Below are 56533 nucleotides of genomic sequence, written 5' to 3' on the forward strand. Positions count from 1 at the left end.
TCACGGCGATTTTCACGGAGCGGGGAGAGTTTGCCGCGGGGGAGATTGCGCGGGCGGGGGAGGCGAGCGGGTAGGTTTTACGCGGGCGCTGCAGGTTGCACCGCGGCATCGTTTCCAAGGAGCTCACTCGACGGCACGCGTCGCGTGGTCTCCTTCTCTGCCGCGTGCAGGGGTCCGAGGATCGCGCTCACGATCTGCTCGCTCGCGCTTTCCAGTTCGAGGGTCGTCTCGACGTGGCGCGCGACTTTGATCCAGAAGTTGCGCGCCTTGAGGGCGTCCATTTTCGAGGGGCCTGTGGCGCCGACGGCGATGGTGAGTTTTTCCTTCTGATCTTCGAGTTGCCCGAGCTCGCGACCTGCTTCGAACCAGGCTTCGGCGACGTTCCAGAGCTTGCCGCCGGGCACGGGTAGCTTCTTCAGGAGTGCGCGTGTCTTCTCGGAGATACGCGCATCCGTGAGCTCCACGGCGCCGGCCTCGTCGTGATAACTCTCCTTCGTCGCGCTGAGTCCGTTCGGCAGGAGCTCATCGCGTGCGGCGAGGATGGCCTCGGCGTCCTTGGGATCGTCGGCGGCCTCGGCGAAGCCGGTGAGCACGAACCACGACGCGCGGATCTTGCGGTCGTGTCGTTTGTCGGCGACGGCTTGTTTGTCGGAGAGCGTGGCGAGCTCTTTCGAGGTGGAGAGGTCCTTCTTCTGGGTGGAGAGCAGGCCCGCGTGGGCAGCTTCGATCTTGCCGATGAGGGTGGGGCCCGAGGGGAGCGCTTCGATCGTGGGGCGATCACGCGCGGGGTCGAGCCATGCCTCGGTGATACGAACCATCCGGGCGGTGGAGATGTCCTTGAGGTTTCCCATCGACGTGCCTCCTTGGTGTAGGGGTGCGAGAAGAACGCCGCGGGGGAGGAAAGATTCACGGTGGCGGTCCGTGGGAGCAGTGTTGCGACGGGGGAGGGGGACGGGGGGCGTCCGTGACAGCAACGTTGCGATGAGGGGAGCCCACGGAGTGGAACCGTGGTGGAGGCATCATGGGTGGGACAGGGGACGGAGGGGGAGCGTGGAGGGGGCGTCGGGGGGAACGGGCCGCGCCGTCGTGTGCCCGATCACGGCTCGCGAGAGGAGAACAAGCCAGTCTGGTACAATGCCAGAGCCGTTGCGTTTTGAGCGGTCTACCTGCGGAATAAATCGGCCAACCCGCGCACGTGTTCGCGCAAGGATAACTGCTACGGGTTTACAAAGTTGCTGGGCTTGTCAAAGAACTCCTCCATCTTCGCCTGCGTCATTCGGACCTTCTTGCCGAAGTAGGCATACTTGATGGCATCCACTAGAAATTTCCCTCCGAGCTTGTCGTAGTTCTTAAAGAAGTCCGGCGTGTAGAAAGCAGGCGTGGTGAGCACGGAAAACGAACCCCCATCGTGGTGACACCTGCTACAGAAGAAATCGACGCAGGCAAGTCCTCCGCTTGGATGCCTGGTGAGACTCATCTGGGAGACGGTCTGGGGACAATGCGCGCACTTGCCGGGAATCGCGAGATGCTTCGCTCGTCGGACAAGGTCGTCGAAGCGCGTACGCGCGGCTCCTTTGAGATTCTTCTGCGCGCCTTGGCTCAGTATCCACCAGACGTACCCGGGGTCATTAAAGAAGAGCCACTCAAGCGTCTTGTCCTTATGCTTGCCGAAACCCAGCGTGTAGGCCATTCGTTATGGTCTCCTCGTCTGTAGCGACTCCTCGGTCAATGAATGGATAGCGCCTCCGGTCGCATGGCACCATGCTCGACCGCCGCTCGCTTCTCAAGCCGCCAACAACTCCGAATACCTCTTCGCCCCGTACACATGGAACGCGAGCACGATCCTCTCCGGCGCGATCCCACCCCGCACGAGCTCCGGCGCGATCCCATGCTCGATCCCATCCCGCTGGATCACCACATCGTCCCCCACGAGATCGATGTGCACGAGGCAGCCGTGCACCCGCTTCCTCCCCTCGCGCCCTACGATCATCAAGAGGAAGTGCCCGCGCTCCCGGTCGAACACCGTCTGCGTCTGCACGTCCCCGTGTGCGTACGGGATCGCGGCGTACTCCGACAGCACGCGCTCGATCACTTGACCATCGGTGGCTCGGGTGTCCATTCGCGTATGCTCTCCGTCTCCGTGCTGAAAACCATGAGCCTGACCCGCCGCTTCTCCACGAGGAGCTGCCCGATCGGCTCGGAGAAGATGTCGTCGTAGACGAGGTCGCTCACCGCGAGGTACAGCGTGCGCTCGGGCTCCACCGCCGCGAGCACGTCGTGGTAGATGACGAACTGCCCGATCGCCTTCTCCAGGTCGTCGATCGGCGAGAGCCCGCCGAAGCTCTTGACCTCCACGGCGATCTTGCGCTCCGCCTTCTCCGCCGCGATCAGCCGCTCGGCGCCGAGATCGATGTACATGTCCCGCGCGCCCCATCGAACACGGAGCGGGTCGTGCGTGATCGTCCAGCCGTCTCGCAGGAGCGCGCGGCGCACGTGCTCGTGATGCTCGTCGCGGGCGAGCATGGGCAAACGATCGTAGCAGTCACGTCCGGGCCCCTCCAGCGCCTCACCGCTGCCGTCTTGCCCGCTCGTCCTCAGCGGTTCTGCTCGCTCCCTACATCACCCTTGCCACCCCGACTCCACGGCACCAGAACCTTCCCCCATGACCGCCGCTTCCCGCTTTGCCCCCAAGCCCCCCTGGCTCAAAGTTCGCGCGCCGGGCGGCGACACCTACCATCACCTCAAGCAGACCTTCCGCGAGCTCGATCTCCACACCGTCTGCGAGGAAGCGCGTTGCCCCAACGTGGGCGAGTGCTGGCGCGAGGGCACGGCGACGGTGATGCTCCTCGGCGACGTTTGCACCCGCGGCTGCCGCTTCTGCGCCGTCACCACCGGCAACCCGCGCGGCGCTGTCGACACCCGCGAGCCCGAGCACGTCGCGCGCGCAATCGCACGGCTCGATCTCCAGTACGTCGTCATGACCATGGTCAACCGCGACGACCTCCTCGACGGCGGCGCCGAGCACGTCGGCCGCACCGTCCAGCGCTTGAAGTCGCTCCGCCCCGACATCCTCGTCGAGACCCTCGTCGGGGACTTCTGCGGACATCTCTCCGCTGTCGACACCGTCGTCGATGCCCGGCCCGACGTCTTCGCGCACAACGTCGAGACCATCCGCCGCCTCACGCGCACCGTGCGTGACGTCCGATCGAGCTACGACCAGTCCCTCGCCGTGCTCGAGCGGGCCAAGGCGCGCGCGCGGGCGCAGGGGATCGAGGGTCAACTCACGAAGAGCTCCATCATGGTCGGCGTCGGCGAGACTGACGACGAGGTCGTCGAGACCATGCGGGATCTTCGCGGCGTCGGCGTCGACGTCGTCACCATCGGCCAGTATCTCCGGCCCACGCCCAAGCATCACGAGGTCCTGCGGTTCGTGCCGCCGGAGACCTTCGCGCGGTACGAGGAAGAGGCCCTCGCGATGGGGTTCCTCTACGCCGCGTCCGGCCCGCTCGTTCGGTCGAGCTACCGCGCGGCCGAGGTGTTCCTGCGCAGCCTCTTGCGGGGCAAGGGCGGTGAGGGCGGCGACGTGCAGGCCGAGCTCGATGCGCGGCTCGATGTCGCGCGTCGGGAGGCTGCGCGCGTCGCCCTGGAGCTCGGCTCTCCTTCGAGTGTCGAGATCCCGCTCGGCGCTCGTTCCGAGGCTGCGGGCCTCGTCCCGGCTGCGTCACTCGTCCGTCGGTGACGTTCGAGCACGGGGCTTGGCGTTTCGTCCAGAGTGTGTGAAAAGGGGCTTTGAGGGAAGGATCCCGGCATGAGCTCCCCTGACCAGAAGTTCATCGAGCGCGTCACGCAGTGCATCGCACGGCCTGGGCCGAACGCCCCGCGCGGCGTGCAGCACTCGATCCTGGCGCAGGCGGCGCGCCTCGCGCAGAGCGCCCCCATCGGGGACGAGGCCACGGCCCCTTCCGGCTTTGATCCTGCGGCGGCTGCGCTCTTCGAGGGCACCGTCGAGAGCGCGTACCTCGTGGCCACCTCCGATGGCCCGCTCTCGTCGACCGAGGACGCCGTGCTTCGCGCGATCATCGGCATCGGCTGCGATGGCAAGGTCTCGGCCGAGCAGATCGAGGCCCTCTTCGGCGAGCTTGTCTCCGCGCAACAACGCGAGAGTGAAGACGAGCGCGTCGCACACATCGCTCAGATGATCACGCATCGGGATCATCAGCGTGAGGTCCTGCGCATCGCGGCGATCATGGCGCGCGCGTCGGGCGGCATCCGACCTTCCGAGCGCGCGCTCCTCGATCGTCTCGCGCAGCGCTTCTCGCTCGGCGCGGCGGCGGTCGACGCTGTGATCACGGAAGCCAGCGAAGCGCTCGGCACCGTCTGAAGCGTGACACGCGGACGCGTACGCCTCCTCTCGTGCATGCCCGTCATGCTGCATGTGCAGCACGAATTCGCGCAATGATTGCCGGCTATTCTGCGCGCTCTTCGCACATGCAGCAGTCACGACGCGGCGTGTTGTAAAATGGCGTGATCTGCGCTTGGCCCCTGGCCATTCTGTCGCCCTTTGACTACGGTCCGGGCGCCATCATGAGCACTGCCACCCAACCCGCATCGAGCCTCGCCTCCACTGCCTCGGGGGGCAGCATGGAAGGCTCCGCCCACCCGGTCGCGCGGCATCCGCTCGACGCGCACGCGCCTGACGTCGTGCGTGTTCTCCGCGACGACGGCACCCTCGATCCGACGAATGATCCTGGTCTTCGCAGCGACGAGGTGCTCACCCTTTACCGCGCGATGGTGCGCGCGCGCTTGCTCGACGAGCGCCTCGTCCTCCTGCAACGGCAGGGGCGCATCGGCTTCCACATCGGCTGCAAGGGCGAGGAGGCGAGCATCCTCGGCAGCGCCTTCGCCATGCGGCAGAACGACTGGATCTTCCCGTGCTACCGCGAGTTTGCCGCGGCGCTCTGGCGCGGGATGCCCCTCCAGCGGTACGTCGACAACATGTTCGGCAACGCGAACGACCCCGTGAAGGGTCGCCAGATGCCGGACCACTACACGTGGAAGAGCGGCAAGTTCGGCTCGGTCAGCTCGCCGATCGGCACCCAGATCACGCAGGCCGTCGGGTTTGCCTGGGCCGCGAAGACCCGCAAGGAGGACACGGCGGTCCTCGTGTACTTCGGCGACGGCGCCACGAGCTCGAACGAGTTCCACAACGGCATGAACTTCGCGGGCGTCTTCAAGGCCCCGACGGTCTTCTTCTGCCGCAACAACGGCTGGGCCATCAGCGTGCCGACCGAGCGGCAGACCGCGAGCGAGACCTTCGCGCAGAAGGGCATCGCCTACGGCGTCCCCGGCGTTCGTTGCGACGGCAACGACCTCTTCGCCGTCGTCAAGGTGACGCGTGACGCGGTCGCTCGTGCCGCGCGTGGGGAAGGCCCGACGATCATCGAGGCGCTCACCTACCGGCTCGAAGGTCACTCGACGAGCGACGATCCCAAGGCGTACCGGCCCGAGGCGGGCCTCGATTCCTGGCGCCGCCTCGACCCGATCCCGCGCCTGCGCCGGTACATCGAGCGCACGATCGGCTGGACCGACGCGCAGGACAAGGAGCTCGAGACCGAGCTCGACGCCGAGCTCAAGGCTGCGATCGCGGTCTCCGAGAAGACCCAGGCGCCCCCGCTCGAGTCGCTCTTCGAAGACGTCTACGGCGAGCTGCCCTGGCACCTGCAAGAGCAGCGGGACGAGCTTCTGCGCGGCCCGCGCGCCAAGGGGCACGGCCACTGATCCTCGGGGAAACCCGCCCTCCTTTCGAGAAGGTCACGGAGAGATAGCACGATGCCTCAGATGAACATGGTCCAGGCCATCAACGACGCCCTCCGCCACGAGATGCGGCGCGACAATCGCGTCGTCGTCCTCGGCGAGGATGTCGGGAAGGTCGGCGGCGTCTTCCGCGTCACGCAGGGCCTCTTCGACGAGTTCGGCGACGACCGCGTGATCGACACCCCGCTGTCCGAGGGTGGCATCATCGGCACCGCGATCGGCATGGCCCTCTACGGCCTGGTTCCGGTCCCCGAGATCCAGTTCTCCGACTTCATCTTCCCCGCGTACGATCAGATCGTCTCCGAGCTGGCGAAGTACCGCTATCGCTCGGGCGGCGAGTATCCGGCGAAGCTCGTCATCCGCACGCCCACGGGCGGCGGCATTCGCGGCGGCCACTACCACTCGCAGTCGCCCGAGGCGCAGTTCATCCACGTCGCGGGCCTCAAGGTGGTTTGTCCGTCGAACCCGGCCGACGCGAAGGGCCTGCTCCTCGCCTCGATCCGCGACCCGGATCCGGTCCTCTTCTTCGAGCCGAAGCGCATCTACCGCGCGGCGAAGGGCGAGGTCCCCGAGGGGGATCACACGGTCCCGCTCGGCAAGGCCAGCGTCGTGCGCAAGGGTCAGCACGTCACGATCGTCGTCTGGGGCGCGATGCTCTACGAGGCGCTCGACGCGGCGAACCAGGCGGCGGCGCAGGGCATCGACTGCGAGATCATCGACCTGCGCACGCTCTGGCCGCTCGACATCGACACGATCCTCACGTCGGTGAAGAAGACGGGCCGCGTGGTCGTGGTGCACGAGGCGCCGAAGAGCTGCGGGCTCGGCGGCGAGATCGTCGCGCTCATCAACGAGAAGGCCTTCCTCCACCTCGAGGCGCCGCCGAAGCGCGTGACCGGCTTCGACACGCCGTTCCCGTACACGCTCGAGATGGAGTACCTGCCGCTCTCCCACCGCATCCTGCCGGCGATCATCGAGACCGCGAGGTACTGAGATGGCAAGCTTCGAGTTCAAGCTGCCCGACATCGGCGAGGGCGTCACCGAAGGCGAGATCGTCAAGTGGCTCGTCGCGCCGGGCGACATCGTCAAGGAAGACCAGCCGATGGTCGAGGTGATGACGGACAAAGCGACCGTCACGATCACCGCGCCGAAGGCCGGCAAGATCCTGGAAACGCGCGCCAAGGAGGGTCAGGTCGTCGCCGTGCACTCGGTGCTCGTCGTGTTCGATCTCGACGGCGACAAACCCGCGGCCGCGCCTGCGGTTGCGCTCGCGCCCGCCGTGGCGGCCGAGCCGACGGCGGCGAGCACGCCCAAGGCAGTGAAGAATGATGGCCCGGCCGCGACGGCGGTCGGTGACATCAAGGAGGACCTGCCCGGCATGAACCTCATGCCGCTCGGCTCCTCGCACACGACGAACGGCATCACGGCGGCGCCCGTGGCCGCGTACTACAACGAAAAACCCCTCGCCACGCCGGCCACGCGCAAGCTCGCGCGGGATCTCGGCGTGGATCTGCGTCGGGTCTCGCCCACGGGCCCGAGTGGTCGGGTCACGAAGGACGACGTCCGCGGCGCGAGCACGGCGACCACGCCGGTGCCTCTCGCGATGCACACGGCCGTGACCGCGCACGTGCCGGAGTCGCTTCCGACGGCGCCCGCGCCGCTGCCGAAGCCCATCGCGGCGGGCGAGCCGCACCCCGCGGCCGCGCCTGCCCCGGTCACGGCGAAGGCTCCTGCGCCCATGCGGGTCCCGCCGCCTCCGGCCGGCGAGGAGTCGCTGGAAGAGCGGATCCCGCTGCGCGGCATGCGCAGGCGGATCTTCGACCAGATGAGCCGCTCGAAGCACACCGCGGCGCACTTCACGTTCGTCGAGGAGTGCGACGTCACGGCGCTGAAGGAGCTCCGCGCGCGCCTCAAGCCCGCGGCGGACAAGGCAAACGTGAAACTCACGTTCTTGCCGTTCTTCGTGAAGGCCGTCGTCGCCGCGCTGAAGAAGCACCCCTCGCTGAACAGCGCCTTCGACGAGACCACGCAAGAGATCGTGCAGCGCCGCTACTTCGACATCGGCATCGCGTCGGCCACCGACGCGGGACTCATCGTGCCTGTCGTGCGTCGCGCCGATCGGAAGAGCATCCTCGACATCGCCCGGGACATCCAGCGCCTCGGCGACGACACGAAGGCCGGCAAGGTTCGGTCCGAGGACCTCGGCGGCTCCACGTTCACGATCACCTCGCTTGGAGCGCAGGGCGGCCTCTTCGCGACGCCGATCCTGAACTTCCCCGAGGTCGCGATCCTCGGCATCCACCAGATGAAGCAGAAGCCGGTGGTGCGCGACGGTCAGATCGTGATCGGCGACGTGATGCTGCTGAGTTTGTCCTTCGACCACCGCATCATCGACGGCCACGTCGGCGCGGCGTTCGCCTACGAGATCATCGGGTACCTCGAGAACCCGGATCGCCTCTTCCTCGAAATGGCCTGAGGCCCTTCTCCCTCCCTCTCCACCGCGTGGAGAGGGAGGGCCGGGGTGGGTGAGGTCAAGCGGCCCCGGCTGCCTCCGGGGCCTGCTCCTCCGCCTCGTCCGTCTCCTCTTCGCCTGCGTCTTTCTTCGCCTTCGGTTTGCCCGCGGGGATGATCACGCCGTGGTTCATCGCCACGGCTTCGCGGATCTTCTGCGTCATCTGCTTCTCGATCTTCGCGCGGTCCCCGAACAGCGCCCAGACCTCCAGCGTGTCGTCGGGTGAGCCCTCGAGCGCGCGCTTCGGTAGCGCGTTCACCCACGCGAAACGATCTGCGGGCTTCGGGTGGCTGTCGTAGGGCGAGGGCTCGGCGTGGATCGCCTCGTCGACCGCCTTCTCGATCTCGGCCTCCTCCGGGGTTTTTCCGCGGACGCGGTAGCGGTAGAGGTTCGCGAGCGCGCGCTTCTCCTGGATCACCTCGGAGAGCGCGACTTGCGTGTGCACGTCGAAGCGGATCGACCGCTCGATCACGTGCTTCAGGCCCTCCGTGAACGCCTCCGCGCCGTACGCGAAGGCCGCCCATCGATCCGCGAGCACCTCCTGCAAGCGCGACGCGCCTTGCGAGATCCGCAGGAAGATCTTGTGGAAGCCGCTCACGAACAGCCACGCCGGGTTGTACCAGGCCGCGGCTCCGCCCTGCGCGAGCGAGAGCGCCATCGTGAACACGCTCCGCCGCACGGCCAGCGCGAAGCCGCCGCCAGCCGTGTCCTCGTTGTGGAAATGCCCGTACTCGTGCGCCAGGACGGCCTTGAACGCGCCGATCGAGAAGCCGTCGAGCACGCCCGCGCCGAGCACGAGGCAACGCTCCGTGCGCCCCGTGAGCTGCCGGAGCAGGCCGCCGCGCTCGAAGACGCCCACGTCCGTCGTCGGCGTCATGTACACGTTGTCCACCGGCCGCGTGCCGATGCGCCCGGCCACCTCTTCGAGCACGGCGCAGAGCTTCGGGTGCTCGGCGAGGTCGAGTTTGTCGCCGGGTTCGCTCTCCTTCGGCCGGAAGAAGATGCTCTTCAGCATCGCCCAGAGCGACACGAGCGTGAAGATCGCGACGATCGCCACGAGCTTCACGGGGATCCGCCCGATCGCGACGAAGCCGTAAATGATGCCGCCGCCCGCGACGAGCACGAGCGACATCACGATCGGGAGGCTGATGTAGTAGTAGGCGCAGCAGGCCCAGAGCACGACGCCGTAGATGCGCCGCAGCCACTTGTCCGCGCCCGTCGCGTTCTCGTCCGCCGACTTCGGCACGGCCGTCGCCGCGCGCAGCGTCAGCTTGCTGAGCACCCCTCCGAGCCCGAGCAGTGCGGCGAGCCCCGCGAGCCACCCGAGGAAGCCGTAGAGGAGCGTCGTGCCGTATCGCTCGTAAAACGGCATCGCCTCCTCGTACTGGCCCTTGAGCGACGTGTAGGTCTGGTCGTCGAGGCCCAGCGATTTCGCGCGATCGAGCTTCCCGATGGCGTCGCCGAGTTTGCCCTCGGACGCGTCGACCATCGACGCGTAGAGGTGCGTCGGGGCGAACTCCGGGGCGATGCGCTCGAGCGCGCGCGAGCAGGTCCGCAGGTGATCGAAGCGGCTGTTCTGGAGCGCGGACTCGCAGACGAGGAGCTGGGCGAACTTGTCGTCGGGTTTTCGCGCCGCGGCCGAGGTCGCGAGCTCGAACGCTTCTCGCACCTCGGACATGTTCGGCGTCGTGCCTTGCGGCCGCATCAGGAGCGCTTGCGCCAGCGCGGCCTTGTTTTCGGCCACGTCCTCGGTCGCGAGCGCCTTGCGACAGAGCGCGACGGCCTCGTTCCGCGCGTCCTGGTGGAGCTTCACCGTGCAGAGTCTTCGCGTCGCGGCCGAGAACTTCGGCACGCGCGCGCGCACCTTCTCGTAGAGCTCTGCGGCGCCCGCGAGATCGCCGCGCTCGCGGGCCGCGTTTGCCTCGGCAAACACCTTTGCCGCGTCGGGATCGAGCTTCTGGATCTGCTCGGCGAGCTCCCGCTCGAAGGCTCCCTCGTCAGCGGCCTTCCCGTCCGCGGACGTGAGCAAACCCGCGAGGGCGAGGAGCAACGCTCCTCCAAACCGCGAAGCACGTTTCCCCGACGTATCCTGCATCCCTCCCACGGTGCCTCCTCCCCGTTCTTCCGCATCGTACCCGACCGGGCCACGGCATTGCGATCCCGATGGCTCCGCTGCGGCGGGCGAGCCCGACCGGCGTTCGGGCTCCCGCTTCCGTTGGGGCACCTTTTGTTCGATCCGTCGTCTTGGCAGCCGATCGTTGACGCGGCCGGGGGTTGTCACCTAAGACGAAGCGCCGAGGAGCCCCCTCGTACGCAATCTGGGCTCCCGTGTTGCGAGGAGACACGTCACCGATGCGCTTCCGCCAGTTCCTGCCACTGCTCTTGATCTCTGCCGCGGCGTTCGCAGGCGCTGCCGGCTGCGGCGAGCGTGAGGCCACGCCGCTCCCGTTCCAGCAGAAGAAGAAGGGGGCGAACGCCTCCGCAGAGGCCGCGAAGCTCGCGGAGCTCGACCTCGCGGACATGAAGAACAACTTCGGCACGCTGCCCGCCAAGTACGAGGCGAAGAGCGGCGAGACCGACACGAACCCGATCACGCCCGACAAGGTCGCTCTCGGCCGCCAGCTCTACTTCGACACGCGGCTCTCGAAGAACCAGGACCTCTCGTGCAACTCGTGCCACCTGCTCGACAAGTTCGGCGTCGACGGCACGAAGGTCTCGAAGGGCCACAAAGGCCAGCTCGGCGGCCGCAACGCGCCCACCGTGTACAACGCCGGCGGGTTCGTCGCGCAGTTCTGGGACGGCCGCGCGGGCACGCTCGAAGATCAGGCCAAGGGCCCGATCCTGAACCCGGTCGAGATGGCGATGAAGGACGAGGCGAGCGTCGTCGCGGTGCTCGAGTCGATCCCGGGCTACGAAGACGCCTTCAAGAAGGCCTTCCCCGACGACAAGGAGCCGATCTCGTACGACAACCTGGCGAAGGCGATCGGCGCGTTCGAGCGGCAGCTCGTGACGCCGTCGCGCTTCGACAAGTACATGGCCGGCGACAAGGGCGCGCTGACGGATCAGGAGCGCGCGGGCCTGACGAAGTTCGTGCAGAACGGCTGCACCTCGTGCCACAGCGGCAGCGCGCTCGGCGGCTCGACCTTCCAGAAGCTCGGCCTGATCAAGGCGTACCCGAACCAGAAGGATCTCGGCCGCTACGAGGTCACGAAGAAGGAAGAAGACAAGATGGTCTTCCGGGTCCCGACGCTGCGCAACGTGGCGGAGACGGGCCCGTGGTTCCACGACGGCGCCTTCGATCGGCTGGAGGCGGCGGTGCAGGCGATGGCCTACCACCAGCTCGGCAAGGAGCTGCCCGAGGCGGACGTCGCGGACATCGTGGCCTTCCTGAAATCGCTGACGGGCGAGATCCCGCAGGAGTACATCAAGAAGCCCGAGCTGCCCGCGAACGGCGAGAAGACGCCCGGCCCCGATCCCACGTGATCGGTTCGTCCCCCCTAGCGTGGGCGGCGGAAATCGAATAAACCGCCGCCCATGCTGTCCGAGACCCGCGAGAAAATCGAAGACCTTAAAAGGCGCTATGCGGCGCTAAGGGGGCATCTTTGACGTCCCCAAGCTGTCCCGCATGCTCGCCGAGCTGACGCAAAAGTCGCTCGAGCCTGGTTTCTGGAACGATCAAACGAAGGCGCAGGCCACGTTGCGCAAGCGCGCGGACGTCGAGCAGAAGCTTGAGGTCGCGCAGACGCTCGGCCGCGCGATCGACGACACCGCCGAGTACCTGGAGCTCGCGGCCGCCGAGAACGACGACGCCGCGATCGCCGACTGCGAGAAGCAAGTCGTCGAGCTCGATGCGCGCCTGCGCAAGGTCGAGCTCGAACGGATGCTGAGCGGGCCGGCCGATCAGTCGAACGCGATCGTCAGCATCCACCCGGGCGCCGGCGGCACGGACGCCAAGGACTGGGCCTCGATGCTGCTCCGCATGTACCTGCGCTTCTGCGAGAGGCGCGGCTACAAGACGGAGATCATCGACTACCAGGACGGCGACGAGGCCGGCATCGACGCCGTCTCGTTCACCGTCTCGGGGCCGGGCGCCTACGGCTATCTGCGCTCGGAGACCGGCGTGCATCGGCTCGTGCGCATGAGCCCGTTCAACGCGGATCACACGCGACAAACCGCGTTCGCCGCGGTCGAGATCACGCCTGATGTCGGCGACGACATCCAGATCGAGGTCAACGAGAAGGACATCGAGATCACGACGATGCGCGCCGGCGGCAAGGGCGGGCAGAACGTGAACAAGGTCGAGACGGCGGTCCGGCTCCGATACCTTCCCGATCCGACGATCAACATCGTCTGCCGCGCCGAGCGCAGCCAGCATCAGAACCGGGCGATGGCGCTCAAGATGCTGAAGGCGAAGCTCTACGAGCGCGAGCTCGCGCGGCGCGACGCCGAGAACGCCGCGTACCAGGCCTCGAAGACCGCGATCAACTTCGGCAGCCAGATCCGCAACTACGTGCTCGCCCCCTACCGCCTCGTGAAGGACGTGCGGACCGCGACGGAGTCGGGCAACGTGGACGCGGTGCTCGACGGGGATCTCGACTCGTTCATCGAGGCGTACCTCATGGCCGCGGCGGGCGGCACGCTGAAGAAGGGCGGCCAGGTGGTCGCAGAGGACGACGCGTGAGCGAGGACAAGCAGGAAAAGAAGGGGTCCTCTTCGGCGGCTGCGGCAACGCAGCACGCCGAGGAGACCCTCATCGCCGTTCGCAAAGAGAAGGCCACGAAGATCCGCGGGCGCGGGGAAAACCCGTTCGCCAACGACGTCACGTCGGGCGAGCCGCTCGTGGATCTCGCGGCTGCCCGCGCGCGGTTCGACGGCGCGAAAAACGCCGCAGGCCGGTACGACGCCGAGAAGGTCGCGCCCGAGCCCCTGCGTATCTCGGGCCGGGTGCTCTTCCTGCGGCAGATGGGCGGCGTCTCGTTCGTGCGCCTCCGCGATCGCACGGGCGAGCTGCAGCTCTACTGCGACGAGGCCGTGCTCGGCGAGGCCTACGCGCGCCTGCACGAGGAGATCGACCTCGGCGACATCATCGAGGCGAGCGGCACGGCGATGGCCACGCAGAAGGGCGAGCTCAGCGTCAAGGCGACGAGCTTCCGCCTGCTCACGAAGGCCTATCGACCGCTGCCCACGAAGACGAGCTTCAAGGACGTCGAGGCGCGTTACCGCATGCGCTACGTCGACCTCGTGGCGAACCGCGAGGTCGCCACGGTCTTCCGGGCGCGTACGTTCATCATCTCGGCGCTGCGCCGTTTCTTCGACGGCAAAGGGTTCCTCGAGGTCGAGACGCCCACGATGCACACGATCATCGGCGGCGCCGCGGCCCGGCCCTTCAAGACGCACCACAACACGCTCGACATGGAGCTCTTCATGCGCATCGCGCCGGAGCTCTACCTGAAGCGTCTCGTCGTGGGCGGCTTCGAGCGCGTCTACGAGATCGCGCGCTGTTATCGGAACGAGGGGCTCTCCACGCGGCACAACCCCGAGTTCACGATGCTCGAGTACTACCAGGCCTACGCCACGTACGAGACGCTCATGGACCAGACCGAGGCCATGCTGCGCGCCGTCGACGAGGCGCTCGCCGCGGCCGTTCCCGAGGAGCACGCGTCTTGGGCGAAGGCGCGCACCTGGTCCTTCGAGCGGTTCGTTCGGGTCCCGATGGCGAAGGCCATCGAGAACGCCCTCGCCCGCTCCGGTTTGCCCCCCGAGGTCGCCACGCGTGTCGCCGACGACGACGCGCCGATCAAGGCCTGGGCGAAGGCGGCCAAGGAGAAGAAGCGCGAGATCGACTGGGCGAACTTCCGCTCGGGCATGAAGAAGTGCGACAGCGAGGGTGAGCGCGTCTTCTGCGCCTACGAGTACCTCGCCGAGCCCTTCCTCACCGCGGATTACCGCACGGACGACGGCTCGAAGAGCCTGCCCGTGTTCATCATCGACTACCCGTTCGAGGTTTCGCCGCTGGCGCGGAAGAAGGACGGGAATGAAGCGCTCGTCGACAGGTTCGAGCTCTTCGTCGACGGCCGCGAGCTCTGCAACGCCTTCAGCGAGCTGAACGATCCCGAGGATCAGGACGCACGCTTCCGGGCGCAGGTCGAGAAGAAGGCCAAAGGCGCCGAGGAGACGATGGACTACGACGCCGATTACGTGCGCGCGCTCGAGTACGGCATGCCGCCGACCGCGGGCTTCGGCATGGGCGTCGATAGGCTCACGATGCTGCTCACGGGCGCCGCGTCGATCCGCGACGTCATCCTTTTCCCCCTCCTCCGGCCCGAGGCGAGCGGCAGTTGATCGACAAGGCGCCCTTCCTCGTCCTGCAAATCCTCTCCGTCCTCGCGGCCGTGTGGCTTGCCGTGCTCGGCGTCCGGCGCCTGCACGCAGGTTCGCCGCGGGGCATCGGCTGGATCTTCGGATCGCTGTTCGGGTTCGCCTTCGTCGTGCTTTCGCACTTCGCGGCGAAGACCCCGCGCGAGCGATTCGCGCCGTTCAAGCTGCGGGACGAGATCGTCGGGTTCTCCGCGCTCGGCACGGGCGTCGTCTTCCTTCTCGCGGTGCTCGCCGCGCTCTTGCCGGTGATCCTCGACCTGCTCGAGCGCCGGGGCTTCAGCTCGTACGTGGGCGCACGGCACGTGCGCGCCACGAAGAGCGGATTTCTCACGGTGATCAGCGTGCTCAGCATGGCCGGCGTCGCCGTGAGCTCGTGCGCGCTCTGCTCCGTGACGAGCATCATGGGCGGCTTCGGCGCCGACCTGAAGCGCAAGATCCTGGGCAACAACGCGCACATCGTCGTCGACGTGACGCGGCCCGGCGGTTACGGCGACTGGGAGGACAAGCTCGACGGCATAAGGCTCGCGGTCGCGCCGAAGGGCGGGGCGGCGACGCCGGTCGTGGCGGGCGACGCGATGGGCTCGTCGGCGTCGAACACCGCGGGCGCGCTCGTGCGTGGCATCGACACGAACACGATCGCGCAGGTGATCGACCTCAAGCAGAACATCGAGGTCGGCAACTTCGACTGGCTCGACGACCCGGAGAAGCTCGCGGATCTGCCGGCCGATACGATCATCGGCCGGGGCCCCGGGGGCGAGCCGTACTTCAAGGGGCCGGACCTGCGCGCCTCGGCGGACCTCGATCCGGCCGTGAAGGCGGCGCTGCGCAAGGACGTGAAGATCCTGCCGGGCGTGATCATCGGCAAGGAGCTCGCGAAGAGCCTGCACGTGCTCGTGGGCGACGAGATCACGTTGCTCTCGCCGATGGGCGAGCTCGGCCCGATGGGCGTGATGCCGCGGACGCGCAGGTTCCGCGTCGCGGCGATCTTCTACAGCGGGATGTACGAGTACGACGCGACGCACGCGTACATCAAGCTCGACGTGGCCCAGAGCTTCTTCAGCATGGGCGACAACATCAGCCAGATCGACGTGCGCGTGCCGGATCCCGAGCGGGTCGCGGAGGTGACGCCGCTCGTACAGGCTGCGGCCGCGAAGTTCGACATGGGGGAGGGCAAGGAGCCGCTCCGCGTGCGCGACTGGGTGGAGATGAACAAGAACCTCTTCAGCGCCCTCAAGCTGGAGAAGATCGCGACGTTCATCATCCTCTCGATCGCAATCGCGGTCGCGAGCTTCTGCATCGTCTGCACGCTGCTCCTCATGGTGACCGAGAAGGGCAAGGAGATCGCGATCCTGAAGGCGCTCGGCGCTTCGGACGGCGCGATCATGCGCATCTTCATGCTCGAAGGCGTCATCATCGGCGGCATCGGCACCGTGTTCGGCGTGGGCACCGCGTTCGCCGCCTGCTCGGGCCTCGCGCGCTTCGGGGTCCGATTGGATCCCGAGGTGTATTACATCGACCGATTGCCGGTGAACGTGAACGGGAGCGACTACGCGATGGTCGCGGTCGCCGCGCTCATCATCTGCACGATCGCCACCCTTTATCCGGCCCGCGCGGCGTCGAGGCTATCGCCCGTCGACGGGCTCCGTTACGAGTGAGCCCATGAGCGAGCCGCTCATCGTCATCGAGAATCTGCAAAAATCGTTCGTCCACATGGGGCGTCGGCTCGACGTGCTCCGCGGGATCGATCTCGTCATCGATCAAGGCGAGGTCGTGGCGATCGTCGGCCCCTCGGGCGCGGGCAAGAGCACGCTCCTCCATTGCATCGGCACGCTCGATTTGCCGACGGCCGGGAAGATCAAGCTCGCAGGCGAGCACCTCGTGGGCCTGCCGAGCGCGCGGCTTGCGGCGATCCGGAACCGCACGATTGGCTTCGTGTTCCAGTTCCACCACCTCCTGCCCGAGTTCAATGCGCTGGAGAACGTGATGATGCCCGGCCTGATCCAGGGCAAATCACGCCGGGAAATGGAGGCGCCCGCGACGGCGCTGCTCACGGAGGTGGGTCTCGCGCACCGCGTGACGCATCGGCCCGGCGAGCTCTCGGGCGGCGAGCAGCAACGCGTGGCGCTGGCGCGCGCGCTCGTGCTCTCGCCGAAGCTTTTGCTCGCCGACGAGCCGACGGGCAACCTCGATTCGAGCACCTCGAAGGCGATGCACGACCTCTTCTTCGAGATCAATCGCAAGCACGGCACGACGATCGTGGTCGTCACGCACAATCCGAGCTTCGCCGAGTCGATGCCGCGGATGGTGACGGTGACCGACGGGAGGATCGAGAGCGACGTGCGTCGCGGTCAATCCCCGTTCGAGAGCGAAAAAGCGGGCGCTGCGGCCGCGGCGCCCGCAGCGGCGGCCGAAGCCTAGGGTTTTGCCAGGGAGAGTTTCTCCGCGATCTTCGCGCTCGATTGCGCGGCGCGGACCGGGTTCGAGAACGGGAACGTGATCGAGACGCCGTCGGTCGTGACCGTGCGCGCGCCGTCGTCGCGCACGATCTCGAGGATCGTGCTCTCGTCGAGCGGGGCCGTGGCGGCCTGAATCGTGGCCAGATCTTTCGCGGCCGGCACGTGTTTCGGCGTGCGGACGCCCCCGGGCAAACCCATCACATAGACGAGGGCGGCGGCGGCCTTTTTCGTGTCCTTGCCGTGGAACCAGGCGCCGACGTCGCGCGTGTCGAGATGAGCGCAGCCGGCGTAGAGCGCGGCGCCGTCGGCGTTCGTCTCGCGCGCGATTCGCTCGCCGAGGCCGATGAATCGATTGCGGCCTTCGAGCTCGAAAAAGGCCCGCGCATACCCTTCCGAGAAAGCGATTTCGAGCTCGCCCTCGGGCTCGTGGCGCACCACGGAGACGGACCCGTCGTTCACCTTCGCGAGCACCGCGTCCACGTCCTCGCCGAGCTTGCTCTTCTGGCCCGCGGCCTCGATCACCGGATGCGTGACCATCTTCCCGTCTTTCGGGCCGAGCCACAGCCGCACCGTGAATCCTTCGAGCGGCATCGCGCCCCAGGAGCTGCCGGTCCAGAGCATCGTGCGCGCGGCCTCGCAGGCGCGGGCGAGCCGTTCGCTTCGTTGCGCGGGGGTTTCGGTGCCCGGCTCGGCCGAGGCGGCGGGCGCCGGCGGGGGCCGCCTTCGCAGCGCCGTCACCGTGATCAGCAACATCATGCCGATGCCGAGGCCGATCGCGAGGGGGGCGAATCGTTGCGCGGGCGGGAGCTCGACGCCGGACGGCTTCTTCGGGCCCGGGCCGCGCTTTTGGGGAGGGGTCTTCGGCATGGGCGGAGCTTACTCCGCCCACGTGAGGCCGGGTACCGCGTTTGTCCGAATCCCGGGAAAACCGGGATTCGGACAAACGCTTAGGGCTTCACGGCCCGAGGCAGTCGTTCGGGCATTCCTGGTAGAAGCCGCAGAGAACGATGGCGTTGTAGTCGGCGATGCCGAACACGTGCGCCTGCTCGCAGTTGAGCTGGCACTGCTGATCGCCGGGCGGGCACATCACGAAGCAGTCGTCGAGCGCGACGCATTCGGGGTTGTTGAGGCAGATCTGCAGGTCGTCCTCGCAGTTGCCGCCCATCCCCGCGGCGCAGGCATAGCAGCCGTTGCAGCCATTGGGGTTGTTGTCACAGCTCGCCGGGCAGCCAGCCGCCATCGGGTCCACGTTGCAGCTCGTCCCGCACTCCTGGCAGAAGATGCACTCGATGATGTTGTTGTACTGGTCGATGGCGGCCTGCGTCGTTTGCTGCACGCACATGTCCTGGCAGGCCGCGTCGCAGACGCCGCTCGGGGGGTTCAGGCAGTTGAAGAGCGTGACGCAGTCCTGGTCGTTCGCGCACGTCGCGAGCTCGTCCGAGCAGACGCCGTCGAACGCGCATTGATTGCAGGTGCCGCAACTCCCGAGCGTGTCACAGCCACCGGGCGGCTGGCAGACGCCGGCATAACAGGCGACGCTGGCCAGGCAGGCGTTGTCGCACATGCCGCAGTTTGCCTCGTCCGTCTGCGTGTCGACGCATTCGCTGCCGCACTTCGTCGTGCCGGCCGCGCAGGTCGCGCCGCATTGCCCGTTCGAGCAGACCTGGCCGGGGGCGCAGGCATTGCCGCACATGCCGCAGTTGCTCGGGTCGAGCTTCGTGTCGACGCAGACGTTGCCGCACTTCGTCGTGCCGGGGCCGCATTGCGCGGCGCACTGGCCGTTCGTGCAGACCTGGCCGGCGGCGCAGACGTTGCCGCAGGCGCCGCAGTTGCCCGGGTCGTTCTTTGTGTCGACGCAGGTGTTCGCGCACTTCTTCGTGCCGCCGACGCAGTTCAGGTTGCATTGACCGGCCGCGCAGACCTCGCCGGCCGCGCAGACCTTGCCGCACATGCCGCAGTTCGCGCCGTCCGTCTCGGTATCGACGCACTCGTTGCCGCACTTCGTCGTGCCGCCGACGCAGCTGAGCTGGCAGACGCCGTTCGAGCAGACCTGGCCAGCGGCGCAGGCTTTGCCGCACATGCCGCAGTTCGCCGTGTCCGTCTTGATGTCGACGCAGAGCGAGCCGCACTTCGTCGTTTGACCGACGCAGTTGAGCTGGCACTTGCCGGCCGTGCAGACCTCGCCGAAGGGACACGCCGTGCCGCAGGCGCCGCAATTCAGCGGGTCGAGCGACAGGTCGCTGCACTTGCCATTGCAGACCGTGGTGCCGCCGACGCAGGCGAGCTGGCACATCCCGTTCGAGCAGACCTGGCCGTTCGGACACGCCGTGCCGCACATGCCGCAGTTCAGCGGGTCGACGGTGGTATCGACACACTTGCCATTGCAGTTCGTCGTGCCGCCGACGCAGGCGAGGCCGCATTGGCCGTTCGCGCAGACCTGGCCGGCCGCGCAGGCCGTGCCGCACATGCCGCAATTCGTCGGGTCGATGGTGGTATCGACGCACTTGCCATTGCAGTTCGTCGTGCCGCCGACGCATTGCGTGGCGCACTGGCCGTTCGAGCAAGCCTGGCCGGCCGGGCACGCCGTGCCGCACATGCCGCAGTTCAGCGCGTCGATGGTGAGGTCGACGCACTTGCCATTGCAGTTCGTCGTGCCGCCGACGCAGGCGAGGCCGCATTGCCCGTTCGCGCAGACCTCGCCGGCCGCGCAGGCCGTGCCGCACATGCCGCAGTTCGTCGGGTCGATGGTCGTGTCGACGCACTTGCCCTCGCAGTTCGTCGTGCCGCCGACGCATTGCGTGCCACACTGGCCGGCCGAGCAGACCTCACCGGCCGCGCAGGCCGTGCCGCACGTGCCGCAGTTCGTCGGGTCGATGGTCGTGTCGACGCATTTGCCTTCGCAGTTCGTCGTGCCGCCGGCACACGCGAGGCCGCACATCCCCGCGGTGCAGGTCTCGCCGGCCGCGCACGCCTTGCCACACGCGCCGCAGTTGTTCGGATCGATGTCGGTGAGCGTGCAGGTGCCGTCGCAGTCGGTTTGTCCGGACGGACACGTTTCGCCGCCGCCGGTGCCGCCGGTGCCGCCGCCCGCGCCACCGCTGCCGCCGTTGCCGCCGGTCGCGCCGGCGCCGCCATTGCCGTCGGTCGTGTTCGATCCGCCGCCGTCGCTACACCCCGTCCACGAAGCCACGGCGAGGCTCATGAAAGCCGCCGTGAGCGCCCATCGCCACCCCCCGCGGGGGGACTGCGCTTTGCTACTCATTGCTGTTGGAACCTTCCTGGAAAGCAGGCACATCTCGATTCGAGCGGTTCATTTCTGTCCCCCACCGCACGGTCTTTCGCGTTCGTCGGCGCTCCGGCCGCACGCGCGGTACTTTTTCAGGCGACCATGCCGCAGTTTTCGGAAGGAAATGATCCGCTGGAATCGCCCCGGGGACCGTCCCTCGGGCGACCGACCTTACCACTGCTTGGACGGACGTGGAAGCGTCGGACGATTCTCGGAAGGACGTGGAATGTCCGATGACCAGGGAAAATGTCTGTTAAAGCGGCATTCTGTCTAGCAAAGTGGAATCGCTGCTAGCCTAGCCGCTGATGGAGGATTTCGGCGGCGCGCAGGGCCATGGCCATGATGGTCATCTGCGGGTTCACGCCGAGGGACGACGGGATGGCGCTGCCGTCGCATACGTAGAGTCCGGCGACGTCGTGAGCCTCGTGGTCGGGGCCGAGGCAGGAGCGGGCAGGATTGGTTCCGATACGGCACGTTCCGAGGGGGTGGTACGCCGTCACCTCGATGTCGCTCGGCTGAATGCGGCTCGACCGGAGCCGGGCAAGGGCCTCTTTCGTGCTCACCTCGTCATGACCCGCGACGAAAGGCAGGACGCGGCGCGCGCCGGCGGCCTGAAAGACGTCGCAGAGGATCTCGACGCCGCGCTGGAGGAGCCGCGTATCCCGCTCGTTCATGCGATAAAAGAGCAGCGGTCGGCCGCCGGGGCCCGTGCGGACCTCGCCGCGGCTATGGTCCTGGATCATGAAGCCGAACGTCGCGAGGTATGGGTATTTTTCCATCACCTCGACGTACCTCGGCCCCGACCAGGGTACGCCGAGCGCGGCGACGTCGAACGGGAGCGAGCCACCCTCGAAGAGCAGGCCTTCCTCGGCGAAATGGTCGATCGAATACCCTTGCGGGATCCCGTTCCATTGATCGACGCGGTCGTCGAAGAGCGCCATCACCTTCGAGGCGGGGTGGATCGAGAGGTTTTTCCCGAGCATCCCCGAGGACAAACACGCGCCGCTGCGGCGGAGGAGGAGCGGCGTCATGAGCGCGCCGCCGGCGACGACGACGGCATCCGCGCGGACGCGGAGGCGCGGGGCGCGGCCGTTCGTCCGTTCGGCGCCGAGCGTCGCGGTGACGCCGCGGGCGCGTCCGGCCACGATGTCGACGAAATCGACGCGCGCGGCCGTCACGAGCTCGGCGCCGCGAGCGAGCGCGGCGGGCACGTAACTCACGTCGGTGGAGCGCTTGGCGCCCGTGGGGCAGCCGAAGCAGCAAATGCCTTGGCCGTCGCAATCGGGGGCGTTGCGGGTGAGCGCGTGGTGATGCAGTCCCAGGTGCTCGGCGCCGCGCGCGATGATGCCGGCGATCTTGCCGAGATGAAGCGGATTCGCGGGGGCGACGCCGAGCATGGCCTCGACGCGCTCGTAATAAGGGCCGAGGCCCTCGGGCGAGAAGTCGCGGGGCAGGCCGTGATGATCACGCCAGTAGGCGAAGGTGCGGGCGGGGGCGCGGTAGCAGGTGCCCGAGTTGATGACCGTGCTGCCGCCGACGGCGCGGCCGGCCCAAACGGGAATGTTCACGTTGCCGAGGGCGACGGTCATTCCCTTGTCGCGATAGAGATTGCCAAACGCCCGCGAGGGCCTGCCGTTGAAGCTCGATCGCCGGTGGTAATGCCCCTCCTCCAAGAGGAGCACGGCTCGCCCGCGCGAGGCGAGCTCGTAGGCCGCGGCGGCGCCGCCCGCGCCCGTGCCGACGACGACGACCTCGCATTCGAGGTCGAGATCCGTATCGACTTCGCGCCCGTCGGTCACGCGGGCCATCCAGCGGGGTTTTTCGTCGCGCACCGTCTCGAGCTCGTAGCGGCAGCCGACGTGGCGGAACATCTCGGGCCGGTCGAAATGCATGGCCTTGAGCGGCGTGAGCAGGACCCGGACGATCTCGCGGATCGGCAGCACGCGCGATTGCTCGAAGCGCCGGAGCGCCGAGAGCCGGTCCTCCGCGGAGAGCTCCGAGAACGGCCTTCGTTTCGTGGGCAGCGTGGAGAGCTCGACGGCCCAGAGCGAGGCCTGAAAGACGCGGATCGCCTCGCGGGGGATGTCGGACAGGTAGCGGTGCGTGGCCTCGGCGGTCGCGCGGCCCGCCCCTTCGAGGAAACGTCCCGGGGGGAGGGCGGCCTCGGCGACCGCCGTCAGGATGTCGAGCTCACGCGCGGAGAGCCACCGGTCTCGGTCGGCGCGTGCGGGGGCCGGCGCCTTGCGACGCAGGCCACGCGAGAGGCCCGCGGGATCGCTGGGGACGGAGAGCGAAGGGTCCGGGTGAGCAACCATGCGTGGCTCCCTTGTGTACTAAAAATTCTGTAGCGAAAGAACGCACAGAATACAAGGGGGCGAACACGGCCGTGCCGCAGCGCGCCGCGGCCGGGGGGTTTGGGGGCGCAGCTCGGCTCGCCGAGCGTAGCCCCCAAGCGTCATTCGATCGGGAGGACGATGAGCGGGCTCGAGTGGTGGAGGTTGAGCGTCTCCCAGGCCTCGTCGTCGATCGCGACGCCGCGCGGGCCCTCGCGCAGGTGGCCGAGGACGGCCCGGAAGAACGGGGGCTCGGGCATCTCGACGGCGAGGATGCCTTTGCGGTCGCCGGGGCTCGGGGCGTAGGGGCGATCGGCGCGGGTGCGCTTCGTGTCGGCGATGAGCGTGATCTCATCCATCCGCGCCGTGTAGTGCGGGCCGCCGTCGAAGGGGTCGACGCGGTGGGCGTAGCGGAAGCCGATGCGGCGCAGGAGTTTTTCCACGCCGCGGGTCTGCATGCCCGTCTTGCCGATGACCTTCTGCGCGTCCTCGGGCAGGAGCGACGCGTGGATGGGTCCTTCGGGGAAGAGGCCCTTGATGAACTCCTTGTTCTTCTTCGAGAGCCGGTCGGCCTCGGCGTACGTCATGTCCGTGAAGCGCCGGCCGAGGGCCTCCCAGAGGTGGCTCGTGCCGTCGGGCTCGAGCGGGGGCAGGAGCTCGGCGAGGACCTCCTGCTGGAAGAGCTCGCGGTGGGCGGCGAGATAGAGGAACCGCACATACGAGATGAGCGTGCCGAGCCGGTCGGTGCGGCGGTACTCGGGCATGATCACGAGGCCGCCGATCTCGGTCGGGCCGTCGTACGAGTAGCCGATGCGCAGGAGCGTGTGGTGGAAGTGCCGGTCGATCGTGGCCGAGTACCGCTCCTCGTCGAGCACGTCGAAGTAGATGTAGGGCGCGCCGCGCCGGCCGAGCTGCGCGATGATCATCGACGTGCCGACGATGTGCTGCTTTTCGTTGTCGATGAGCACGAAGACGTACTGCCGCAGGCGTGGATCCTTGATCTCGCCGGTGAAGCTCTTGTGGGAGACACTCACGATCTCGTGAATCTCGTCCCGATCGTGCGGCAGGTTGACCGAGTTGAGGTGTCGCGCGACGCGGAGCATCTGCTCCTCATCACCGAGGGTGGCGGCGCGAATCTCGTAGGGCAGCATGGGAAACTGAGGCTCGGGTGGCGCGGTGGCTCGGCTTGTCCGAGCTCAGCGGGGTCCCCCAGAGGCGCGACAGCCTAGATGGGCGAGCGGCCTTAGGCCACCTGGGACGGTGACGAGCTCCGGCGGCCCCGCGAAAACCGCACCCCCGGTGGGTGCGTTAACCCGAACAGCATGCGCTCGTCCAGTTCTCGCCCATATCCCGTTTTGTGCAGCCGTCGCCGGCGATGACCGGGTTCCGGCTGTAAAACGTGCCTCCCTCGTAACGATAAGCCGCAGGGCGTCCGGCGTAATGCGCCTTGCAATCATCGTCGAATCGAGGCGTGCGGGTGCGGCGGACGGGCGCGGGCTCAGAGGCGGGGGGAACGGCCGCGGGGGCGGTCGTGGCGGCTGGGGTCGCGGCGACCTCGGCGACGGGCAGGGCGACGCCACCGAGCGAGCAAGCTTTCCCATTCCACGAGAGGCCGGGCTCACACATGGGTGCGCCCTTCACACGGACGCAGGCAGCGCCGCGGGGCTCGGTCTCGGGAGGGCAGGTGAGGGGGGTTTGCGACTTCGCGCAACGCACGCCGAGTGAGGCGCTCCACTTGGTGGGTTCGTAACGATTGCGCAGGGCCGTGCGGAGCCACTTGGGGAAGCGGCGGCTCCAGCTTCCGCCGCGGTAGACGCGGTGGGTGCCGGTGGTGAGCTCGTCCGGGTAGGAGCCGTAAACGGTGGAGGTCCATTCCCACACATTGCCCGACATGTCGTACAGGCCGAAGGCGCCGGCGGGGAACGAGGCGACGGGGCAGGTGCCGGGGTGGTCGTAGCAGGCGTGTTTCTCGTCGGGCGGGTCGTCGCCCCAGGAGAACTTGCGGTGCTCGCTACCGGCGCGGGCGGCGTACTCCCACTCGCGTTCGGTGGGCAGGCGCTTCTTGGCGAAGGCGCAGTAGGCCTCGGCCTGGGGGAAGTCGATGCAGCTGATGGGGTGATCCGCCTTGTCGGGGGCGTCGCCGGGGCAGAAGGTCTCGCCGGTGTGCGCGGGGGTGCAAGCGCCGGCGGCGACGCAGGCGCGGTAGGCGGCGACGGTGACCTCGGTGCGGTCGAGATAGAAGCCGGCGAGGACGACCTCGTGCATCGGCTTCTCCTCGGGCAGCCCCTCGAGCGCGCGTGAGCCCATGAGGTAGATGGCCGGCGGGAGGGCGATCATGCCCTCGGGCGGAGGCTCGGGCGCGGGAGCGGAAGCGGAAGCGGCGGCGGAAGCGGAAGCGGAAGCGGCGGCGGAAGCGGAAGCGGGAGCGGTTGCGGCTGCGGCTGCGGCGACGTTCGTCGAGGCGGGCGCGGGCGCGGGCGATGCCTCGACGCTGCATCCGAGGGCCACGACGGAGAGCAGCGCAAGGAGCAAGGCCCGACGATCCACGGCGCGGAGCATGCCGACAGTCGACGACGGTCTGCAAACAAAAGGGGGCTTGGGGGCGTAGCTCGGCTTGTCCGAGCGTAGCCCCCATCGTTTGACAGAGGGCCTGCCTCGGGCCGGGCTCACCCGAGCATGGCGATCTGCTCCCGAAGCGCGGCATCCATCGCGTCGAGCGGCGCTCGCTCGCCCGTGTAGAGCTCGAACTGCCGCGCCGCCTGGTGCAAGAGCATGCGCCCGCCGTGGATCACCCGCGCGCCTCGCCGGCTCGCCGCGCGAACGAGCGCCGTTTCGATCGGCTTGTACACGATGTCCATCACGAGCAGCCCCGCGGGGATCGCCTCCTCCGGCACCGGGCTCGTCGCCGCGATCTCTCCCATGCCCACGGACGTCGCGTTCACCACGATGTCGTAGTCCCCCGCGTTCCGCGCCTCCTCCACGCCGGCCGCGCGTCCTCCGACCTCGGCCGCGAGCGCCTCGGCCTTGTCGAGGCTCCGGTTCGTCACGACAACCTTCGCGCCTGCATCCGCGAGCCCGTGCGCCACCGCGCGCCCGGCCCCGCCGGCCCCGAGCACGAGCGCGCGCGCGCCCGACACCTTCGCGACCTCTTCGAGCGCGCGCACCGCGCCCACGCAGTCAGTGTTGTACCCGAGGAGCCGCCCGTCCTCCTGCACGACCGTGTTCACCGCGCCGATCCTCGCCGCGAGGGGATCGATCGCGTCGAGCAGCGGGAGGATCTGCTGCTTGTACGGCATCGACACGCCGAGCCCGCGGATCCCGAGCGCGCGCATGCCCGTGATCGCGCCGCCGAGATCGGTCACGCGGAACGGCACGTACGTGAACGGCAAGCCGAGCGCGCGGTAGCCCGCCAGATGCATCGCGGAGCCGAGGGAGACCGGATAAAGCGAAATCGATCCACAGAGCGTGAGCTTCGCGCCGGAGGCGTGGGCGTTCGTCATGCGCGCAGGCTGGATCGGCCTTGGCCCTGATGCTACCGACCACCACGCGATGGCCTCGTTCGAGCCTTCCCTCACGCTCTCCGAAGAGGCTGCGCCGCCCGTCGCGTCGCGACGCAAGCGCCTCCTCGCAGCCCTCTTCAAGCGGACCCTCAAGTTCGTCGCGCTCGTCTTCGTGCTGACGGCGGCGCGCGCCTCGCTCGCCGACCAGTACCACGTGCCCACGGGTTCGATGTGGCCGACGATCGAGCCAGGCGATCGCATCTTCGTGGCGAAAGCCGCCTACGGCCTGCGCATCCCGTTCACCGAAGCCTGGCTCTTCCACCACAGGAGCCCGCGCCCCGGGGACGTCGTGGTCTTCGCCGATCCGCGCGGCGGCGCGATCCCGCTGGTCAAGCGCGTGGTCGCGACGGAGGGACAGTCTGTCGCGGTGAAGCGGGGGATCCTCTACATCGACGGTCGTCCGCAGCGCATCGAGCGGCTCCCCGACGGCCGGTTCCTCGAGCACCTCGGCGCGCTCGCGCACGAGTCGGGAGGCCGCGACTTCGAGGACTTCGGCCCTGCGGTGGTGCCTCCGGATCACCTGTTCGTGATGGGCGACAACCGCCCCGCGTCGCTCGACAGCCGGGTGATGGGCACGGTGCCGAGCGCGCTCGTGCGCGGGCAGGTGCTCGGGGTGCTGTTCCGGGGAGAGGGGCTCGATTTCGAGCGGTTGTTCCGGTCGATCCGGTGAGGGGCGGGGCGCGCGGGGATCGAGTATCCTCGGGCGCATGAACGTGCCGGCTCGCAAGGCTCCTCCTGCTCCGCCTCCCGCGACCCTGGAGGACCTGTACGCCATCCCCGAGGAAAAGCGGCGGCACGAGCTGATCGAGGGCTCGATCGTCGAGAAGGGGGCAGCGACCGTGCGGCATGGGAGCTCGCAGTGGGCGCTGTCTGGCTGGACAGCGCCGTTCGGTCGTCGACCTGGTGGCCGCTTCCCCGGCGGCTGGTGGTTCAGCACGGAGGTCGACGTCTTCTTCGACGCGACGAACACCTTCATCCCGGACATCGCGGGCTGGCGACGCGAGCGCCTCCTCGAGCTCCCGACGGATTTTCCCATCCGCGTTCGCCCCGACTGGGTCTGCGAAATTCTCTCGACGAACCGACGCAACGATCTCGTCAAGAAGAAGCGCGTCTACCATCGGCACGAGGTCCCTCACTACTGGATCGTCGATCCGGTCGAGGAGAGCCTGTCCGTGTATCGCTGGGAGCCTGCCGGCTACCTGGAGATCCTCGTCGCCGAACGCGGCGAGCGGGTTCGCGCCGAGCCGTTCGACGCGATCCCGCTCCAGGTAGGCATTCTTTTCGGGGACGACGAAGAGGACGAAGAGCCCGCAGCCGGCGAGCTCTGATCCCCCTCCTACCGACAGGCCGCCCGCGGCCGCGCCTCGCTCGTCGGCACGTCCTCGATCGTCACGTCGACGTTCTCCGTCTCCGCCTTCGGCTTCTCTGCGGACGGCGCGTGCAAGAGCGCTCGCACCTCCTCGCCCGACAGCGTCTCCACCTCGAGCAGCCGCCGCGCGATCCGTTCGAGCGCCGCGAAGTGCTCGTTGACGAGCGCCTTCGTCCGCGCCTCCGCGTCGGCGAGCAGCCGCCCCACCTCGGCGTCCACGGCCCGCGCCGTCTCCTCGCTGTAGTCGTAGCCGCCGCGCTCGAACGTCACGCTTCGCCGCGGATCGAACGACGCGAGCCCCATCGACGCGCCGCCCATCCCGAGCTCGCGCACCATGCGCCGCGCGATGTCCGTCGCGTTCACGAGGTCGTCCTGCGCGCCCGTCGACGCGTCGCCGAACGTCCGCTGCTCCGCCACGCGCCCGCCGAGCAGCACCACGAGCCGATCGAGGATCTCCTGCCGGCTCATCAGGTACCGATCCTCGCGCGGCTTCTGCAGCGTGTAGCCGAGCGCGCCGATCCCGCGCGGAACGATCGACACCTTCCGCACCGGATCCTGCGTCGGCAAGAGCTCCGCCGCGATCGCGTGCCCCGCCTCGTGGTACGCCACGACCACCCGCTCGTGCGCGCCGAGCCGACGGCTCTTCCGCTCGAGCCCCGCGATCACGCGCTCGATCGCCTCCTCGAGATCCGTCTTGCTCACCGCGGTCGCGTGCCTGCGCGCCGCGAGCAGCGCCGCCTCGTTGAGCAGGTTCGCGAGGTCCGCGCCCACGAGCCCTGTTGTCTGCGCGGCCATGTCGTCGAGGTTCACGTCCGGGCCGAGCAGCACCCGGCGGGCGTGCACCTCCAGGATCTCGCGCCGCTCCCGGAGGTCCGGCCGATCGACGTAGACGCGCCGATCGAAGCGCCCGGCGCGCGTGAGCGCCGGGTCGAGGATCTCGGGGCGGTTCGTCGCGGCGATCACCACGAGGCCCGTCGCGCCGTCGAAGCCGTCCATCTCCGTGAGGAGCTGGTTCAGCGTCTGCTCGCGCTCGTCGTTGCCGCCGATCGGCCCGGCCGCGCCGCGCGCCTTGCCGACCGCGTCGAGCTCGTCGACGAACAGGATCGCGGCCGGCTTCTCGCGCGCCTGGGCGAAGAGGTCGCGCACGCGCGCCGCGCCCACGCCGACGAACATCTCCACGAACTCCGAGCCGCAGATGCTGAAGAACGGCACGTTCGCCTCGCCGGCCACGGCCCGCGCGAGCAGCGTCTTGCCCGTTCCGGGGGGCCCCACGAGCAAGCACCCCTTCGGGATGCGCCCGCCGAGCCTGCGATAGCGCTCCGGGGCCTTCAGGAACTCGACGATCTCGGTGAGCTCCGCTTTCGCCTCGTGGCTGCCGGCCACGTCGCGGAACGTGATCGGCGCACCCTTGTCCACGTAGAGCCGCGCCTTGTGTTTGCCGAAGTTCAGCGCGGGGTTCGTGATGTTCGGCGTCGGCGCCTTGCGCGACATCGAGCCCACGAGCAGGAGCACGCCCACGAGCGGAAGCGCCCAGAGCAGCATCATGGACAGCGACGGCCCGCCGTCGGAGACCCGGGTGTACGGGACGTCCTTCGCGTCGAGCGTCGCGAGCAGGGCGGTCTCGGCTCCCTCGATACGCCCGGTCCGGAACGTCTGCGACGTGCCGACGGGCGCGTTCGGCGCCGTGCGCCCGATGTACGTATCCCCTTTGATCTGCACCTCGGTGAGCACGCCTTGCTCGGCCATGTCCCGGAACCGAGCGTAAGGAATTCGCTCTTCGCTCCCCTCGAGCGAGCCGAGCAGGAGCACCGCGCCCACGACGAGCAGGATGTAAACCCAGAACGATCGCATTGGTTTCCGCCCCGTGCGACCTGCCTGCACGCGCTTTGCCAACGGCGATCGGCCTGGCAAGGACCTCGGTCCGTGCACCGACGTACCGGCGAGGATGGACAGGCCAAAAGGAGCGAGCGTACGCTTCTCCGTCCATGAACGGTCGCTCCCTGCTCTCCACGCTCGCCGCGCCCGCGCTCGCCACGACGTTCGCAACGCTCCTCTCGCTCGCGGCCCTCGGCTGCGGCGCCTCCACCCCGCCGCCCGAGGACGCCACGAGCAAGAACGACTCTGCCCCGGACGACGGGGCGAGCGAGCCGCACGAGGCCACGACGGAGCCCACGGCACCCGAGCCGAAGCCGCTCTCGCACGGCGCGAAGAAGATCACCGACGAGGGCGCCGCCAACGACTACACGCTGACGGAGAAGGACTGCATCGAGCTCGGCAAGCAGTACGTCGCGGTGCAGCGCGCAGACCAGATCGCCGGGCTCGACAAGAGGCTCACGGACAAACAGCGCGAGCAGGCTGTGAAGAACATCGACGCGGTGGTCGGCAAGATGGGCGAGCCGTGGGCGAACGGCTGCATCGAGAGCCTCGTCGGCAAGGTGGCCGAGAGGAAGCGCCTCGAGTGCGCGATGGCCTCGAAGAGCGTGAAGGCGTTCGACGAGTGTCTCAACGGGGAGAACCCGCCGAAGTGATCCGAGGGCGCGCCGTTCGCCCGCGCGCCCCGGAAAAACCCCGCGGAAAAACCGGGTTCGTCCGAGCAGACCTCGGCCGTGCACTTTCCCCTTGTTTCGCCGCTCCTCCGGGTGCTAGGTTTGTCCTTACCGATGCACCCTCTCCTTGCCGACCCCTGGGTCGCGGCGCGCATCGACGCAGCCGTCGCCCCGTACCGCGGCCTCCTTCCCAGCGCGGACCTCGATTTCCTGCGGGATGAGCTCGCCGAGCGGCTCGCGACCGACGAGCACGCGGCGCGTGTCCTCCGCCGGGCTGCGCCGAGGCATGTCGAAGAGAGCGGCGAGGCGTTCATTGGTGCGGCCCTCGAAGGCGAGGATGCGCCCGAGACCCGGCGGGCCAGCGGCATTCGTTCTCGGCGAACTGGGTCCGGGGCCGGCGAGTGAACCTGCGCGTCGCTCCGTTCGGCGAAGACCCCGCGATCGAGCGCTACTACAACGAGGGACGGCCCGTGCTGGAGCATGTCCTGCGCTGGATGGAGCGCAGGCTCGGGAACATGGTCCCGCCCGAAGACATGCGCGCCTGTGCGCACGAAGGCCTGCTCGAAGCCGTGCGCACCTTCGATCCGACCCGCGCCTCGCTCCCCACGTACGTCGCGCGCAAGGTCCGCTGGGCCATCCTCGACGGCGTCAAGCGCGAGCGCCGCTCACGCCGGGCGCTCTCCCGCGCCACGGCCCTTCTCTGTGCCGAGCGTCTCTCCCTCGAGCTCGCCTCGGCCCCGGACGATGCGGGCTTCTCCGAGGACGACCACGTCTCCGCCCTCGATCGCCTCCTCGAAGCGCATGCTGCGGCGCTCGCGCTCGGCCTCGTCTCGGGCGCGGGCACGCCCGAGGAGCACACCTCGCGCGCCGAGATGGCACACGCCCTCCGCCATGCCATCGGCGCGCTCCCCGAACGCGAGCGCACGCTCGTCGAGCGGCACTACTTCCAGGGCGAGGATTTCGACGAGATCGCCGCGGACCTCGGCATCAGCAAGAGCTGGGCGAGTCGCCTGCACGCGCAGGCGATCCAGTCGCTCGCGACTGCGATCGCGGCCCGGACGCGTTAGAGCATCGATGTTCTAGCGCCGTGCCTTCAGGTACGGCGCCTTCTCGTCTTCGGTCACCGGCTCGACGAACAGCACCCGGTGGTCGCGTTTGCCGAAGCTCACGAGCCGCACGAAGATGTGGTCGAGCGCGACCGTGACCTCGCTTCGCTTGTGCTTCCAAAGGTTTGCCGCGTCCTGGAACGTCGGCACCTTCGGGTTGTAGGCGATCATGTGGTACTCGGGCCCTGCGGGCTCCGGGTAGTCGTCGACGTGGACGATCTTGTAGAGCCGGATGCCTCCACTCGACTCGGCGGCCGCAACGACGGCGCCCTCCACCAGGTCCTTCCCGTTGGGATCGGACGAGGCGGGGACGGACACGTCGCGGTTGCATGCGGCCACGGAGCCGAGGGCCATGCACAGAACGAGCAGCGCGCGGCGGAGCATGGCTCGGGAAATAACACCCGGCGCATCCGGTGCAAGCGTGGCCTTCCCGATCTCCATCGGCCCGTGTATCACCCCGCTCCGAGGGCTCTTCGGCCCTCGTTCTCTGGAGGAGACCATGCGACTCGAAGACACCAAGTTCATCGTCACCGGCGCCGCCTCGGGCCTCGGCCGTCATTACGCCTATCGCCTCGCGGAGGCGGGCGGACAGGTGGTCGCGGGCGACGTGAACGAGGCCGCGCTCGCCTCGCTCGCCGAGGAAGCCAAGGATCTCCGCGGCAAAATTCACCCGAAGCGCATCGACGTCGGCAGCGAGGCCGAGGTCTCCGCGTTCGTCGACTTCGCGCACGAGGCCATGGGCGGCTTGAACGGCCTCGTCAACAACGCCGGCATCCTGCGCGACGGCCTGCTCGTGAAGAAGGACCGCACGACGGGCGCGATCACGAAGCTTTCGGCCCAGCAGTGGCAGGCCGTCATCGACGTCAACCTCACCGGCGCGACCTACATGGTCCGCGACGTCGTCGCCAAGATGGCGGCAAGCGGCGAAAAGGGCGTCATCGTCAACATCAGCTCGATCGCGCGCCATGGAAACCGTGGACAGTCGAACTACAGCGCCGCGAAGGCCGCACTTGCCACCAACACCAAGACCTGGGCCCTCGAGTTCGCGCCGTTTGGCATCCGCGTCGGCTGTGTCGCGCCGGGCATGGTCGAGACGCCCATGACCCAGGGCATGAACCAGAAGGCCAAGGACGCCCTCGTCGCCGCGATTCCCGTCGGCCGCATCGGCCTGCCCGAGGACCTCTGGCTCGCGGTCCGTTTCGTCATCGAGTGCGAGTATTTCAACGGCCGCACCATCGACGTCGACGGCGGCCTCGCCATGTGACCCCTCCGCCTCGAACAGACGGCCGATCCTTGCGAACGGGGTTGACCCTGATGATGTTGAAAGCTATTCTCAACATCAACAGGACGCCGGACGGTCGGAAGCACCTATGTACGTCTGCATCTGTGAGGCGGTATCGGAGCAGGACATCTTGGACCTCGTGGGCGCTGGTGCCTCGACGGCCCATGAGGTCATGGAAAAGACGCGGGCTGGCACGCGATGCGGCTCGTGTCGGGCGACCGTGAAGTCCCTCGTCGAGGGGGACGGACCGGTCTCGACGGAATGCGCCGATTCCGCCCCGACGTGCGGGGTTCGTCGGTTGCGCATGATTCGATCCGCTTCGTCGGCGGCTTGACGGTTCGGCTCGGCTCGTTCGGTTCTCGATATTGGTTTTCGACATCTCCAGCGTTACGTGCGCGCGGCTGCGTTTGTCGCGTGCTGGGGGGTGTTTTGTATCGAGAGCCTGCCCATTTTTCCGATAGCGTGCTAGGCGGACATCGCGGCGACCGTATCGCCGGAGCCGTAACCCTTGCAGGCTAGAGGTCTTCCATGAAGGGCGACAGAGACGTCATCCACGCGCTGAACGAGGTGCTCGCCGCCGAGCTCGTGGCGATCAACCAGTATTTCATGCACGCCAAGATGTGCGAGAACTGGGGATATCTGGCGCTCGCCGCGCGCAGCCGTGACGAATCGATCGACGAGATGCGCCATGCCGAGGCGATCATGCAGCGCATCCTCTTCCTCGAAGGACTGCCGAACCTGCAGCGTCTCGACAAGCTGAACGTGGGCCAGACCGTGCCCGAGCAGTTCAAGAGCGATCTCGATCTCGAGTACGCGGCCGTCACCCGACTGAACAGCTCGATCGCTCTCTGTCGTGAGAAGGGTGACCACACGAGCGAATCCTTGCTCCGAAGCATCCTGGCTGGCGAGGAAGAGCACATCGACTGGCTCGAAACACAGCTCGATTTGCTTCAGAAGCTGGGCGAACCGCTCTACCTTTCGCAGCAGCTCTCGCACCACAAGAGCTGACGAGCGGGCCAATCGTGGCGATGATAGGGTCGCGCGGCACCAGGTAGCTGGCTGTCCGCGCGACACGCTCTCACGTGCACAAGGCCCCCAGACGGAGGCCGGGGGAATCCATGGCGAAGATTCTCGTCGTCGATGATCAGCGCAACATGCGCACGACGCTCGCGATGATGCTGCGAAGCGCGGGCTACGAAGTCGACGAGGCGAGCGACGGAAAAGAAGGCGCAGATCGGGGCTCGAAGGGCGCATACGACCTTGTGCTCACTGATCTGCGCATGGGCGGTAACGACGGCATCGGCGTCCTGCGTTCGGTCAAAGAGACGCACGCGATGACCGAGGTCATCGTGATGACCGCGTACGGCACAATCGAGAGCGCCGTCGAGGCCATGCGCCTCGGCGCCTTCGATTACATCCAGAAGCCCTTCACGGAGCAGGAGCTGCTCGTGAAGGTCGAGCGCGCGATCGCGAACCGCAGGCTCACGGGCCAGGTCTCGCTCTTCGCGACCGAGTTCCGCGAGCGATACAAGTTCGAGAACATCATCGGCCGCTCGCACGCGATCCGCGAGGTGCTCGCGCGCATCGTGCGCGTCGCGCCCACGGACGCGACGGTGCTCATCACGGGCGAGAGCGGCACGGGCAAGGAGCTCGTGGCCAAGGCGATCCACGCGAACTCGAAGCGTGCCGATCGTCCCTTCGTCCCCGTCAACTGCGCGGCCATCAGCGAGACGCTCCTCGAGAGCGAGCTCTTCGGCCATGCGCGAGGGTCCTTCACGGGCGCGGTCTCGGCGCGCAAGGGCCTCTTCGAGGAGGCCGACGGCGGCACGTTCTTCTTCGACGAGATCGCCGAGACGCCGCTGACCTTCCAGGCGAAGCTCCTCCGCGCGATCCAGGAGAACGAGATCCGCCGCGTCGGCGAGAACAAGCCGATCCGGGTCGACGTGCGCATCATCGCCGCGACGAACCAGGACCTCCTGACCTCCGTCGCCGAGCGTCGCTTCCGGCAGGACCTCTACTACCGCCTCAACGTGGCGCGGTTCATCCTGCCGCCCTTGCGCGAGCGTCGCGAGGACATCCCGGTCCTCTTCGAGTTCTTCCTCGACAAGTACAACCGCAAGATGAGCGCCAAGGCGCGCGTCGCCGACGGCGTGCTCGAGGCGGTCTCGGGCTACGAGTTCCCGGGCAACATCCGCGAGCTCGAGAACCTCGTCGAGCAGGCCGTCGCGCTCTCGGGCGGCGGCATCATCACGATCGACGACCTCGGCCTCACGCCCGGTCCTTCGCAGAAGACGGCCCCGACAAGCGGCGGCCGCGCCCTCGCCGACGTGGTCGACTCCGCCGAACGTCAAGCCATCGAGGTGGCGCTGCGCGAGTGCGACGGCAGCCGCGAGCGCGCCGCCGAGGTGCTCGGCATCAGCGCCACCACGCTCTGGCGCAAGATGACACGCCTGGCGATCACCTATCCCCCCGCCTGAACCCCGCCCAACCCCCGGATTCCGCCCCCGAGACATTGCAGATCTGCAAGGTGTTCCACGGAGCACCTTTCCGACATGCAATGTTCGAGGCGAAAATCATCTGCCCCGGATGATGCGTTGCGGCGTCGATCACCGCAGGTTTTCCGCGGGATCCACTGATGGAACGCGCGTTGCTTTGAAAAACGGCAAAGACGAACCCGAGCGCTTTCGTGTCGGCGTCGTCTCCGAAGGGGTCCTTCCCATGCCGCGCGTGTTGATCGTCGACGACGAGGAGAATCAACGCAAGACGCTCTCCATTGGCCTTCGGCTGGAGGGCTTCGAGGTCCTCGGCGCGGCCTCCGGGGAAGAGGCGCTGCGCTTGCTCGCCGAGAAGCCCGTCGACGTTGCGATGGTCGACCTGATGCTTCCAGGCATGAGTGGTCTGGACCTCGTGCGTCAGATTCGCCGCATGTTCCCGAACGTGCGCGTCTACCTCGCGAGCGCCTACCACCTCTCCTCGCGCCAGATGGAGCGCGCCGACTGCGGCGCCGCCGGCTTCATCCCCAAGCCCTACGCCCTCTCCGAGCTCAGCCGCCTCTTGCAGAGCAAGACGCCGGCTCCGGCGCAAGTCGCGTGCTAACAGGCGCGCGTGCGCCGCGACCTTCTCACGTACGAACTCCCGCCCGAGCTCATCGCCGCGCATCCGTCCGCGGATCGTGAAAGCGCGCGCCTGCTCGTCGTCGACGACGAGCCCGGCCGCCTCGAACACGCCTTCATCCGCGACCTGCCCGACCGCTTGCCTGAAGGCGCGCTCGTCGTCGTCAACGACACCCGCGTCCTGCCCGCACGGCTCCTCGGCCGCAAGACCACGAGCGGCGGCAAGGTCGAGATCTTCCTCGTTCGGAAGGTCGCGGAGACGCACGTCGAGCGCAGCGGCCAGCGCCTCCCCGCCGAGCGATGGCGCGCCCTCGGTCGCTCCTCCAAACCCCTTCGTGAAGGCGCCGAGATCACGATCGACGGCCCTGTCTCGCTCGTCGCGCGCATCGAAGGCAAGGACCCCGAAGGCCTTTTCGACGTCGTCCTCTTCTCGCCCGAGGGCCGCTCCGTCCCCGATGCCGTCGAGGCCGCCGGCCACGTCCCGCTCCCGCCGTACATCCGCCGCGACGACGACGCCACGGACCGCGCGCGTTATCAGACCGTCTACGCCCGCGAGCCCGGCGCCGTCGCCGCGCCGACCGCGGGCCTGCACCTGACCGAGACCTTGATCGAGCGGTTTTCCGCGCGCGGGATGGAGCTTGCGCGGGTCACGTTGCACGTCGGGCTTGGCACGTTCCAGCCGGTGACAGTGTCCGATCTCGATGATCACCCGATGCACGCCGAGGCCTACCGCGTGCCGCCCGAGACGGCCGAGGCCGTGGCCCGCGCGCGTCTGAAAGGACGGGAGATCGTGGCGATCGGGACGACCAGCGTGCGCGCCCTGGAGAGCGCCGCGGACCCCGAGCGCGAGGGCCACGTCGTCGCGCGGGAAGGGGAGACGCGCCTTTTGATCCAGCCGGGCTATCGCTTTCGCGTGGTCGATCGGCTGCTGACGAATTTTCACCTGCCGGAGTCGACACTGCTCGCACTTGTCGGCGCCTTCGCGGGCCTGCCGCGTGTCCTCGAGAGTTACCGCGTCGCGATCGAGGAGAGGTACCGGTTTTACTCGTACGGCGACGCGATGCTTCTGAGGAGACAACGATGAGCGGGCCGAGCACGCCCGGATATGCCTTCCGCACCCTCGCCACGAGCGGCGCGGCGCGCGCGGGCATCCTGACGACGCCACACGGCGAGGTCCCCACGCCGACGTTCATGCCCGTCGGCACGCAGGGCAGCGTGAAGACCATGAGCCCGGAGGAGGTCGCGGCCACGGGCGCGCGCATCGTCCTCGGCAACACCTACCACCTCTGGCTCCGGCCCGGCCCCGAGGTCGTCGCCGGCCTCGGGGGCTTGCACGGCTTCACGAAGTGGCCACACGCGATGCTCACGGACTCGGGCGGCTTTCAGGCCTTCTCGCTCGCCGAGCGGCGGCAGACGAGCGAGGACGGGTTCGTCTTCCGCTCGCACCTCGACGGCTCGAAGAAGGTCCTCACGCCCGAGGTGGCGATGCAGGTGCAGGGACAGATCGGCGCTGACATCGCCATGCAGCTCGACATCTGCCCGCCCGGCGACGCCTCGCGCGCCGAGTTCGAGGCCGCCTGCGCGCGCACCACGCGCTGGGCCAAGCGTTGCCTCGCGGCCAAGCGGCCGGATCAAGCCGTCTTCGGCATCGTGCAGGGCGGCACCGATCCGGCCCTCCGACGCGCGCACGCCGAGGAGCTCGCAGCGATGCCCTTCGACGGCCTCGCGCTCGGCGGTTTTTCCGTTGGCGAGCCCATCGCCCGCATGCATGAGGTCCTCATGGAGGTCGGGCCCACGCTCGATCCCGAGCGGCCGCATTACCTCATGGGCGTCGGCACGCCTTACGATCTCGTGCGAGCCATCGGCGCGGGCGTCGACATGTTCGACTGCGTCTTGCCGACCCGCAACGCGCGCAACGGCCAGGCCCTCACGCGCACCGGCAAGGTCGTCATCAAGCAGGCGCGCTACCGGACCGATCCATCGCCGCTCGATCCCACCTGCACCTGCCCGACCTGCGCCGCGGGCTACTCGCGCGCCTACCTCCGGCACCTTTTCCTCGCGGGCGAGATCCTCGTCCTGCGCCTCATCACCGCGCACAACCTGCACCTCTACGGCACGCTCGTGCGCGAGGCGCGCGAGGCGATCCTCGCGGGGCGGTACGACGCGTTCGCGAAGGAGTGGCTCGCGGGGCTGGAAGCAGGTTCTGCGTAGAGCGACTCCCTCACCCCCGCCCCCTCTCCCTGGCGGGAGAGGGGAGATGGCTACTTGATGTTCAGCTCCAGCGTCGTCGGCTGGCCATTTCGGATCACGTCCACGCGGATCTGGTTCGCCGACATCAGCCGCGCGTAGGCCTCGAGCGCGCTCTGCGGGTTCGTCATCTCGAACCCGTTGATGCGCTGGAGCTGATCGCCGTGCTTCAGCCCGATCGCGTCGAGCGCCGTGCCTTTGCGCACGCCCATGAGCTTCATGCCCGTCGTCTGATCGCCCTGCCGCGCCGGCACCACGCGCACCTTCTGCAGATACTCCGCCTGGTTCGTCAGGATCTCGTCCACCACCGTGCGGTCGATGTCGTACTGGTTCGGCCCCGTTTGCCGGATCCGCTCGGCGATGTGCGGCGGCAGTTGCCCCTTCGGCCTCTTGCCCGGCGTCGCCGGCGGCGCCGCTTGAGGCCCGTTCCCGTTCATCGGCGGCGTCATCCGCGGCGGCTCGTTCATCGGCGGCGGCCCCTGCATCGCCTTGCGCCGCTCCGTGTCGTGCACCTCGATCTGGCAGAACCGCCCCTCGCGCATCAGCCAGATCCGATCCGGCCCGATGTGCGCCACCTGGAAGCTGCCGAGCTGATCGCCTTGCCGATGCAGATGCACGCCCTCCGGCCCTGCGATCGCCGCGAACGACCAGGCGGGGTCCTCCTCCGACCACACGATCAGCGTCACCATGCCGACCTCGCACGGCGGATCGGCGAGCGGATGCGTCGGTAGAGGCCCGAGGGGCTCTTGCGGCACCAGCGGGCCCGTCAACGAGTCGAACGGATTGCGCTCGAGGATCACGTTTGCGCTCGGCCGGGCAGGCTCTTCTTCGTGATGCGCGGAGATCTTCGGCCCCGGCCGCTTCGTCACGGGGGCCTCGTCGATCATCGCCGCGCCTGCGAGGTAGCCGAGCCCCTTGGCCTGGAAATAGGCCGAAGCCAGGAGGAGCAGGCCCACGACAACCGGAAAATACCGCTTGAGCCACGCGTCGAGTCGCACCCCTCGCACCCGAGCGAGCGCCGTACCAGCGCTTGCTGGGCGTCTTGGCCTGGAAACGCGGAAATCGGGGGGCTCGGCGCGGCACCCTCCTGCTCGGCCCCGGCGCGCCCGTGCGCATCTTGCCCGGAATTTCCCGCTCGGATACGGTGGAGGTAGAGGCGCGGAACGGCGTGGAAATTCCTAACAAAAAGCCGATCGGTAAGATCTTGGTCCAGCAACGCGCGCTCTCCGAAGAGCAGCTCGAGCGGGCGCTGGAAACGGGCAAGGGCTCGGCCGTTCCCCTCGCGTCGCGTTTGACCGAGGCCGGCACGATCAGCGAGCTCGCCGCCTTGAAGGCGCTCAGCGAGCAGAACGGCGTGCCGGGCGTCGACCTCAAGCAGATCTGCTTGAAGCTCACCGACCTCGCGATCGTGCCGCGTCAGATCGCGCTGCAGCACAAGCTGCTCCCGGTGGTCGTGCGGGACGACAAGGTCCACCTCGCGATGGCGGCCCCGACGAACCGCAAGGTCATCGACGAGATCGAGTTCACCACCGGCAAACGCGTCTTCCCGTACGTCGCGCTCGAAGCCCAGCTCCTCAAGGTCATTCCGATCGCGTACGAAATGAAGGAGCGGGGCGAATCGCACTACGTCGGGCCGAACTGCCCGCCCGAGGTCCGCCGCAAGGCCGGCGTCCCGCTCCCCACGCGCACACAGGGCGGTGCGACCGAGGCGCCCTTCGAGGGCAGCGTCGTCGCGCCCGCGCCTACGGCGGCCGACGCCTCGCACGCCGCGATCCCGCCGCCGAAGCGTGTCACGACGCGCAACCAGATCGGCGCGATCGTCGACGACGCCATGCAACGCGCGGCCGCGGACGCCGACGTCTCCGACGCCGACTTCGGCAAGGCTCCGCGTGATCTCTCGGTCATCGCGGGCCCGGGCGCGCTCCGCCCGCCGCGCCAGCCGGGCAAACGCACCGTGCTCGTCGTCGACGACGAGGTCGAGATCCGCAACATCCTCCGCCTCGTCCTCGAGCAGCGCGGCTACCGCGTCCTCGAAGCCGATCGCGGCGAGGCGGCGCTGCGCATCCTCAAGGAGGAGGTGCCCGACGCGATCGTCCTCGACGCCATGCTCCCGGGCGAGCTGCATGGGTTCGACATCGCGCGTCAGCTCAAGGGTTCGGAGCGGTACGGGCACATCCCGATCGTGATCGTCTCGGCGGTGTACCGGGGCTGGCGGTTCGCGGAGGACCTCAAGGCGAGTTACAAGGTCGACGCGTACGTCGAAAAACCGTTCCGCGTGACGGACGTCATCGAGGCGCTCGAACGCGCGATCGAGCAGGGGCAGGGCAAGGCGGCGCCGGCGGATCCGGAGCGGATCTCGGCGGAGGCGGAGAAGAAGCTCGCGGCGGGGATCGCGGCGTACCAGGCCGGCAACTTCGACGAGGCGATCGGGTTTCTCCGCGAGGGGACGAAGATCGATCCGCTCGCGTACCGCCTGCACTTCCACCTCGGCCTCTTGCTCGGCAAGCGTGGCCAGATCTACGACGCGATCAGCGAGCTCGAAACGGCGCTGCGCATCAACGACCGGCATTTCCCGGCCCTGAAGAACCTCGCGGTCCTCTACCAAAAGGCTGGCTTCCGGAACAAAGCGGTCGAGATCTGGGAGCGCGCGCTGCGGGTCGCGCCGGACGAACCGACGCGCCAGTCCATCAAGGAAATCCTCGTCGGCCTGCTCTAGCCCTTGCGGCGGAGCTCCTCGACCCAGGCGCGGGCGGCGGCTTCGTCGGGGAACGACGCGATCGGAATGCGGCCTATCTCGAGCCCGAGCAGTCGGGTGGCGCGCAGGATCATGTCGGTCACCGCGCGCTGGTAGGGGTTCGCGCCGAACATCGCCGACGCGCGCATGGCGCCCACCGGGAAGCTCTTGAAGTTCTGCAACACCATCTCGGGCGCGTACCGCGTGAGCTCCGACAGGTCCGCCAGGTAGATCACGCCGCGCCCGATCCGCTTCGAGGTCCTGTCCAGATACGCCATCCCCGCGCGCACGTCGTCGGCGGTGACGGCGCCGATGGGCCGGCAGATGACGATGTCCGGCGGCTCGAACCGGATGGGATGGCGACCCAGGTACTCCCAGCCGTCGCTCGGCGTGTCCATCTCTTGATGTCTATCCTTTGCGGCGGAGCTCGTCGATCCAGGCGCGCGCCGAGGCTTCGTCGGGGAACGTCTCGATTGGCAGGCGGCTCATCGGTTGCCCGAGCAGCCGGATGGCGCGCAGGACCGCGCTGTTCTGCGTGCGCTGGTGGAAGTTCGCGCCGAAGATGGCCGTGCCCCGCAGGTACTCCATCGGGCTCGACTGGAAGAGCTGGAGCGACGAGGCGATCGAGTACCCCGTGATCTGCGACGAATCCCCCAGATAAAAGGTGCCGCGCCCGATCTGCTTGGCGATCGTCGCGTTGAAGTCGAGCACGCCGCGCACGTCGGCGGCCGAGATCCGTCCGATGGGCCTGCAAAAGACGATGTCCGGCGGCTCGAACCGTATGAGGTGGGATCCGACGTGACTGAAGCCGTCGCTCGACGTTTCCATCGGACGTCAGGGATAAATGGACCGCCGTGAAGCTTCAACGCGGGCAGCGCACCCAAGGCTCTGCGCCCGGAAGTTTCGCCCCGCGACCGAGTCGAGTAGACTCCGAGCCTCCGCGCGCGGCGTCAGTCGATGAACCTCTCTTGCCAGAAGTGCAAAGCCCCCTTGGACCCCGGCGCGACAGGCCGCGTGACGTGTGCGTCGTGCGGGCACGTGAGCTTCGTCCCGCCGCGCGCACCGGCAGGCCTTCCGCCCCGGCCCACCGGGATCGGCGCCTCGGCCGTCGGTCCTTCCGCGCCGCGCCCGATCGCGCCGCCGCGCGTGGGAAACGCGTTCGCGCCGGCCGCGAAGGCGCCCTTGCCGGTGGGAAACGGCTTCGGGGCGCCCGCGAACCCGATTTTTCAGGGGGAAACGGCTCCCGGCGCGCCCGAACCCGTTTTTCCGACAGAAAACGCGTTCGCGGCGACTGCGAAGGCGCCTGATCGGGTAGAAAACGCGTTCGTGGCGGCCGCGGAGACGTTTCCTACGGAAAAAAACGCGTCCGCAGCCGCATCCGACGCGCTCGACGTCCTCGAAGACCCCTTCGCCCTGCGCGACCCCTTCGCCGAGGCGCCCCAGGTCTCCCCCGGCGCGGCGACCACGAGCGATGCCGCCGCGACCCTCGTCCGCCCGGCCCTCGCGCCCGCCCCAGAGCCCCTCGAGCCCCCGCGCGCCCCGGCCACGTCACTCGGTACGCTCGCCCCCGAAATCCCAGACGACATCGACGAGGACGCCCTCCTCGGCCGTCGCAAGAAAGGCTCCCTCCACCCAGCCGCGCTCGCCCTGATCGCCGCGGGCGCCGTCTTCGGCGGGGTCGCAGCCTTCCTCCTCCTCCGCCCAGCCCCGCAGCCGACGCAGATCGTCTACGTGACGGCCTCCGCCAGCGCCGCCCCGACGACCCCGCCCTCGGCCGGTCCCACCACGGAGGCCACCGCCCCCGTAGGCGACCCCACCGAGGCCCCCAAGACCGGCGCCTCAGCGCGGCCCCTCGGCGGACCCTGGCCGCAGACGGCGAAGACCGGCACGCCAGCCGCCGCCATCGACATGTCCGGCTTCCAGGGCCCAAACGTGGCCGGCCCGACCGCCGGCACCACGGGCGGCCCCCAGACCGCCGGCGCGGGGCAGCTCTCCACGGGCGAGATCAGCGCCGTCGTCGAGGCAAACCGGCCCCTGGTCAAGCGCCGCTGCTGGCAGCCGGCCCTCGACGCCACGAAGGGGATGGGCGGCTCGTCGGCACGCGTGTCGGCCTCGATTGTCATCGCGCCTTCAGGGACGGTGCAATCGGTGAGCGCGAGTGGGGCAGAAAAGGATTATCCGGGCTTGTCGAGCTGCATCGCAGGCCGCATCAAGGGCTGGAAATTCCCAGCCTCCGGGGGCTCCACCCCGGTGAACATCCCATTCGTGTTCGCGGCGCAATGAGCCCGAACGACAAAACCGCTTTGATTTCCTGAGGAGAGGACGGTATCGAATCGCCATGACCGAACGAAAGATCCGCATCCTCGTCGCCAAGCCCGGCCTCGACGGCCACGATCGCGGCGCCAAGGTCGTCGCGCGCGCGCTACGAGACGCGGGGTTCGAGGTCATCTACACAGGCCTGCACCAGACGCCCGACATGATCGCCAGCGCCGCCATCCAGGAGGACGTGGACGCCGTGGGCCTGTCGATCATGTCCGGCGCCCACAACACCCTGTTCCCCGCCGTAATCCAGGCCCTCCGCGCCCGCGGCGCAGACGACATCGTGGTGTTCGGAGGCGGAATCATCCCCGACGACGACATCGTCCGGCTGAAAGAAGCCGGCGTGAAGGGGGTCTTCACCCCCGGGACCCCGCTGAAGAGCATCATCGACTGGGTCCACGAACACGTGGCCGCGTAGGCCGTAGCGCTGGGGTTTCACCCCAGACCCCGACCAGGGGTTGTCCACCCCTGGACCCGGACCAGGCACGGCCTGGACCGAAGGTGCATCGACCGCGATGCGGTCGATGCAAGCCTGCGAACTTCCTTCCTCCTCAACCAAAAGCCAAGGAAAGCGGTCTCGCCAAACGGCGCCGCTTTTTTGGCCATTTCCATCGTTATCGGTCTACCTGCGCACTCGTGCAGAGGCGCATCGGTTCCGGATCGTCCAGTGACCACCCGCGGGTCGATCCAGATCCCACCACCTCTTCCCACCAGAGCCTGGATCTCGCCTCCGACAGGCCGGTTCGTCGGGTCCGGGGTTGGTCTGGAAAGGTAGGAGAGGGGAGGACTCCCACCTTCCTTGGGATCCGCCAAACTCCACAAAAAATGCAAACTGTTGACACCCAAGGGCCCTCTCCGTAGCGTGGCGGTGCCCCGTGGGAGAAAGTGGCAAAGATGCCCATGACCCGGAGGGTACCTCCGGCGCGGGCGTCTCGTCCGGCCAGCGGGCACGAGCGGAGCCGACTCGGTGGGAACCATGTTTCGCGGTCATTTCGAGCACGCGATCGACGCGAAAGGGCGGACCAGCCTGCCCGCGCGCTTTCGCGACGTGCTCGAAGCCCCCGAGGGGCAGATCGCGCTGATCCTGACGCCCGCTCTCTTCGACCCCTGCCTGCACTGCTACCCGCTGCGCGCCTGGGAGGAGCTCGAAGCCAAGATCGCGGCGCTCCCCCAGTTCGAGCCAAACGTCGTCGCCTTCCGCCGGAAATACCTGTCGGCCGCAGTCGAGTGCGAGCTCGACAAACAAGGACGGATCCTCGTGCCGCCGTCGCTCCGCGAGCACGCGGATCTGCACAAGGAAGTCCTGTGGGCCGGGATGGGCGCGACAGCCGAGCTCTGGTCGAAGGAGCGGTGGAAGGCCGCCCAGACGATGAGCGAGGCCGAGCTCGCGAGCTTCAAGGCCGCGATCGCGGAGCAGTTCCGCCTATGAACGTGGTGAACGTCGTGCCGATGCGAGACAAGGCCCCCCCGCCCCCCGAGCCGCAAAAGGCGCCCCACGTGACCGTCCTCCGCCGCGAGGTGGTCGAGGCACTCGCGCCCGAAACAGGCGGCGTCTACGTGGACGCAACCCTCGGCGCAGGCGGCCACGCCGAGGCAATCCTCGAAGCAGCCCCAGGCTGCCGGCTCATCGGGCTCGATCGCGACGAGACAGCGCTCGCGCTGGCCAAGGAGCGGCTCGCTCCATTCGGCGATCGGGTAACGCTCGTGCACGGGCGGTTCTCGGACGTGGAGGACCACCTCGCGAAACTCGGCGTGGGTCCGGTGGACGGGCTCGTCGCCGACGTGGGCGTGTCGTCGATGCAGATCGATGACGCGACGCGCGGGATGAGCTTCCGCGCCGAAGGTCCGCTCGACATGCGGATGGATCCGTCGACGGGCGAGACGGCGCTCGAGCTGATCGAGCGGCTCGACGACGACGAGCTGGCGAACGTGATCTACCACTACGGCGAGGAGCGAAGGTCTCGCCGGGTGGCGCGCTGCATCAAGCAAGCGCTGGCGAACGGGGAACTGAAGACGACGCTGGATCTTCGCCGCGCCGTGGTGCGAGCCGTGGGGCCGTCACGCGTGGGCGGGGTCGATCCGGCGACGCGGACGTTCCAGGCGTTGCGCGTCGCGGTGAACGGCGAGCTCGACGAGCTGGAAGCGCTGATCCGCGCGGCGACGCGTGTCCTCAAGATCGGCGGCATCGTGGCGGTGATCTCGTTCCACTCGCTGGAGGACCGGATCGTCAAGCACGCGCTGCGCGAGGCGAGCGTGTGGGAGCAGCTCTGGAAGAAGCCGCTCGTCGCGTCGGACGAGGAGGTCGCGGGGAACCCGCGCGCGAGGAGCGCGAAGCTCCGGGCGGCGCGTCGCGTCGCGCTCGCGGGGGACGAGGTGTTCGCATGAACGAGCGCATGAAGCAGCGGCCGTTCCTCGCGCTCTGGTCGCTCGCGGTCGTCGCGAGCGTGGCGGCGTTCGTCGTGCACTTGGGCCTCCGCGGGAAGATCGTGGATCTCGGCTACAAGCTCGGCCGCGCGCGCGCCGAGCAAGGGCGCCTGCGCGAGGTGAAGCGCGTGCTCTCGCTGGAGGCGGCGAGCTACGAGACCCCGCAGCGCGTCGAGATGGTCGCGCGGACGCTGCTCGGCATGACGCCGCCGCCGCCGGAGCGCGTCGTCCCGGTGCGCTGGGTCGTGAAGATCCAGGACGAACAGGCGCAGGAGGGCGCGGCGCCGGATCCGGCTGCGACGGCCGCGGATCCCGCTGCCCCTGCGCCCGGAGGTTCTCCGTGAAAAACCTCGATCCCAAGCGCGCGCGCTGGATCCGCATCCGCATGGGGATCCTCTGCGGGATGATGGGCCTCGGGCTCGGCGTGATCGTGTCGGGCGCGCACCGCATCCAGGTCGAGGACGGGCAGGACTGGTACGACCTCGCCGAGCGGCAGCGTCAGCGGCGCCTGCACGTGACGCCGAAGCGCGGCACGATCTACGACCGCAACGGCGCGTCGCTCGCGGAGAGCGTCGAGGTGCCGAGCGTCTCGCTCGACGCGGTCGAGCTTCTGCGTGGCATCGAGGACCGCTACCTGCCGATGCGGATCCAGCAGTACGGCGAGCGCATCGCGCAGGCCTTGAACCTCCCGCAGGAGGAGGTCGTCGACAAGATCAGCCGTCGCCGGCGCTTCGTGTGGCTGAAGCGCCGCGTCTCGGAGGCCGAGGTCGCGGCCGTGCGCGCGCTCGGCGAGAAGAACCAGCGCTACCCGCTGCGTGGCCTCCAGATCGAGGGCGAGGGCCATCGGTTTTACCCGAACCGCGAGCTCGGCGGCCCGCTCATCGGGTTCGTCTCGCCGGACGGCGAGGGGCGCGAGGGCCTCGAGCTCGCGCTCGATCACGAGTTGCGCGGCAAGAGCTCCGAGGTGCGCGGTCTGCGTGATCGCTCGGGTCGTTTGATCTTCTCCGAGGGGATCGAGGACGAGGCCGCGCTCGCGGGCCACAACGTCTACCTCACGATCGACAAGGGGATTCAGTTCACGGCCGAGCGTGAGCTCGAGGCCGCGATGAAGACGTACGAGGCCACGGGCGGCGCGGTCGTCGTGGCGGATCCGTCGAGCGGCGAGATCCTCGCGATGGCGAGCGCGCCCGGCTACAACCCGAACGACTACTCGGTCGCCGACCCCGACGCGCGCAGGAACCGCTGCGTCGTCGATCGCTTCGAGCCCGGCTCGACGATCAAAATCTTCTCGATCGGCACCGCGCTCGCCGCGCGCAGCGTGAGCCCCACCGCCTCGATCTACTGCGAGGAGGGGAACATGGCGATCGACAACGTCGTCATCCACGACACGCACCCGGCGAAGTTTCTGAGCGTCACGCAGATCCTCAGTTTGTCCTCGAACATCGGGACGTCGAAGATCGCGCTCGGCCTCGGCGAGCAGCGGCTCTACGAGGGCTTCCGCCGGTTCGGCTTCGGCGACACCACGGGCATCCCGTTCCCCGGCGAGAGCATGGGTGTCTTGCGGCCGCGCGGCAGGCCGTGGGTCTCGGTCGAGACGGCGGCGGCCTCGTTCGGTCAGGGCATCAGCGTGACCACGCTGCAGCTCACGATGGCGATGGTCGCGATCGCGAACGGGGGCAAACTCCTCGAGCCCGTGCTGATCAAGCGCGTGACGGACGGCGGGGGCACGATGCTCTCGGAGACGCAGCCGCGCGTCAGGCGCGAGGCCGTGTCGGCGACGGTCGCGAAGATGATGTCGGAGATGCTCGTCGCCGTCACCGAGGGCGAAGGCACGGGCGTCGAGGCCGCGATTCCAGGCTTTCGTGTCGCCGGGAAGACCGGGACGGCGCAGAAGATCGACCCGGCGACGGGGCGATATACGGACACGCACTATGTCGCCTCGTTCGTCGGGTTCGTCCCGGCGGACAAGCCGCGTCTCGTGATCTCGGTGGTGCTCGACGAGCCGCTCGGCGGCACCTACGGCGGTGGCTCGGTCGCGGCGCCGGTGTTCCGTCGCATCGGCGAGATGGCGCTGCGTTACCTCGGTGTCACACCTCGCGGCAGTGTGCCCATGAAGCTGAGCGAGGTTTCGGAGCGAGCGAAGGTCGGGGATCCGGCGACGAGTACGTACCAGGTCCTCACGGAGGCGCGCGCGGCCGTGGCTCCGATCACGGCAGGCGTCGTGACGCCGTCGGCGCCGATGAAGAGCGGCGAGACGCGTGTCCCGGATCTGACGGGACAACCCGTGCGCGAGGCGATCCGCGCGGCGAGCGCGGCGGGCCTTTCGCCCACGGCGTTCGGCACGGGCCGCCTGTCGCGGGCCGAGCCGCCCGCGGGGACGGTGCTGCCCAAAGGTTCGACGGTGAAGCTTTTCTTCGAGCCCTCGTCATGACGAACGAAAGGACGAACGAAGAGCTCCTCCACCCGCGGGAGACGAGCGAAGGCGCGCCGCCGTCCTGCAAGCAGGCGAAGCTCGGCCGCAAGCTCGGCGATCTCGTGAACGAGATCCCGGGCGCAAAGCTCGCCTTCGGGGATCCGAGCGTCTTCATCACGGGCGTGCATCACGACTCGCGGCGTGTCTCCCCGGGCGACCTTTTCGTCGCGCGGTCGGGCGCGCACACGAGCGGCGAGCGCTTCGTGGTGGACGCGATCGGACGCGGCGCGAGCGCGGTGCTCACGGCGTCGGGGGCGAGCGTCGAGACGAACGGCCTGCCGCGGATCGAGGTCGTGGACGTGCCGAGCGCGCTCGCGTACGCGTCGGCGGCCGTGTACGGGCACCCGACGTTCGCGCTGGAAGTCGTGGGCGTTACGGGGACGAACGGCAAGACCACGACGACGCACCTCGTGCAGGCGTGCCTCGCGGCCGCGGGACAGCGGCCGGGGATCGTGGGCACGCTCGGGTATCGGTTCGGTGATCTCGACCTGCCGTCGACGCACACGAGCCCCGAGGCCGACGAGCTCGCGCGGATCGCCGCGGCGATGCACCTGCGCGGCGCCTCGCACCTCGTGATGGAAGTGTCGAGCATCGCGCTCGCGGCGCGTCGCGTCGAGGCCGTGCGCTTCCGCGTCGCGGCGTTCCTCAACCTCACGCAGGATCACCTCGACTACCACGGCACGATGGAGGCCTACGCCGAGGCGAAGGCGCGCCTCTTCGTCGACCTCGGACCCGGCTCGGCGGCGATCAACGTCGACGATCCGTTCGGTGCCGAGCTCGTGAAGAGGCTCGCGCCGCGTGGTTTGGCAGGACCGTCGTCGTCGACGATCGCGCGGTTTTCCACGCGGATCGGCATCTCGCCGGACGAGGCCGACATCGCGCCCGTCTCGGTGGAGCACACGTCGTCGGGCATCTGGCTCGTGGCGCGGACGCCCGCGGGGCAGCTCTCGATCCGGTCGCCGCTCGTCGGCGCGCACAACGTGCAGAACCTGCTCGCGACCGTGGCGATCTGCTGGCTTCTGGAGATCGACCTCCACGCCGCGGCGCGTGTCCTCTCGGGGACGATCCGCGTGCCGGGGCGGCTCGAGCGTTGCGACGATCCGACGCGGGACGACGTCATCGTCCTCGTCGACTACGCGCACACGCCGGACGCGCTCGATCGGGTTCTCCAGAGCGTGCGCGCGTTCGGGCAGGGTCGCGTGCACTGCGTTTTCGGCTGCGGCGGCGATCGGGATCCGAAGAAACGCCCGCTCATGGGCGAGGCCGTGGCGCGTGGCGCGGACGTCGCGATCGTCACGAACGACAACCCGCGCAGCGAGGATCCGCGCGCCATCGCGGACGCGATCCTGCCGGGGCTCGCGGGCGGGAAGGCCACGGTGCGCGTCGAGCTCGATCGCGCGAAGGCCATCGAGCATGCGGTGCTCGATGCGGCGCCGGGCGACGTCGTGCTCGTCGCGGGCAAGGGGCACGAGCCCTACCAGATCATTGGCGCGGTCACGCTGCCGTTCGACGATCGGGTCGAGGCCGAGCGCGCGCTCGGGCTGCGTCGCGCGGCGCGGGGAGGGGCCTGACATGGGCACGCCCATCCCCACGAATCATGCCTTTTTCCAGGCCCTCGATCTGATCCAGATCGTGCAAGGCGACGTCCTCTACGGCCGCAGCCTCTTCCTGCTCGGCTCGGTGCAAGGCGTCTCGACCGACACGCGCACGATCGTGCCCGGCGGGCTCTTCGTGGCCCTCAAGGGCGAGAGCTTCGACGGGCACGACTACCTCGCAGAGGCCGCGGAAAAAGGCGCACGCGCGGCGCTCGTGGAGCGGCCCGTCGACGACGTCCCGGGCCTGACCATGTTTCGCGTTCGCTCGACGATCGACGCGCTCGGCGCGCTCGCGCGGGCCCACGTCGACGCGTGGCGCGCGCGCGGGAAGGGCGACCGCAAGATCGTCGCGATCACGGGTTCGGCGGGTAAAACCACGACGCGTTCGGCGACGGCTGCACTCCTCGAACGCCTCTTCCCGGAGGCCGTGCACGCGACGCGGGGCAACTTGAACAACCAGGTCGGCGTGCCGATGGTGCTGTTCGGGCTCGACAGGCAGCACAAGTACGCGGTCGTCGAGATGGGCATGAACAAGCCCGGCGAGATCGCGTCCCTCGCGGCGATGGCCCAGCCGGACGTCGCGATCGTGACGCTCGTCGCGGCTGCGCACGTCGAGGGGTGCGGCTCGATCGAGGGCGTCGCGCACGAGAAAGGAGCGCTCTTTCGCGCGCTCTCGGAGAGCGGCGTCGCGATCGGCAACGGCGACGACGCGCGTGTCGCAGCGGAGATGGCAAGTTCGCCCGCGACGCGCCGTGTCCGTTACGGCACGGGAGACGGGCTCGATCTGCGGATCGTCGAGCGTCGGCCGGACGGTTTTTCCTCGTCGCGCGTCACGCTCGCGCGCCCGGACGGCTCGTCGTTCTGGTTCCGGACCCCGCTCATCGGCGAGGCCGGCGCCTATGCATGCGCCGCGGCCGTGGCGGCTGCGGAGGCCCTCACGGGGGAGCACGTGACGTCGCTGATCGCCGAGGAAGCGTTCTCCCTCGCGGACGTGGGCGGCGGCGGCGGTCGCCTGGTTCCGCGCCTCCTCGCCCGCGACGTCATCGTGATCGACGACAGCTACAACGCGAATCCTGCTTCGTCCTCCGCGTCGATCCGCACGGCGGCCGAGCTCGCGCGTGACGCGGGTCGCAGGCTCGTGCTCGTGCTCGGCGCGATGTACGAGCTCGGCCACGAGTCGCCGCGCGGACACGACGACGTCGGCCGCGTCGCGGCGGCGAGCGGCGCGGCGCTCGTCTTCGCGGTCAATGGCGATGCGCGTCGGATCGCCGATCGCGCTGCGGAAGCAGGTGTTCCTGCGAGGTTCTTCGAGACGAGCGCTGACGCGGCCCCGGCCGTCGCGCTCGCGGTTCAGCCTGGGGATCTGGTCCTCGTGAAGGGTTCGCGCGGCGTCGGGACCGAGCGAATCGTGCGTGCCCTCGCGGAGGTTCCGTCGTGATCTACGAGCTCTTCTACCCGCTCAAGTTTCATTACAGCTCGCTCTCCTGGCTGAACGTCCTCCGGTACATCCCGTTCCGGACCATCATGGCGACGATCACCGCCATGATCCTCACGTTCGTGCTGGCGCCGTGGTTCATCCGCGAGCTCCGGCGCAAGCAGATCGGGCAGGTCGTCCGCAAGGAGGGCCCCGAGACGCACAAGGTCAAGGCGGGCACGCCGACCATGGGCGGCGCGCTGATCCTGCTCTCGCTGCTCCTGCCGACCGCGCTCTGGGCCGACCTGCGCAACCCCTTCGTCCTCGCGACGACCGCGGTGACGGCGGGCTACGGCGTCATCGGCTACCTCGACGACTACCTCAAGATCAAGCGCAAGAACACGGGCGGTTTGCCCGGACGGTACAAGCTGATCGGCCAGGTCCTCATCGGCGGCTCGGCCATCTCGTACACGTTTCTTTTCACCTCCAAGCTTCCGGCCGACTGGGCCGAGATCAAGACGCGGCTCGCGCTCCCGTTCGCGGCCTTTTCGAAGCACTCGATCGATCTGCCGGTCTGGTTCTACGTCCCGTTCGCGGTCTTCGTCGTCGTGGCCTGGTCGAACGCCGTGAACCTCACCGACGGCCTCGACGGCCTCGCGATCGGCCCCGTGATGATCAACGCGGGCACGTACCTCATCTGGTCGTACGTCGCGGGCGCGACCATCGCGAACTTCTCACTAGCGAACTACCTCGACATCCCGAAGATCGCCTCCGCCGGCGAGCTCAGCGTCTACTGCGGCTCGGTCATCGGCGCGGGCATCGGGTTCCTTTGGTACAACACCTACCCAGCCCAGGTCTTCATGGGCGACGTGGGATCGCTGGCCCTCGGCGGGGGCCTCGGCATGCTGGCGATCTTCACGAAGAACGAGCTCTTGAGCGTCCTGCTCGGCGGCGTCTTCTTCGTCGAGACGATCAGCGTCATCGCGCAGGTGACCTCGTTCAAGCTCACGGGCAAGCGCGTGTTCTTGATGGCGCCGATCCACCACCACTACGAGAAGAAGGGGTGGGCGGAGCCCAAGATCATCGTTCGCTTCTGGATCATCTCCATCCTCCTGGCGCTGGTCTCGCTGGCGTCCATGAAGCTCCGGTGAAGCCCATGGATCTTGGAGGTCAAAGGATTCTCACCATCGGGCTCGGCCGCAGCGGCGTCGCTGCGGCGCGGCTTTGCCTCGACAAGGGCGCGCGTGTCACGGCGACCGACGCGACTGCGCGCGAGCGTTTGTCCAAGGAGGCGCTCGCGCTCGAAGCCGCGGGCGCGACGCTCGTCGCGGGCGGGCATCCGGCCTCGATCTTCGATGGGATCGACCTCGTCGTGATCTCGCCCGGCGTGCCCTCGTTCCCCGCGCTCGAAGCGTTCGAGAGGGCGGGCGGCGAGGTCATCGGCGAGCTGGAGCTCGCGGCGCGGTTTTTCGTGGGGACGCCGATCGCGCTGATCGGCGGGACGAACGGCAAGAGCACGACGACGGCGCTCGTGCACGCGATGCTCGAATCGGCCGGGAAAAAGACGTTCATCGGCGGCAACTTCGGCACGCCGCTCGCGGAGGTCGTGGGGCAGTCGTTCGACGCGATCGTCCTCGAGATTTCAAGCTTCCAGGCCGAGCGCGTGCCCACGTTGCATGCACGCGCGCACGCGCTGCTCAACATCACGGACGATCACCTCGACAGGTACCCGAGCTTCGAGGCGTACGCCGACGCCAAGGGAAATCCCTTCGTCACGATGGGGCCGCAAGACACGGCCGTGATCCCGCACGGCGACGCGCTCTGCGCGAGGCAGGCGGCGCGTGGCGGCGCACGTGTGGTCACGTTCAGCGCGACCGACGAGGCGGCCACCGTGCGCCCCGTCGGCGGCTCGATCGTGCATCGCGACGCGTGGCACAGCTTCCCGCGGGGCGCGCTCCAGATCGCCGGCAAACACAACATCGAGAACGCCTGCGCGGCGCTCGGCGTCGTGGCCGGGTTCGACGTCCCATTCGACGACAGCGCCGACTCGTGGCTCGCGCGTGCCGTCCGCAACTTCCGCGGCCTCGGCCATCGCACCGTGCTCGTCGGCGAGATCGACGGCGTGCGTTACTACGACGACTCGAAGGGCACGAACGTCGGCGCCTCGGTTGCCGCGCTGCGTGGTCTCTCCGAGGACAAGGCCGTCCTCATCGCGGGCGGCAAGGACAAACTCGGCGCGTACGAGCCGCTCGTCGATGCGCTCCGCGACAAGGGCCGCGCCCTCGTGCTCATCGGTGAGGCGGCCGATCGTATCGCCGCGGCCGCCAAGGGCGTGCTCCCTATCGAGCGCGCCGGATCCATGGCCGAGGCCGTGCAGATCGCGCGCCGCCTGGCCGAGGCCGGCGATGCCGTCCTGCTCAGCCCGGCCTGCGCGAGCTTCGACATGTTCCGCGACTACAAGGATCGCGGCGATCAATTTGCCCAGGCGGTCCAGTCCATGCTGGAGGTTCGGTCGTGAGCAGCAGCGCCGTCCTCTCGGGCAACAACGTCGTCGGCGAGCGCCGCCATTCGAGCGCGCCTCCGCCGAGGAACCGCCTCCTTCCGCCGAGTGATCCGCCGCCGCCCGCGCCGAAGAACGAACCCCGCGCGCCGCGCAAGGAGAGCGCCGGCAGCGGCGTCACCGCGCTTTTGCGTTCCAGCAAGGCCGGCCCCGTCGACTCGGTGCTCGCGGCCGTGGTGATCGCGCTCGTCGGGTTCGGCGTCGTCATGGTCTACAGCGCGAGCGCGATCGAAGCGACCGTGAAGTACCACGACGCGCAGTTCTTCCTGAAGCGCCAGGGCATCTACGCGCTCGTCGCGCTCTCGACGATGTGGCTCGTGAGCCGCTTCGACTACCGCAAGCTCAAGCCCTTCACGTACCCGATCCTCGTCGCGGTCACGCTCATGCTGGGCCTGACGATCCTCGGCCTCGGCCACAAGGCGGGCAACGCCTACCGCTGGATCGCGATCGGCCCCGTGCACATCCAGCCAGCAGAGACCGCCAAGCTCGGCATCGTCCTCTGGCTCGCGTACTCGCTGTCGAAGAAGGCCGAAAAGATCAAAAGCTTCTCGATCGGCTTCTTGCCGCACCTGATCGTCGTCGGCTTCCTCATCATGCTGCTCTTGAAGCAGCCCGACTTCGGCAGCGCCGTCGTGCTCCTGTTCCTCACGTTCACGCTGCTCTTCGTGGCAGGAGCGCGCCTGCCGTACATCGCGGCGTTCACGGCCCTGCTCGGCATGGGCGCCGCCGCGCTCGTCGCGTTCAGCGACTACCGCTACCGGCGCTACCTGGCGTTCATCGACATGGACAACCACCGCCAGGACCTCGCCTATCAGCCGTTCCAGTCCGTCATGAGCTTCGGCTCGGGCGGCTGGACCGGGCTCGGGCTCGGCAAGGGCCTGCAGGTGCTCTACCTGCCCGAGGCGCACACGGACTTCATCAGCGCGATCATCGGCGAGGAGCTCGGCTTCCTCGGCATCCTCGGCCTCGTCAGCGCCTACCTCGTCATCGTCTCGCGCGGCGTGAAGATCGCCCTCGAGGCGCACGACGACTACGGCAGCTTCATGGCCTTCGGCATCGCCACGCTCTTCGGCGTGCAGGCGCTCGTGAACCTCGCCGTCGCCATGGCCATCCTGCCGACGAAGGGTCTCACGCTGCCGTTCATGAGCTACGGCGGCTCGTCGCTGCTCGTGAACGCCGCCGGCGCGGGCATCCTGCTCAGCATCAGCCGTCCGCGGACGAACGAAGTTCCGCAAGACAAACCCGCGCCCGTGCGCACGAGCGAGGGCGCGCCGAGCGCGTCGGTCCTCATCGCGACGGAGGCCCAGGAAGGCGCCGCGGAGGGAGTGAGCGCGTGACGACCCTTCTTCTCGCAGGCGGCGGCACCGGCGGCCACGTCTTCCCGATGCTCGCGGTGGGCGAAGCCGTCCGCGCCGCCGACCCTTCCGCGCGTGTCGTCTACGTCGGCACCGCTCGCGGCCTCGAAGCGCGCGTCGTGCCCGAGCAGGGCGGCGAGCTCGAGCTGCTCGACATCCTGCCTCTTCGTGGTGGTGGTTTGTCCGGGTTCTTGAAGGGCGCGCAGCACGCCGCGGCCTCGATCCCCGCGGCGCGGGATCTCGTCCGCCGCCTCGGTCCTTCGGCCGTCCTCTCGGTCGGCGGATACGCGGGCGGCCCCGTCTGCTTCGCCGCGCGCACGCTCGGCGTCGCCGTCACCGTGCTCGAACCGAACAGCGTGATGGGCCTGTCGAACCGCCTGCTCGCGCCGTTCGCCGTCCGTGCGTACACCACGTTTCCCGAGGTCGATCGTTTCTTCCGCCCGAGCATCGTGCGCCGTCTCGGCGTGCCGCTCCGCAAGGCCTTCGCCCCCGCGCCGTACGAGGTCCAGAAGGACAAACTCTCGATCCTCGTTCTCGGCGGCAGCCAGGGCGCGAAGGCCCTGAACGAGACGGTGCCGCGTGCGATTTCCCAGATCGGAAGCCAGGTCCCGGGCCTGCGCGTCCTTCATCAAACCGGCCGCGAGCGCGAGGTCGAGGCCCGTGCGCTCTACGAATCGCTCGGTTTGTCCGGGACCGCCGAGGTCGTCCCGTTCATCGACGACATGGCCCGCGCGCTCGCCTCGGCCGACCTCGTGATCGCTCGTGCCGGCGCCTCCACGCTCGCCGAGCTCTGCGCCGTCGGCCGTCCCGCGATCCTCGTCCCGTATCCGTTCGCGGCCGACGATCATCAGCTCAAGAACGCGCGTTCGCTGGAGAAGCGCGGCGCGGCCGTGGCGCTGCCGCAGTCCGAGGCCACGGCCGATCGGGTCGCGGACGAGATCCGGAGGCTCGCGGAGTCGCCCGAACGACGCGTTTCCATGGCGCGCGCCGCGGCCGAGATCGGGGCGCCCGACGCGGCGAAGGCCGTGGCGGCAGATCTGCTCGAGCTCGCGCGTTTGCGGGAATCGAAACACCGGGAGAAAGCCCGGGGAAGGACGGCATGATGTTCCGCGGGCGCGTCCGGCACATCCACTTCGTGGGCATCGGCGGCGTTGGCATGAGCGGCCTCGCGGAGATCCTCCGCTCGCTCGAGTTCGACGTCTCCGGCTCCGACGTGAAGAGCGGCGGTACCACGCAGCGCCTCGCCTCGCTCGGCGTGCGCATCGACATCGGCCACCGCGCCGAGAACGTGCGCGGCGTCGACGTCGTCGTGTATTCGAGCGCGATCCGCCCGGAAAACCCCGAGCTCGTCGAGGCCCGCGCCCTCGGCATCCCCGTCATCGGCCGCGCCGAGATGCTCGCCGAGCTGATGCGCGTGAAGTACGGCGTGGCCATCGCGGGTTCGCACGGAAAAACCACGACGACCTCGCTCGTCGCCACGGTGCTGCGCCACGCGGGCCTCGATCCCACGGTCGTCGTTGGCGGCAAGATGGCCGCGCTTGGCTCGAACGCGCGCCTCGGCGCCGGCGATCTGCTCGTCGCCGAGGCCGACGAGAGCGACGGCTCGTTCCTGCGCCTGACGCCCACGATCGCCGTGGTCACGAACATCGACCCCGAGCAC

General features: G+C 68.6%; 53 protein-coding genes (2 of these 53 only partly in view). 37 read left to right on the forward strand and 16 right to left on the reverse strand.

The features are described from left to right. Positions 1-74, forward strand: the final stretch of a protein-coding gene (gene mtnA, locus KEG57_RS34995; protein WP_272424934.1) for an S-methyl-5-thioribose-1-phosphate isomerase. It extends 1021 nt beyond the left edge of the window; the window shows 74 of its 1095 coding nt (coding positions 1022-1095); its start codon lies off the left edge, out of view; its stop codon occupies positions 72-74. A gap of 3 nt (positions 75-77) precedes the next feature. Here the strand turns inward: mtnA and KEG57_RS35000 are convergent, their stop codons facing one another. The 4 genes from KEG57_RS35000 to KEG57_RS35015 all read right to left on the reverse strand — a co-directional run bounded on the left by KEG57_RS35000 (position 78) and on the right by KEG57_RS35015 (position 2523). Next, positions 78-851, reverse strand: a complete 774-nt coding sequence (locus KEG57_RS35000; RefSeq protein ID WP_272424936.1) for a hypothetical protein — start codon at positions 849-851, stop codon at positions 78-80. 365 nt (positions 852-1216) lie between these two features. After that, on the reverse strand, positions 1217-1690 hold the full coding sequence (locus KEG57_RS35005) for a hypothetical protein (RefSeq protein WP_272424937.1): 474 nt from the start codon (positions 1688-1690) through the stop codon (positions 1217-1219). A 93-nt stretch (positions 1691-1783) separates the two neighbouring features. Then, positions 1784-2119, reverse strand: a complete 336-nt coding sequence (locus KEG57_RS35010) for a XisI protein (protein WP_272424938.1) — start codon at positions 2117-2119, stop codon at positions 1784-1786. Next, complete coding sequence (locus KEG57_RS35015) at positions 2089-2523, reverse strand: XisH family protein (protein ID WP_272424939.1); 435 nt, start codon at positions 2521-2523, stop codon at positions 2089-2091. Before KEG57_RS35015 ends, KEG57_RS35010 begins: the two co-directional genes overlap by 31 nt. Before the next feature lie 139 nt (positions 2524-2662). Between KEG57_RS35015 and lipA the strand changes: the two genes are divergently transcribed. The 5 genes from lipA (at position 2663) to KEG57_RS35040 (ending at position 8287) form a co-directional block, all read left to right on the forward strand. Next, entirely contained in the window at positions 2663-3739 is a 1077-nt protein-coding gene (lipA, locus tag KEG57_RS35020; protein ID WP_272424940.1) for a lipoyl synthase, read from the forward strand. A 69-nt stretch (positions 3740-3808) separates the two neighbouring features. Next, positions 3809-4381, forward strand: a complete 573-nt coding sequence (locus tag KEG57_RS35025) for a TerB family tellurite resistance protein (RefSeq protein WP_272424941.1) — start codon at positions 3809-3811, stop codon at positions 4379-4381. Positions 4382-4584: 203 nt separating this feature from the next. Further along, positions 4585-5778 carry a thiamine pyrophosphate-dependent dehydrogenase E1 component subunit alpha gene (locus KEG57_RS35030; protein ID WP_272424942.1) on the forward strand — a complete coding sequence of 398 codons (1194 nt, stop codon included), beginning with the start codon at positions 4585-4587 and terminating at the stop codon, positions 5776-5778. Between the two features lie 51 nt (positions 5779-5829). Continuing rightward, positions 5830-6804 (forward strand): alpha-ketoacid dehydrogenase subunit beta, encoded by a 975-nt coding sequence (locus tag KEG57_RS35035; RefSeq protein WP_272424943.1) that lies wholly within the window; start codon positions 5830-5832, stop codon positions 6802-6804. A gap of 1 nt (position 6805) precedes the next feature. After that, entirely contained in the window at positions 6806-8287 is a 1482-nt protein-coding gene (locus tag KEG57_RS35040) for a dihydrolipoamide acetyltransferase family protein (RefSeq protein ID WP_272424944.1), read from the forward strand. 55 nt (positions 8288-8342) lie between these two features. Here KEG57_RS35040 and KEG57_RS35045 read toward each other — a convergent pair whose 3' ends face one another. Continuing rightward, a complete protein-coding gene (locus KEG57_RS35045) occupies positions 8343-10418 on the reverse strand; it encodes a M48 family metalloprotease (RefSeq protein ID WP_272425001.1) in 2076 nt (691 codons plus the stop codon). Positions 10419-10675: 257 nt separating this feature from the next. Between KEG57_RS35045 and KEG57_RS35050 the strand changes: the two genes are divergently transcribed. The 5 genes from KEG57_RS35050 (at position 10676) to KEG57_RS35070 (ending at position 17119) form a co-directional block, all read left to right on the forward strand. Beyond that, entirely contained in the window at positions 10676-11806 is a 1131-nt protein-coding gene (locus tag KEG57_RS35050; protein ID WP_272424945.1) for a cytochrome-c peroxidase, read from the forward strand. Positions 11807-11857: 51 nt separating this feature from the next. Then, positions 11858-13004 (forward strand): peptide chain release factor 2 gene (gene prfB, locus KEG57_RS35055; protein WP_272424946.1). Its coding sequence is split into 2 segments (ribosomal slippage): positions 11858-11926 and positions 11928-13004, totalling 1146 coding nucleotides; the frame shifts between segments, so codons are not numbered across the junction. After that, a complete protein-coding gene (gene lysS, locus KEG57_RS35060; RefSeq protein WP_272424947.1) occupies positions 13001-14665 on the forward strand; it encodes a lysine--tRNA ligase in 1665 nt (554 codons plus the stop codon). Before prfB ends, lysS begins: the two co-directional genes overlap by 4 nt. After that, a complete protein-coding gene (locus tag KEG57_RS35065; RefSeq protein WP_272424948.1) occupies positions 14662-16356 on the forward strand; it encodes an FtsX-like permease family protein in 1695 nt (564 codons plus the stop codon). The genes lysS and KEG57_RS35065 overlap by 4 nt, the downstream gene beginning before the upstream one ends. 4 nt (positions 16357-16360) lie before the next feature. Then, positions 16361-17119: an ABC transporter ATP-binding protein gene (locus KEG57_RS35070; protein WP_272424949.1), complete on the forward strand. Its 759-nt coding sequence runs from the start codon at positions 16361-16363 to the stop codon at positions 17117-17119. Here the strand turns inward: KEG57_RS35070 and KEG57_RS35075 are convergent. The 6 genes from KEG57_RS35075 to KEG57_RS35100 all read right to left on the reverse strand — a co-directional run bounded on the left by KEG57_RS35075 (position 17116) and on the right by KEG57_RS35100 (position 26276). Then, entirely contained in the window at positions 17116-18024 is a 909-nt protein-coding gene (locus KEG57_RS35075; protein ID WP_272424950.1) for a hypothetical protein, read from the reverse strand. The genes KEG57_RS35070 and KEG57_RS35075 overlap by 4 nt on opposite strands. Positions 18025-18112: 88 nt before the next feature. After that, positions 18113-20347, reverse strand: coding sequence for an MXAN_6577-like cysteine-rich protein (locus KEG57_RS35080; RefSeq protein ID WP_272459225.1), 2235 nt, complete (start codon positions 20345-20347; stop codon positions 18113-18115). A 386-nt stretch (positions 20348-20733) separates the two neighbouring features. Then, positions 20734-22758 carry a GMC family oxidoreductase gene (locus KEG57_RS35085; RefSeq protein WP_272424952.1) on the reverse strand — a complete coding sequence of 675 codons (2025 nt, stop codon included), beginning with the start codon at positions 22756-22758 and terminating at the stop codon, positions 20734-20736. Positions 22759-22898: 140 nt separating this feature from the next. After that, positions 22899-23927: an arginine N-succinyltransferase gene (locus KEG57_RS35090; RefSeq protein ID WP_272424953.1), complete on the reverse strand. Its 1029-nt coding sequence runs from the start codon at positions 23925-23927 to the stop codon at positions 22899-22901. Positions 23928-24084: 157 nt separating this feature from the next. After that, positions 24085-25323, reverse strand: a complete 1239-nt coding sequence (locus tag KEG57_RS35095) for a formylglycine-generating enzyme family protein (RefSeq protein ID WP_272424954.1) — start codon at positions 25321-25323, stop codon at positions 24085-24087. A 119-nt stretch (positions 25324-25442) separates the two neighbouring features. Continuing rightward, positions 25443-26276: a shikimate dehydrogenase gene (locus KEG57_RS35100; protein WP_272424955.1), complete on the reverse strand. Its 834-nt coding sequence runs from the start codon at positions 26274-26276 to the stop codon at positions 25443-25445. Here KEG57_RS35100 and lepB point away from each other — a divergent pair. Both lepB and KEG57_RS35110 read left to right on the forward strand, forming a co-directional pair. After that, the gene (gene lepB, locus KEG57_RS35105) at positions 26242-27006 is read left to right on the forward strand and encodes a signal peptidase I (protein ID WP_272424956.1); all 765 of its coding nucleotides are present in this window, start codon (positions 26242-26244) and stop codon (positions 27004-27006) included. The two genes, KEG57_RS35100 and lepB, sit on opposite strands and share 35 nt — an antisense overlap. A 37-nt stretch (positions 27007-27043) precedes the next feature. After that, a complete protein-coding gene (locus KEG57_RS35110) occupies positions 27044-27664 on the forward strand; it encodes a Uma2 family endonuclease (protein WP_272424957.1) in 621 nt (206 codons plus the stop codon). Between the two features lie 8 nt (positions 27665-27672). Here KEG57_RS35110 and ftsH read toward each other — a convergent pair whose 3' ends face one another. Continuing rightward, the gene (gene ftsH, locus KEG57_RS35115) at positions 27673-29556 is read right to left on the reverse strand and encodes an ATP-dependent zinc metalloprotease FtsH (protein WP_272424958.1); all 1884 of its coding nucleotides are present in this window, start codon (positions 29554-29556) and stop codon (positions 27673-27675) included. 134 nt (positions 29557-29690) lie between these two features. Between ftsH and KEG57_RS35120 the strand changes: the two genes are divergently transcribed. From KEG57_RS35120 to KEG57_RS35130, 3 genes are all read left to right on the forward strand, one after another. After that, positions 29691-30233, forward strand: a complete 543-nt coding sequence (locus KEG57_RS35120; RefSeq protein ID WP_272424959.1) for a hypothetical protein — start codon at positions 29691-29693, stop codon at positions 30231-30233. A gap of 132 nt (positions 30234-30365) precedes the next feature. Continuing rightward, complete coding sequence (locus tag KEG57_RS35125; RefSeq protein ID WP_272424960.1) at positions 30366-30656, forward strand: hypothetical protein; 291 nt, start codon at positions 30366-30368, stop codon at positions 30654-30656. Then, complete coding sequence (locus KEG57_RS35130) at positions 30653-31318, forward strand: sigma-70 family RNA polymerase sigma factor (RefSeq protein WP_272424961.1); 666 nt, start codon at positions 30653-30655, stop codon at positions 31316-31318. Before KEG57_RS35125 ends, KEG57_RS35130 begins: the two co-directional genes overlap by 4 nt. A 12-nt stretch (positions 31319-31330) precedes the next feature. Here the strand turns inward: KEG57_RS35130 and KEG57_RS35135 are convergent, their stop codons facing one another. After that, positions 31331-31741: a hypothetical protein gene (locus KEG57_RS35135; RefSeq protein WP_272424962.1), complete on the reverse strand. Its 411-nt coding sequence runs from the start codon at positions 31739-31741 to the stop codon at positions 31331-31333. Positions 31742-31856: 115 nt separating this feature from the next. Here KEG57_RS35135 and KEG57_RS35140 point away from each other — a divergent pair, with 115 nt between their 5' ends. The 7 genes from KEG57_RS35140 (at position 31857) to tgt (ending at position 37963) form a co-directional block, all read left to right on the forward strand. Further along, a complete protein-coding gene (locus tag KEG57_RS35140; protein ID WP_272424963.1) occupies positions 31857-32621 on the forward strand; it encodes an SDR family NAD(P)-dependent oxidoreductase in 765 nt (254 codons plus the stop codon). 106 nt (positions 32622-32727) lie between these two features. Then, the gene (locus tag KEG57_RS35145) at positions 32728-32973 is read left to right on the forward strand and encodes a (2Fe-2S)-binding protein (RefSeq protein WP_272424964.1); all 246 of its coding nucleotides are present in this window, start codon (positions 32728-32730) and stop codon (positions 32971-32973) included. Between the two features lie 194 nt (positions 32974-33167). Then, complete coding sequence (gene bfr, locus KEG57_RS35150) at positions 33168-33647, forward strand: bacterioferritin (RefSeq protein WP_272424965.1); 480 nt, start codon at positions 33168-33170, stop codon at positions 33645-33647. Positions 33648-33757: 110 nt separating this feature from the next. Further along, the gene (locus tag KEG57_RS35155; RefSeq protein WP_272424966.1) at positions 33758-35116 is read left to right on the forward strand and encodes a sigma-54-dependent transcriptional regulator; all 1359 of its coding nucleotides are present in this window, start codon (positions 33758-33760) and stop codon (positions 35114-35116) included. 241 nt (positions 35117-35357) lie between these two features. Continuing rightward, positions 35358-35735 (forward strand): response regulator, encoded by a 378-nt coding sequence (locus tag KEG57_RS35160; protein ID WP_272424968.1) that lies wholly within the window; start codon positions 35358-35360, stop codon positions 35733-35735. A 9-nt stretch (positions 35736-35744) separates the two neighbouring features. Then, positions 35745-36836, forward strand: a complete 1092-nt coding sequence (queA, locus tag KEG57_RS35165; RefSeq protein ID WP_272459226.1) for a tRNA preQ1(34) S-adenosylmethionine ribosyltransferase-isomerase QueA — start codon at positions 35745-35747, stop codon at positions 36834-36836. Beyond that, entirely contained in the window at positions 36833-37963 is a 1131-nt protein-coding gene (gene tgt / locus KEG57_RS35170) for a tRNA guanosine(34) transglycosylase Tgt (RefSeq protein ID WP_272459227.1), read from the forward strand. Before queA ends, tgt begins: the two co-directional genes overlap by 4 nt. A gap of 50 nt (positions 37964-38013) precedes the next feature. Here tgt and gspC read toward each other — a convergent pair whose 3' ends face one another. Beyond that, positions 38014-38997, reverse strand: coding sequence for a type II secretion system protein GspC (gene gspC, locus KEG57_RS35175; protein WP_272459228.1), 984 nt, complete (start codon positions 38995-38997; stop codon positions 38014-38016). A 170-nt stretch (positions 38998-39167) separates the two neighbouring features. Between gspC and KEG57_RS35180 the strand changes: the two genes are divergently transcribed. Further along, on the forward strand, positions 39168-40715 hold the full coding sequence (locus KEG57_RS35180; protein WP_272459229.1) for a response regulator: 1548 nt from the start codon (positions 39168-39170) through the stop codon (positions 40713-40715). On the opposite strand, the gene KEG57_RS35185 is transcribed toward KEG57_RS35180, so the two are convergent. Both KEG57_RS35185 and KEG57_RS35190 read right to left on the reverse strand, forming a co-directional pair. Further along, complete coding sequence (locus KEG57_RS35185) at positions 40712-41131, reverse strand: SpoIIAA family protein (protein WP_272459230.1); 420 nt, start codon at positions 41129-41131, stop codon at positions 40712-40714. The two genes, KEG57_RS35180 and KEG57_RS35185, sit on opposite strands and share 4 nt — an antisense overlap. 10 nt (positions 41132-41141) lie before the next feature. After that, positions 41142-41561: a SpoIIAA family protein gene (locus tag KEG57_RS35190; RefSeq protein WP_272459231.1), complete on the reverse strand. Its 420-nt coding sequence runs from the start codon at positions 41559-41561 to the stop codon at positions 41142-41144. Positions 41562-41690: 129 nt separating this feature from the next. On the opposite strand from KEG57_RS35190, the gene KEG57_RS35195 reads away from it, so the two are divergent. The 13 genes from KEG57_RS35195 to murC form a co-directional block, all read left to right on the forward strand. After that, positions 41691-43016: an AgmX/PglI C-terminal domain-containing protein gene (locus KEG57_RS35195; RefSeq protein WP_272459232.1), complete on the forward strand. Its 1326-nt coding sequence runs from the start codon at positions 41691-41693 to the stop codon at positions 43014-43016. A gap of 55 nt (positions 43017-43071) precedes the next feature. Beyond that, on the forward strand, positions 43072-43470 hold the full coding sequence (locus KEG57_RS35200) for a cobalamin B12-binding domain-containing protein (protein WP_272424977.1): 399 nt from the start codon (positions 43072-43074) through the stop codon (positions 43468-43470). 558 nt (positions 43471-44028) lie between these two features. Continuing rightward, positions 44029-44481 (forward strand): division/cell wall cluster transcriptional repressor MraZ, encoded by a 453-nt coding sequence (gene mraZ / locus KEG57_RS35205; protein WP_272425002.1) that lies wholly within the window; start codon positions 44029-44031, stop codon positions 44479-44481. Then, positions 44478-45437: a 16S rRNA (cytosine(1402)-N(4))-methyltransferase RsmH gene (rsmH, locus tag KEG57_RS35210; RefSeq protein ID WP_276074163.1), complete on the forward strand. Its 960-nt coding sequence runs from the start codon at positions 44478-44480 to the stop codon at positions 45435-45437. Before mraZ ends, rsmH begins: the two co-directional genes overlap by 4 nt. After that, positions 45434-45820, forward strand: a complete 387-nt coding sequence (locus KEG57_RS35215) for a cell division protein FtsL (protein WP_272424978.1) — start codon at positions 45434-45436, stop codon at positions 45818-45820. The genes rsmH and KEG57_RS35215 overlap by 4 nt, the downstream gene beginning before the upstream one ends. Then, positions 45817-47907 carry a PASTA domain-containing penicillin-binding protein gene (locus KEG57_RS35220; RefSeq protein WP_272424979.1) on the forward strand — a complete coding sequence of 697 codons (2091 nt, stop codon included), beginning with the start codon at positions 45817-45819 and terminating at the stop codon, positions 47905-47907. Before KEG57_RS35215 ends, KEG57_RS35220 begins: the two co-directional genes overlap by 4 nt. Then, on the forward strand, positions 47904-49520 hold the full coding sequence (locus tag KEG57_RS35225) for a UDP-N-acetylmuramoyl-L-alanyl-D-glutamate--2,6-diaminopimelate ligase (RefSeq protein ID WP_272424980.1): 1617 nt from the start codon (positions 47904-47906) through the stop codon (positions 49518-49520). Before KEG57_RS35220 ends, KEG57_RS35225 begins: the two co-directional genes overlap by 4 nt. 1 nt (position 49521) lies before the next feature. After that, positions 49522-50982 (forward strand): UDP-N-acetylmuramoyl-tripeptide--D-alanyl-D-alanine ligase, encoded by a 1461-nt coding sequence (locus KEG57_RS35230; protein WP_272424981.1) that lies wholly within the window; start codon positions 49522-49524, stop codon positions 50980-50982. Then, positions 50979-52109 carry a phospho-N-acetylmuramoyl-pentapeptide-transferase gene (gene mraY, locus KEG57_RS35235; RefSeq protein ID WP_272424982.1) on the forward strand — a complete coding sequence of 377 codons (1131 nt, stop codon included), beginning with the start codon at positions 50979-50981 and terminating at the stop codon, positions 52107-52109. Before KEG57_RS35230 ends, mraY begins: the two co-directional genes overlap by 4 nt. Before the next feature lie 5 nt (positions 52110-52114). Continuing rightward, complete coding sequence (gene murD, locus KEG57_RS35240) at positions 52115-53476, forward strand: UDP-N-acetylmuramoyl-L-alanine--D-glutamate ligase (protein WP_272459233.1); 1362 nt, start codon at positions 52115-52117, stop codon at positions 53474-53476. Continuing rightward, the gene (gene ftsW, locus KEG57_RS35245; protein ID WP_272424984.1) at positions 53473-54855 is read left to right on the forward strand and encodes a putative lipid II flippase FtsW; all 1383 of its coding nucleotides are present in this window, start codon (positions 53473-53475) and stop codon (positions 54853-54855) included. Before murD ends, ftsW begins: the two co-directional genes overlap by 4 nt. Next, a complete protein-coding gene (gene murG / locus KEG57_RS35250) occupies positions 54852-55976 on the forward strand; it encodes an undecaprenyldiphospho-muramoylpentapeptide beta-N-acetylglucosaminyltransferase (RefSeq protein ID WP_272424985.1) in 1125 nt (374 codons plus the stop codon). The genes ftsW and murG overlap by 4 nt, the downstream gene beginning before the upstream one ends. Beyond that, positions 55973-56533, forward strand: partial view of a UDP-N-acetylmuramate--L-alanine ligase gene (gene murC, locus KEG57_RS35255; protein WP_276074167.1) — the start only. 864 nt of this gene lie beyond the right edge of the window; only the first 561 of its 1425 coding nucleotides appear in the window; its start codon is at positions 55973-55975; its stop codon lies off the right edge, out of view. The genes murG and murC overlap by 4 nt, the downstream gene beginning before the upstream one ends.

This window comes from Polyangium jinanense (genome assembly GCF_028435365.1).

Excerpts from the sequence above, each read along its gene's own strand:
- KEG57_RS35000 (WP_272424936.1), bottom strand. The coding sequence starts at position 851 with ATGGGAAACCTCAAGGACATCTCCACCGCCCGGATGGTTCGTATCACC.
- KEG57_RS35005 (WP_272424937.1), bottom strand. The coding sequence starts at position 1,690 with ATGGCCTACACGCTGGGTTTCGGCAAGCATAAGGACAAGACGCTTGAG.
- KEG57_RS35010 (WP_272424938.1), bottom strand. The coding sequence starts at position 2,119 with ATGGACACCCGAGCCACCGATGGTCAAGTGATCGAGCGCGTGCTGTCG.
- KEG57_RS35015 (WP_272424939.1), bottom strand. The coding sequence starts at position 2,523 with ATGCTCGCCCGCGACGAGCATCACGAGCACGTGCGCCGCGCGCTCCTG.
- lipA (WP_272424940.1), top strand. The coding sequence starts at position 2,663 with ATGACCGCCGCTTCCCGCTTTGCCCCCAAGCCCCCCTGGCTCAAAGTT.
- KEG57_RS35025 (WP_272424941.1), top strand. The coding sequence starts at position 3,809 with ATGAGCTCCCCTGACCAGAAGTTCATCGAGCGCGTCACGCAGTGCATC.
- KEG57_RS35030 (WP_272424942.1), top strand. The coding sequence starts at position 4,585 with ATGAGCACTGCCACCCAACCCGCATCGAGCCTCGCCTCCACTGCCTCG.
- KEG57_RS35035 (WP_272424943.1), top strand. The coding sequence starts at position 5,830 with ATGCCTCAGATGAACATGGTCCAGGCCATCAACGACGCCCTCCGCCAC.
- KEG57_RS35040 (WP_272424944.1), top strand. The coding sequence starts at position 6,806 with ATGGCAAGCTTCGAGTTCAAGCTGCCCGACATCGGCGAGGGCGTCACC.
- KEG57_RS35045 (WP_272425001.1), bottom strand. The coding sequence starts at position 10,418 with ATGCAGGATACGTCGGGGAAACGTGCTTCGCGGTTTGGAGGAGCGTTG.
- KEG57_RS35050 (WP_272424945.1), top strand. The coding sequence starts at position 10,676 with ATGCGCTTCCGCCAGTTCCTGCCACTGCTCTTGATCTCTGCCGCGGCG.
- KEG57_RS35070 (WP_272424949.1), top strand. The coding sequence starts at position 16,361 with ATGAGCGAGCCGCTCATCGTCATCGAGAATCTGCAAAAATCGTTCGTC.
- KEG57_RS35075 (WP_272424950.1), bottom strand. The coding sequence starts at position 18,024 with ATGCCGAAGACCCCTCCCCAAAAGCGCGGCCCGGGCCCGAAGAAGCCG.
- KEG57_RS35085 (WP_272424952.1), bottom strand. The coding sequence starts at position 22,758 with ATGGTTGCTCACCCGGACCCTTCGCTCTCCGTCCCCAGCGATCCCGCG.
- KEG57_RS35090 (WP_272424953.1), bottom strand. The coding sequence starts at position 23,927 with ATGCTGCCCTACGAGATTCGCGCCGCCACCCTCGGTGATGAGGAGCAG.
- KEG57_RS35100 (WP_272424955.1), bottom strand. The coding sequence starts at position 26,276 with ATGACGAACGCCCACGCCTCCGGCGCGAAGCTCACGCTCTGTGGATCG.
- KEG57_RS35110 (WP_272424957.1), top strand. The coding sequence starts at position 27,044 with ATGAACGTGCCGGCTCGCAAGGCTCCTCCTGCTCCGCCTCCCGCGACC.
- ftsH (WP_272424958.1), bottom strand. The coding sequence starts at position 29,556 with ATGCGATCGTTCTGGGTTTACATCCTGCTCGTCGTGGGCGCGGTGCTC.
- KEG57_RS35120 (WP_272424959.1), top strand. The coding sequence starts at position 29,691 with ATGAACGGTCGCTCCCTGCTCTCCACGCTCGCCGCGCCCGCGCTCGCC.
- KEG57_RS35125 (WP_272424960.1), top strand. The coding sequence starts at position 30,366 with ATGCACCCTCTCCTTGCCGACCCCTGGGTCGCGGCGCGCATCGACGCA.
- KEG57_RS35135 (WP_272424962.1), bottom strand. The coding sequence starts at position 31,741 with ATGCTCCGCCGCGCGCTGCTCGTTCTGTGCATGGCCCTCGGCTCCGTG.
- KEG57_RS35140 (WP_272424963.1), top strand. The coding sequence starts at position 31,857 with ATGCGACTCGAAGACACCAAGTTCATCGTCACCGGCGCCGCCTCGGGC.
- KEG57_RS35145 (WP_272424964.1), top strand. The coding sequence starts at position 32,728 with ATGTACGTCTGCATCTGTGAGGCGGTATCGGAGCAGGACATCTTGGAC.
- bfr (WP_272424965.1), top strand. The coding sequence starts at position 33,168 with ATGAAGGGCGACAGAGACGTCATCCACGCGCTGAACGAGGTGCTCGCC.
- KEG57_RS35155 (WP_272424966.1), top strand. The coding sequence starts at position 33,758 with ATGGCGAAGATTCTCGTCGTCGATGATCAGCGCAACATGCGCACGACG.
- KEG57_RS35160 (WP_272424968.1), top strand. The coding sequence starts at position 35,358 with ATGCCGCGCGTGTTGATCGTCGACGACGAGGAGAATCAACGCAAGACG.
- tgt (WP_272459227.1), top strand. The coding sequence starts at position 36,833 with ATGAGCGGGCCGAGCACGCCCGGATATGCCTTCCGCACCCTCGCCACG.
- KEG57_RS35185 (WP_272459230.1), bottom strand. The coding sequence starts at position 41,131 with ATGGACACGCCGAGCGACGGCTGGGAGTACCTGGGTCGCCATCCCATC.
- KEG57_RS35190 (WP_272459231.1), bottom strand. The coding sequence starts at position 41,561 with ATGGAAACGTCGAGCGACGGCTTCAGTCACGTCGGATCCCACCTCATA.
- KEG57_RS35195 (WP_272459232.1), top strand. The coding sequence starts at position 41,691 with ATGAACCTCTCTTGCCAGAAGTGCAAAGCCCCCTTGGACCCCGGCGCG.
- KEG57_RS35200 (WP_272424977.1), top strand. The coding sequence starts at position 43,072 with ATGACCGAACGAAAGATCCGCATCCTCGTCGCCAAGCCCGGCCTCGAC.
- mraZ (WP_272425002.1), top strand. The coding sequence starts at position 44,029 with ATGTTTCGCGGTCATTTCGAGCACGCGATCGACGCGAAAGGGCGGACC.
- rsmH (WP_276074163.1), top strand. The coding sequence starts at position 44,478 with ATGAACGTGGTGAACGTCGTGCCGATGCGAGACAAGGCCCCCCCGCCC.
- KEG57_RS35215 (WP_272424978.1), top strand. The coding sequence starts at position 45,434 with ATGAACGAGCGCATGAAGCAGCGGCCGTTCCTCGCGCTCTGGTCGCTC.
- KEG57_RS35225 (WP_272424980.1), top strand. The coding sequence starts at position 47,904 with ATGACGAACGAAAGGACGAACGAAGAGCTCCTCCACCCGCGGGAGACG.
- KEG57_RS35230 (WP_272424981.1), top strand. The coding sequence starts at position 49,522 with ATGGGCACGCCCATCCCCACGAATCATGCCTTTTTCCAGGCCCTCGAT.
- murD (WP_272459233.1), top strand. The coding sequence starts at position 52,115 with ATGGATCTTGGAGGTCAAAGGATTCTCACCATCGGGCTCGGCCGCAGC.